At 34.9% G+C, this 41788-nt stretch carries 36 protein-coding genes (1 of these 36 only partly in view); 11 read left to right on the top strand and 25 right to left on the bottom strand.

What is annotated here, in order from left to right:
- Positions 1–896, top strand: an 896-nt coding sequence (locus F6U93_RS07175; protein ID WP_150938285.1) for a glycosyltransferase family 32 protein, incomplete at its 5' end; no start/stop codon positions are given.
- Here F6U93_RS07175 and gldC read toward each other — a convergent pair.
- Both gldC and gldB read right to left on the bottom strand, forming a co-directional pair.
- Positions 860–1198, bottom strand: a complete 339-nt coding sequence (gldC, locus tag F6U93_RS07170) for a gliding motility protein GldC (RefSeq protein WP_150938283.1) — start codon at positions 1196–1198, stop codon at positions 860–862. The genes F6U93_RS07175 and gldC overlap by 37 nt on opposite strands.
- The gene (gene gldB, locus F6U93_RS07165) at positions 1198–2157 is read right to left on the bottom strand and encodes a gliding motility lipoprotein GldB (RefSeq protein WP_150938297.1); all 960 of its coding nucleotides are present in this window, start codon (positions 2155–2157) and stop codon (positions 1198–1200) included. Before gldB ends, gldC begins: the two co-directional genes overlap by 1 nt.
- 256 nt (positions 2158–2413) lie before the next feature.
- Here gldB and nadE point away from each other — a divergent pair, with 256 nt between their 5' ends.
- Positions 2414–3202, top strand: a complete 789-nt coding sequence (nadE, locus tag F6U93_RS07160; protein WP_150938281.1) for an NAD(+) synthase — start codon at positions 2414–2416, stop codon at positions 3200–3202.
- 102 nt (positions 3203–3304) lie between these two features.
- On the top strand, positions 3305–3934 hold the full coding sequence (locus tag F6U93_RS07155; RefSeq protein ID WP_150938279.1) for a response regulator: 630 nt from the start codon (positions 3305–3307) through the stop codon (positions 3932–3934).
- On the opposite strand, the gene dnaG is transcribed toward F6U93_RS07155, so the two are convergent.
- Entirely contained in the window at positions 3929–5887 is a 1959-nt protein-coding gene (gene dnaG, locus F6U93_RS07150) for a DNA primase (RefSeq protein WP_150938277.1), read from the bottom strand. The genes F6U93_RS07155 and dnaG overlap by 6 nt on opposite strands.
- Before the next feature lie 257 nt (positions 5888–6144).
- On the opposite strand from dnaG, the gene F6U93_RS15020 reads away from it, so the two are divergent.
- Genes F6U93_RS15020 through F6U93_RS07135 form a run of 4 tightly spaced genes read left to right on the top strand, consistent with a single transcriptional unit; the run spans position 6145 to position 9486 of the window.
- The gene (locus F6U93_RS15020) at positions 6145–6417 is read left to right on the top strand and encodes a hypothetical protein (RefSeq protein ID WP_317132835.1); all 273 of its coding nucleotides are present in this window, start codon (positions 6145–6147) and stop codon (positions 6415–6417) included.
- 6 nt (positions 6418–6423) lie between these two features.
- Positions 6424–7587: a circularly permuted type 2 ATP-grasp protein gene (locus tag F6U93_RS07145; RefSeq protein ID WP_317132836.1), complete on the top strand. Its 1164-nt coding sequence runs from the start codon at positions 6424–6426 to the stop codon at positions 7585–7587.
- Between the two features lie 14 nt (positions 7588–7601).
- On the top strand, positions 7602–8528 hold the full coding sequence (locus tag F6U93_RS07140; RefSeq protein ID WP_150938275.1) for an alpha-E domain-containing protein: 927 nt from the start codon (positions 7602–7604) through the stop codon (positions 8526–8528).
- A 4-nt stretch (positions 8529–8532) separates the two neighbouring features.
- Positions 8533–9486, top strand: coding sequence for a transglutaminase family protein (locus tag F6U93_RS07135; RefSeq protein WP_150938273.1), 954 nt, complete (start codon positions 8533–8535; stop codon positions 9484–9486).
- Positions 9487–9502: 16 nt separating this feature from the next.
- Here F6U93_RS07135 and F6U93_RS07130 read toward each other — a convergent pair whose 3' ends face one another.
- The 16 genes from F6U93_RS07130 to F6U93_RS07055 form a co-directional block, all read right to left on the bottom strand.
- Positions 9503–10750 carry a DUF2254 domain-containing protein gene (locus F6U93_RS07130; RefSeq protein ID WP_150938272.1) on the bottom strand — a complete coding sequence of 416 codons (1248 nt, stop codon included), beginning with the start codon at positions 10748–10750 and terminating at the stop codon, positions 9503–9505.
- 85 nt (positions 10751–10835) lie between these two features.
- Positions 10836–11813, bottom strand: coding sequence for a polyprenyl synthetase family protein (locus F6U93_RS07125; RefSeq protein WP_150938270.1), 978 nt, complete (start codon positions 11811–11813; stop codon positions 10836–10838).
- 47 nt (positions 11814–11860) lie between these two features.
- On the bottom strand, positions 11861–12901 hold the full coding sequence (rlmN, locus tag F6U93_RS07120; protein WP_150938268.1) for a 23S rRNA (adenine(2503)-C(2))-methyltransferase RlmN: 1041 nt from the start codon (positions 12899–12901) through the stop codon (positions 11861–11863).
- A gap of 182 nt (positions 12902–13083) precedes the next feature.
- Complete coding sequence (gene queA, locus F6U93_RS07115) at positions 13084–14133, bottom strand: tRNA preQ1(34) S-adenosylmethionine ribosyltransferase-isomerase QueA (RefSeq protein ID WP_150938266.1); 1050 nt, start codon at positions 14131–14133, stop codon at positions 13084–13086.
- A 79-nt stretch (positions 14134–14212) separates the two neighbouring features.
- Positions 14213–15436: a 3-phosphoshikimate 1-carboxyvinyltransferase gene (locus F6U93_RS07110; protein ID WP_150938264.1), complete on the bottom strand. Its 1224-nt coding sequence runs from the start codon at positions 15434–15436 to the stop codon at positions 14213–14215.
- Between the two features lie 35 nt (positions 15437–15471).
- Positions 15472–15798, bottom strand: a complete 327-nt coding sequence (locus F6U93_RS07105; RefSeq protein ID WP_150938262.1) for a nucleotide pyrophosphohydrolase — start codon at positions 15796–15798, stop codon at positions 15472–15474.
- A complete protein-coding gene (locus F6U93_RS07100; protein ID WP_150938260.1) occupies positions 15798–17804 on the bottom strand; it encodes a transglutaminase domain-containing protein in 2007 nt (668 codons plus the stop codon). The genes F6U93_RS07105 and F6U93_RS07100 overlap by 1 nt, the downstream gene beginning before the upstream one ends.
- On the bottom strand, positions 17804–19717 hold the full coding sequence (locus tag F6U93_RS07095) for a DUF3857 domain-containing protein (RefSeq protein WP_150938257.1): 1914 nt from the start codon (positions 19715–19717) through the stop codon (positions 17804–17806). The genes F6U93_RS07100 and F6U93_RS07095 overlap by 1 nt, the downstream gene beginning before the upstream one ends.
- A 275-nt stretch (positions 19718–19992) precedes the next feature.
- The gene (gene dtd / locus F6U93_RS07090; protein ID WP_150938255.1) at positions 19993–20445 is read right to left on the bottom strand and encodes a D-aminoacyl-tRNA deacylase; all 453 of its coding nucleotides are present in this window, start codon (positions 20443–20445) and stop codon (positions 19993–19995) included.
- On the bottom strand, positions 20442–21392 hold the full coding sequence (rsgA, locus tag F6U93_RS07085; RefSeq protein WP_150938253.1) for a ribosome small subunit-dependent GTPase A: 951 nt from the start codon (positions 21390–21392) through the stop codon (positions 20442–20444). The genes dtd and rsgA overlap by 4 nt, the downstream gene beginning before the upstream one ends.
- Before the next feature lie 140 nt (positions 21393–21532).
- Positions 21533–24856: a proline dehydrogenase family protein gene (locus tag F6U93_RS07080; protein WP_150938251.1), complete on the bottom strand. Its 3324-nt coding sequence runs from the start codon at positions 24854–24856 to the stop codon at positions 21533–21535.
- A gap of 406 nt (positions 24857–25262) precedes the next feature.
- Positions 25263–25793 (bottom strand): hypothetical protein, encoded by a 531-nt coding sequence (locus tag F6U93_RS07075; RefSeq protein ID WP_150938250.1) that lies wholly within the window; start codon positions 25791–25793, stop codon positions 25263–25265.
- 111 nt (positions 25794–25904) lie between these two features.
- On the bottom strand, positions 25905–26987 hold the full coding sequence (locus F6U93_RS07070) for a bifunctional 3-deoxy-7-phosphoheptulonate synthase/chorismate mutase type II (protein WP_150938248.1): 1083 nt from the start codon (positions 26985–26987) through the stop codon (positions 25905–25907).
- Positions 26988–26997: 10 nt separating this feature from the next.
- Positions 26998–27849 carry a prephenate dehydrogenase gene (locus tag F6U93_RS07065; protein WP_150938246.1) on the bottom strand — a complete coding sequence of 284 codons (852 nt, stop codon included), beginning with the start codon at positions 27847–27849 and terminating at the stop codon, positions 26998–27000.
- 101 nt (positions 27850–27950) lie between these two features.
- Entirely contained in the window at positions 27951–29096 is a 1146-nt protein-coding gene (locus F6U93_RS07060) for a pyridoxal phosphate-dependent aminotransferase (protein WP_150938244.1), read from the bottom strand.
- Positions 29093–29920 carry a prephenate dehydratase gene (locus tag F6U93_RS07055; RefSeq protein WP_150938242.1) on the bottom strand — a complete coding sequence of 276 codons (828 nt, stop codon included), beginning with the start codon at positions 29918–29920 and terminating at the stop codon, positions 29093–29095. The genes F6U93_RS07060 and F6U93_RS07055 overlap by 4 nt, the downstream gene beginning before the upstream one ends.
- A 335-nt stretch (positions 29921–30255) precedes the next feature.
- Between F6U93_RS07055 and gldA the strand changes: the two genes are divergently transcribed.
- From gldA to F6U93_RS07040, 3 genes are all read left to right on the top strand, one after another.
- Complete coding sequence (gldA, locus tag F6U93_RS07050) at positions 30256–31152, top strand: gliding motility-associated ABC transporter ATP-binding subunit GldA (protein WP_150938239.1); 897 nt, start codon at positions 30256–30258, stop codon at positions 31150–31152.
- Between the two features lie 153 nt (positions 31153–31305).
- Entirely contained in the window at positions 31306–33396 is a 2091-nt protein-coding gene (gene pta, locus F6U93_RS07045) for a phosphate acetyltransferase (RefSeq protein WP_150938237.1), read from the top strand.
- A 2-nt stretch (positions 33397–33398) separates the two neighbouring features.
- Entirely contained in the window at positions 33399–34586 is a 1188-nt protein-coding gene (locus tag F6U93_RS07040; RefSeq protein WP_150938235.1) for an acetate/propionate family kinase, read from the top strand.
- Positions 34587–34705: 119 nt separating this feature from the next.
- On the opposite strand, the gene F6U93_RS14860 is transcribed toward F6U93_RS07040, so the two are convergent.
- Both F6U93_RS14860 and F6U93_RS14855 read right to left on the bottom strand, forming a co-directional pair.
- Entirely contained in the window at positions 34706–34891 is a 186-nt protein-coding gene (locus tag F6U93_RS14860; RefSeq protein WP_225312600.1) for a DUF6922 domain-containing protein, read from the bottom strand.
- Positions 34879–35169, bottom strand: a complete 291-nt coding sequence (locus F6U93_RS14855; protein ID WP_225312598.1) for a helix-turn-helix transcriptional regulator — start codon at positions 35167–35169, stop codon at positions 34879–34881. Before F6U93_RS14855 ends, F6U93_RS14860 begins: the two co-directional genes overlap by 13 nt.
- A 298-nt stretch (positions 35170–35467) precedes the next feature.
- Between F6U93_RS14855 and F6U93_RS07030 the strand changes: the two genes are divergently transcribed.
- On the top strand, positions 35468–36064 hold the full coding sequence (locus F6U93_RS07030) for a YceI family protein (RefSeq protein WP_150938233.1): 597 nt from the start codon (positions 35468–35470) through the stop codon (positions 36062–36064).
- A 94-nt stretch (positions 36065–36158) separates the two neighbouring features.
- On the opposite strand, the gene F6U93_RS07025 is transcribed toward F6U93_RS07030, so the two are convergent.
- From F6U93_RS07025 to metH, 4 genes are all read right to left on the bottom strand, one after another.
- Positions 36159–36905, bottom strand: a complete 747-nt coding sequence (locus F6U93_RS07025) for a head GIN domain-containing protein (protein WP_150938231.1) — start codon at positions 36903–36905, stop codon at positions 36159–36161.
- Positions 36902–37999, bottom strand: a complete 1098-nt coding sequence (locus F6U93_RS07020; protein WP_150938229.1) for an acyloxyacyl hydrolase — start codon at positions 37997–37999, stop codon at positions 36902–36904. Before F6U93_RS07020 ends, F6U93_RS07025 begins: the two co-directional genes overlap by 4 nt.
- A 33-nt stretch (positions 38000–38032) precedes the next feature.
- Positions 38033–38989, bottom strand: a complete 957-nt coding sequence (gene metF, locus F6U93_RS07015) for a methylenetetrahydrofolate reductase [NAD(P)H] (RefSeq protein ID WP_150938227.1) — start codon at positions 38987–38989, stop codon at positions 38033–38035.
- A 394-nt stretch (positions 38990–39383) separates the two neighbouring features.
- Positions 39384–41788: the 3' portion of a methionine synthase gene (gene metH / locus F6U93_RS07010; RefSeq protein WP_150938225.1), read on the bottom strand. The gene runs 295 nt beyond the window's last position; 2405 of the gene's 2700 nt are visible here — the last part of the coding sequence; the start codon falls outside the window, past its right edge; it ends in the stop codon at positions 39384–39386.

Raw genomic sequence — 41788 nt, 5'->3', positions numbered from 1 at the left:
TTTGTCGAATTTTAAGGTGTCCTAAAAAAGGGAAGCCTACAAAACTACCTAAACTATGTGAAGTATGTATTAATAGTTGGAAGCTTCATTGTCCAGGTTTTGAAATATTTATATTAAATCTAAACAACTTTCAAAATCATATTAATAGAACCATTCCTAAAGAGTTTGATAAATTGACTATTCAAAAAAAGACAAATTGGATTAGATGTGTACTAATTTATGAAAACGGAGGGATATGGATGGATGCAAGTATTTTGTTAACTCAAAATATAACTAATTGGTTTAAATACGAATATGATTTTATAGCCGTACGAGATGGTAAAAGAATTGAAAATTGGTTTTTTGCTGCAACAAAAAAATCTCCTTTACTACTGGAATGGATTCGAGAATATGAGTACGCTATGTCCATAGGAGCCAAGAAATATGAGGAAGATACTATGAAATTAGTAGAATGGAAAGAATGGACATACCTCTATCATCAACTATGTTTTTTAAGAGCATGCCAAAAATTGTCTATTAACATTTTTGATGCAAAAAATCCTAATCACTATATCTTAAATATTAGAGTAATTGGCTATCCAAAAGCGGATACAAAATTTAATTTTAAAAATGATTGGGCTAATGAATATAAACACAATGCCGTTAGATTAGGGATGAAAAGTAATAATATAATTGCGCTTTATAAACTTCCCAATTTCATCCGAAAATGGGCTAAAAAGGCATTACAATCTAAAATACAAATTGGGTCACCATTAGATTTAGCAGGCTATTCAAACAAACGTAATAGCTTAAATAAGATACACTACTCTACTATTAGAATATATTGTTATACTTTTCTAAAAACCATTTATAAAAAAACCTATTTTTTGTTGAGCTCTAATTTTTCAGCAAAATAATCACAAAAGTCTTTCATAGTAGCACTCATTTTTTCGTCTTGAGTGGCACGATAAAAGGTATCACTCATAGAAACTAAGGTTTGATGAAAAAACACTTTCATATCATCTACAGGCATATCTTTAGTCCATAAATCAATACGTAAAGCTTCTTTAGTCTTGGCATCCCATACAGCAAGCATCATCGCTTTAGCTTCCTCATTAGAAATTCCACCGTCTTCAGCTGTCCAATGTAGGGTTTCAGGAACACGATTTTCATCGAGTTCTACATTAAGTTCTATTTTAGATTGGTGTGTATTTGCCATTATTTTCGAGGTTTAAACTTTGAATTATTAAAAATGTCTTCACTGCTTTTTATAAGCATATCTTTTAAAGGAACATCATCATTGTGTTCCATATAAGAACGTACAATTTGCCAGCCCATATATTGTCCTATCCTTCCTGGGGAATTGCCATCAATACCTTCTAGATAAAATTTTGAAAAAGGTGCAGGGTTTATAAATCGTGTAGGTAATTTTGAATCGGTACTATACAAAAGTTCATTCTCTATAAAGTAACGCCAAATCATGCTTTCATTAGCTTCAGCCCAGCCAAGTTCCTGTTGACTATACCCCATGCGTTCTGCTTCCGATTTAAACGGAATCATAAGATCTTTAAAGTAAAGTTGCTTTCCGAAGTAAATCATTTCATCAAGTAGAGATTTACGTTTGGCTTGAAAAATGTACTTTTCAGAATATGCTGTGGCCAAATCAACTACAATGTGTTCTTTTTTTAAATCAGCCCTCAAATACATAGGAATGTTAGAGTAAAACCTATGGTCACTTCCCAAATAAGCATCTAGGGCAATGAGATCAATAGTATCGGTAACTATGACACGATTGCGGTAATCCACATCATTGGTAACCGTTATAACTCTTGGTGTATGAAAATCGGGAAAGTAATGTTTCAGGTGATTGTAAAGAGATTCTATTTCAAATTCAGTAGGTTCAAAATTTTTAAAGCTTCGATCCACTTCTCTGAACAGTACTTGTTGTAGGGAATCAGATTTTTTTTCCAACCAAAAGTCATCAGGATATTGGTTCGAAAACATAAAAGGATAGTTTTTTTTCACCCCTCCTAAAGTTTCAGGAGTCACTTCTGCAAATAACTTATCAAAACGTTCTACCTTAATGTCTGTGTTATTTTTAGCAATTTGATCTGCTAAGCGGTCTTCAGTTTTACAAGAAACCACTGGTGCTATTACAAACAGCAGGCATAATTTCATTAAAAACTTAAACGCCATAAATTTTTATAAATTAAGTGTTTGGGTTACTTTTGTTTGCAAAGGTACTATTCTTATACCAGTTTTTATTTGAAATTATTGTAAAAGAAAATAATGATCTTTCCCTTTATATAAAGAAGAAAAATAAAGCATAGCCTAAGCTACGGTTTCTTTTTATTCTGAAATAGAAAGGAAAAAAGAGTGTTTTATTACGGTAATTTCAAATAAAAAATGGTGTTCGACTTAAATTCATTTAAAAATGCAAACAGAAAAAGTAATTGATCACATCGTAAATTGGCTAAAAGATTACGCAACTAAAGCTGGAGTAAACGGTTTTGTAGTAGGGATTTCTGGCGGAATTGATTCTGCAGTAACTTCAACCCTATGTGCTAAGACAGGGCTCAATGTATTATGTATTGAAATGCCTATTCACCAAGCTGAAAGTCACGTGAATCGCGCACAAGAACATATAGCCCAACTCAAAGCCCGCTTTGACAATGTAAGCGAAACGCGTACTGATCTAACCCCTGTTTTTGAAGCCTTTAAAACTGAAGTATTTTTTGATGGAGAACAAGCCACTATAGACATGGCTCTAGCAAACACCAGAGCTCGTTTACGTATGACAACTTTATACTACTACGCTGGGTTGTATGGCTTACTCGTTGCAGGCACTGGAAATAAAGTTGAAGATTTTGGTGTTGGCTTTTATACTAAATACGGTGATGGCGGTGTTGATTTAAGTCCGATTGCCGACTTATTAAAATCTGACGTTTTCGCCTTAGCCAAGGATTTAGACGTACCAGAATCTATTTTAAATGCAACACCTAGTGATGGTTTATTTGGAGATGCCCGAAGTGATGAAGACCAAATTGGTGCCACCTACCCAGAGCTAGAATGGGCCATGCAAATGGAAGCTCAAGGCAAGGAATTAAACGATTTTTCCGACAGAAAACAAGAGGTTTTTGCGATTTACAAACGTTTAAACAATGCCAACAAACACAAAATGATTCCTATACCAATCTGTAAAATACCTATAAATTTATCATAAGAATTTTGATTAATGTAAAAAATCATTACTTTTGCAGTAGGCTTAATCTCTCAATATAACTTGCTCTCTAATTAGTTATATTTAAAACAAGCTATCTTAATTATGATAAATTTATTAATAGCAGACAATCATCCAATTACGAGAAAGGGACTCGAAGTACTTTTTTCAGCATCACCTAACATTAATGTTGTAGGTAGCGTAGACGATGGCGACGCCATCCTTGAATTTGTAAAGAAAAACCCAGTAGACATTATTCTAACTGAAACAGATTTTCCTAAATTAAACGGATTAACTGTTTTACGTTATTTAAAAAATGACTACCCAGACATCAAAACAATTATTTTTAGTGCCCAACCAGAGGAAGTTTATGCCATTAACGCCATTAAAGCTGGCGCTGCAGGTTACTTAAACAAATCGGTTAATGTCATTACCATTAATGAGGCCATTTTAAAAGTAAGCGATGGTGGTATTTATTTAAGTAATGATTTAACGCAACAATTAGCGTTTGGATCTCGTGTAAATAAAGGCGGAGCTTTTTACAAAAAGCTTTCTACCAGAGAGTCTGAAGTATTAAAACTTCTAACTATTGGTAAGAAAAACAAAGAAATATCAAAAGAATTAGATATTAACGAAAAAACAGTTAGTACTTATAAAGCACGTTTAATGCGTAAATTAAAAGTAACTAACCTAGTAGACTTAGTAAACCAAGCAAAACTTACACAAGAGTTATAAAACTCGATTAAGTTTTCTTGATAACAACATTTTTAGACTCGAATAGTCTTTTACTTCTTCAAGTATATTTCTATTCGTGTCTATTTTATTTTGCAAGGTTTCCTGTTGGAAGCCTTTTACTTTTTGGTCTATTAAGAAACAGCGTAAGCTTAAAATGGTTTCACTAACGATTTGCGCAATAGTATCTTCTTTTTCTTTAGGGAAGATGTCCATACGCTTCCAGTCGTCTAGCGTATAACGCTCATCTTCCATTAAAATCGTCGTAATTTCATTAGCCATATCTTGATCTACAGAATTCACGAAACTCTTTAGATCAAACTCAGCCTCTTGATTCAAGCGATCAATAATGGTATAGTAAAGCATTTTAAACTGCGAATTACTAAATTCCATTTCATCATCCTGCAGGTCTAAAAATATCTTTTCAAAAACCTTGGCTTGCTGAATTACGGGCTCTAACTCCAATTCTCCTGATTCGTTTTCTTTAAAAACCAAATCTTCAAAATCCTTGGTTTTATTTCCGTAAAGCAACAACAACTCTATGATTTTACGCTCTAAAAGATATTGAACATCAACCTTTTCAGGTGGCGTTTCATGTCTTATAACATCAAATGCCTTTTTTTCGGTTTGAGCCTTTTTATTTTCTTCTTGAGACTCCTTCTTATTAAGTTGGGCTAAAGTCGTAAACAGAACCTCTTCACTAATATCCATTATACGGGCACACTCTTGGATATAGATTTCCTTTTTAATACGATCAGGAATTTTAGAAATACTATTGATTATATCTCTAACCGTTTCCGCCTTTTTTATCGGGTCATTTTTAGACTCTTCAAATAATACTGAAGCCTTGAACTGAATAAAGTCTTTTGCGTTTTCAGTTAAGTAAGTTTCTAATTCTTCAAGCGTATTTTTTCGAGCAAAACTATCTGGATCTTCTCCTTCTGGAAACGTACATACTCTCACATTCATGCCTTGTTCCAAAATCAAATCAATCCCACGAAGTGAGGCACGCATTCCGGCAGCATCACCATCAAAAAGCACGGTAATATTTTTTGTTAACCTGTTGATTAACCGAATTTGTTCTGAAGTTAAAGCAGTTCCTGAAGATGACACCACATTATGAATGCCCGTTTGGTGAAACTGAATGACATCGGTATACCCTTCAACTAAAAAACAGTTATCTTCTTTGGCAATGCTTTGTTTCGCCAAATGAATACCATATAAAACTTTGCTTTTATAATAAATTTCACTCTCTGGTGAGTTTACATATTTCGCCGCCTTTTTATCGGTTATCAGTATGCGTCCGCCAAAGCCCAAAACACGTCCGCTCATACTTTTAATAGGAAACATAACCCGACCTTTAAATCGGTCGAAACGTTTATCTTCCTTAACTATGGTCAATCCTGTTTTGGCTAGGTAATCAATATTATAACCTTTTTTCAAGGCTTCATCCGTAAAAGCTTGCCATTCATTTAAAGAATATCCTAGGTCGAATTTTTTTATCGTCTCTTCAGTGAAACCACGTTCTTTGAAGTAGCTTAGGCCGATAGACTTCCCTTGATCGGTTTTATGTAATACGTTTTTAAAATAATCGCTTGCAAACTCACTAACCAGATACAAACTTTCTTTTTCGTTTGCTTTTTCCTTTTGCGCGTCGGATTGAACGGTTTCTTCAATTTCGATATTATACTTTTTCGCTAAATACCTTAAGGCTTCTGGATAAGTAAAATGCTCATGTTCCATTAAAAATGAAACTGCTGTCCCTCCTTTTCCTGTTGAAAAATCTTTCCATATTTGCTTAACAGGTGACACCATAAAACTTGGAGAGCGTTCATCACTAAAAGGACTTAATCCTTTAAAATTACTTCCTGCTTTTTTTAATTGCACAAAGTCGCCAATAACTTCCTCTACACGAGCAGTTTCAAAAATTTGGTCTATGGAAGAAGGTGATATCAAGGTTTGATTTTATGAATTAAATGCAATATTAAAGAATTCCAATTGCAAAATTAAGCATAAACTAAGTTCATTCATAATAACTATTTCAGCTAAAAAACCACCATAGCAAATACATTATTCATAAAATAAAAAGCCAAAAACATTAATAAGCAATATTATTTTTAATGTTTTTAAATATTTACAGATTAATTATTTATCAATGTTGTAATTTATTGCATTTAATTCAAAATTAAGTATCTTTAAAAAAAGTGAAGCTGATGACTAACAAACATTTATTTTCTTCATACCAATTACTTCCAAACACTTGGGATGAAATGTACAGCGAGACATCTAACATTCGCTCTCAATACGAAATCATTAATGATTACCTAAAAAGCACTTCTGCTAAGGTATTATACAAAAAGGAAGAGTTGTCTAGGCACTTATTTATGAGCCAGGGTGTTACATTTACCGTTTATAATGATAAAGAAGGTGTTGAGAAAATATTTCCTTTTGATATTGTTCCTAGAATTATAAAAGCTTCCGAGTAGGAACATATCGACATAGGTATCAAGCAACGCTTAAAAGCCTTAAACTTATTTATTAAAGATATTTACCATGATCAATTTATAATTAAAGATGGTATAATTCCTGCGGAACTCATTTATTCCTGCCCTTATTTTCTTCGTGAAATGAAAGGTGTAAAAGTGCCTCACGATATTTATGTTCATATTGCTGGCGTAGATTTAATACGAGGTGGTGATGGTGAATTTTACGTACTGGAAGATAATTTACGAACCCCTTCAGGCGTAAGTTATATGCTTGAAAATAGAGAGATTTCAAAACGTATTTTTCCAGGTATATTACCTAAAAATAACATTAGACCAGTATCAGACTACCCTAATTTATTATACAAGAAACTTAAAGCATTATCTAACCAAAGCGACCCAAAAGTTGTGCTTTTAACTCCAGGAATTTACAATTCTGCATACTATGAGCATACCACTTTGGCGAGACTTATGGGTATAGAACTGGTAGAAGGCAGTGATTTGGTTGTTCAAGATCACGTGGTTTATATGAAGATGACTAGCGGACTAGAACGTGTGGATGTTATTTACCGCCGCGTTGATGATGATTTCCTAGATCCTTTAGAGTTTAACACATCAAGCACATTAGGTGTAGCTGGTATTATGGCGGCCTATAGAAAAGGCAATGTTAATATAGTGAATGCGCCAGGAACCGGTATTGCAGACGATAAAGCCATTTATATTTATGTGCCTGAGATGATTCGTTACTATTTGAATGAAGAACCGATTTTAAAAAGTATAAAAACGTATCAATTAGCCAATCCAGAAGATTACAGTTATGTTGTAGAAAACATTAAAAAAATGGTTTTGAAAAAAACAGATGGTAGCGGAGGTTATGGCATGCTCATGGGGCACGAAGCATCGGACGAAGAAATAGAAGATTACCTCAACACCGTTAATAAAAAACCTGAAAATTTTATTGCACAACCTATTTTAAACCTATCTACTGCACCATGCTGTATTAACGGCATATTATCACCTAGATGCATCGATTTACGACCCTTTGCATTAACAGGTCCAGATGGTATAGACATTACCCCTGGTGGCCTAACAAGAGTCGCCTTAAAAGAAGGTTCATTGGTTGTTAATAGTTCTCAAGGAGGCGGCAGTAAAGACACATGGGTTATTCAATAATAAAAACATAACATATGCTTAGCAGAGTAGCAAATAATTTAATTTGGTTAGAACGATACATGGAGCGCGGCAATGGCATATTGAGTTTACTCAAAGTAAATTTTTATGCCAATCAAGACTCACCTGAGCTTTTCCCGTGGACACCAATTATTAAAAACTACACCAATTACAACAATACTTTTTACACTGAAAACACGGTAGAATGTTTAGATTTCATGATTTTCAATACCGATAATGCCAATTCAATTCTAAACATTGTTACCAGAGCCAGAGAGAATGCTAGAAGTGTTCAAGAGCATATTTCAAGAGAGTTATGGATTTGTATAAACAACTATTACCTTTTTTTAACTAAAAAGGGCTTGCGTAAAAAACTTAAAAATGAAGATCCTATTGAGTTTCTTGACAGCCTAAAAAGCTATCATTTGATGTTTTATGGGATTATGGATATTACTCAAGAACGCGGCGCGCCTTATTATTTTCTCAATTTAGGAAAGTTTCTGGAGCGTATGATTTTAGTTTCAGATTTCACAGCAATGAAACTTACTAAAATTGAAAATACCTCAGACAAACTCGAACAAAGTTTTTATTGGAAAAACTTACTGCTTTCTATGGGCGGTTACCAGTTGTATTTAAAGAAATACAAATCTGCCTTTAAAGGTGAGCATATCATATCTATGGTTTTTCAAGAAAAGCTTTTCCCAAGGTCACTATACTACTGCGTTAATAAATTAAACCTTAGCATAGGAAAACTCATTGAAGCTGGTCAACTCAACAACAATCAAATTGAATTTGCTTTAGGAAAACTTGAAAGCGACATCAAATACGCCACCATAGAAAGCATTAACAAACAAGGCTTAGACCATTTTATTAATGAAATAAAGGAAGACATTCTAGAAATTTCATACAGCATAAACACGATATATTTATCAGAAACAAGCTAAGACTATGCCAACATTTTACATCAAACATACAACAGAATACAATTATAGCGATTTGGTTTACGATGCAGCAAGTCAAATGATGCTTCACCCTATTCAAGATGAATACCAAAATATTGCGTCCCACACTTTAAGCATTACTAATAATCCAAATATTGAATCGCGTAAAGACTTTTTTGGTAATCGAGTGGCAACATTCATGATTATAGAACCGCATAACCAACTCGCCATCATTTCTGAAATTGAAGCCGTTACTTTTGAAAAACCATTGCCAGAGGACCAAGCACCATTAGCACAACAATGGGATACTTACCACCAACTCCAGTACAACCCCTTGTTTATGGATTTTTTATCACATAAACCCTTTGATGGCTCTTTTGAAATTTCAGCTTTCATCAATTCAAACAACTTACGAAGCCTGACACCTTATAGAGCAGCCCTTGCACTTTGTGATTATGTTTATAACAATTTTAAATACATTCAAGGGGTTACCGATGTAGACTCTAACCTCAATGACATTTGGAGTTTAAAAGCCGGAGTTTGCCAAGATTTCACCATATTACTCATTCAAATGTTAAGAATGTTAGGGATTCCAGCCCGTTACGTGAGCGGTTATATTTGTCCGCATAACGAAAACTCCAGAGGAGAAGGGGCCACACATGCATGGGTAGAAGCCTACATCCCTTTTTATGGTTGGTTAGGACTTGATCCTACGAATAATATTATTGCCAATCAATATCATGTACGACTGGCTGTTGGGCGGCATTTTAAAGACTGTACCCCTGTAAAAGGTGTTTATACCGGTCAAGCCGAAGAAGACCTGTTTGTTAAAGTTGAAATTAATAACTCAAAAACCATGCCTAGCGGACCAGTTTTTCCATATAGCCATGGTGAACATGTACATCATAGAAACAGCTACAGACAAAGTCTTCAAAACATACCCAACCAACAGCAACAATAAAGCTTTATTTATTTTTTTATAAAGTGGCTTTCTTTAAAATGTTAAGATCATCCGCTATGTTTATGGATGCTTCTGCCCTATTCAAAGCATATTTTGCATGTTTTTTTGAAGCAGATTTAATTTCGGGGTTGTTTATAGTTTCCAACGCTGAAAAAGTCTTTTGCATACGCAGTATCACTTCTATAAAACCAGCACCATCTCTAGCAATTGGTTTAAACGCATCATCAAAGAAATCACTCATTTCAATTTGTGGAACTTCTATATTATTATATACCACCTTATTTTCTTCTTTTTCTCGATTCTTATCATTCCATAAAAAAAAGAGTCTTTCGTGGCTTCCAATGATATGAATTGCTGTTCCAGGATCGTTAACACCAGGAGATAAAGCCCTGCTCGCGATTTCGGTTAGGGTAATTAATCCGAACCGCGGGTCTTCATTAAACAACCGGGTATGACCAATTTGGAGCGCATTATTTATCCTTTTTGACACCTCTGTGAGATCTAATGTATTGTTTGAACTAACATAGGCAATTTCTAAATTCTCATTAACAAACTTTCCAGGCAAACTATTCAGTCGAACTCTTAAGTCATACTCTTCTGCCAGTTCCTGTAAATCACTCATATTTATTTGCTGTAAATAGCCCGTATTTTGTGCAAAGATGGGTTTTCCGTTTTCAAAATCATGGATTACAGGAACACCTTGACGTAGAGGATTTTTAATATAATTAGACAAAGATTTTGCAGCAACTTCTTCAACTTGTAAAATGGTGTGTTCTAATCTTCCTAAACGTGAAATACGGTCTACCCATCTTAGAAAGATAAGAATAACAGCCGTAAAAAATATTAAAGTTATGAGAAAGAGAATAAACTTCCCAGCCTTATTATAGTAACCGTTCCCTAAGGCTACGGTAGCCACTATACTAAATATAAATGCCCCTATAAAAGTTGAAAGTGCATATTGAGAGACATCATCGGTAATTACAATTCTAAATGATCTTGGTGTTGCGGTTCTACCGGCAGCAGAATAAGCTGAAAGCATTGAACCTACAGCAAATATGGCAATAACCAACATGCTTGCAGACAATATATCCAATAGGTTTTCTAAGGAATCTGTTTGAATTTCAGGAACCAAATCATTAAGCGGCGTTTCATCGGCTTGGTGTGAAAATAAAGCAGCTGCTACCGACAAAAGACAAAACAACAACGGCCTAAACCACAAATGCTCTCGAATTCTTTGAATAAAGTTAATGAATTTGTATTTCATATATTTTGAAACAGAATTAGTTACTAGGGTTCACAAAAAAAGTATTATAAACTTACACATTTTATGATTAAGATAAGAGCAAGAACTATTTCTTCCTATCAATCACATAGTTAACCATAAGTTCTAATGAAGATTTAAATTGAGAACTCGGATAAGTATTTAATAATTGAAGGGCTTCACTTTGAAAAGCTTTCATTTTTTCAACGGCATAATCTAAACCACCGTGAGCTTTCACATAAGCAATCACTTCTTTAACACGTTTGGTGTCTTTATTATGGTTTTTGATGGAGTTAATCAGCCATTTTTTATCGGCTTTAGAAGCTTGATTTAGCACATAAATTAAAGGCAAGGTCATTTTTTGCTCCTTAATATCGATACCTGTTGGCTTACCTATTTTGTCGTCACCGTAATCAAATAAATCATCTTTAATTTGAAAAGCCATACCAATAAGTTCTCCAAATTTACGCATGGTTTCAACATGCGTGGATTCTGGTTTAACCGAAGCTGCACCTAAACTACAACAAGCAGCAATTAAGGTTGCTGTTTTCTGACGAATAATTTCATAGTAAATAGCTTCTGTAATATCAAGTTTTCGTGCTTTTTCAATTTGAAGCAACTCCCCTTCGCTCATTTCACGAACAGCAATTGAGATGATTTTCAATAAGTCAAAATCATTATTATCAATAGAAAGCAACAAGCCTTTAGAAAGTAGAAAATCACCAATTAAAACGGCAATTTTATTTTTCCAAAGCGCATTAACAGAGAAGAATCCACGACGACGGTTACTATCATCAACCACATCGTCATGAACTAAAGTAGCGGTATGAATGAGTTCAATCACCGAAGCCCCGCGATAGGTACGCTCACTCACTTCACCATTTGACACCATTTTAGCCACCAGAAACACAAACATTGGGCGCATTTGTTTCCCTTTTCGGTTTACAATGTAGGTGGTAATTCGGTTAAGTAAAGCCACTTTACTAGACATTGACAACAGGAACTTTTGCTCGAAAAGGTCCATTTCAAAGGCTATAGGTTGTTTAATTTGCTCTACTATTTTCAAATGATGGAATTATGAATATTCAAAGATAAGGGATAGAAAATAATTTTTTAAGATTTATTGGCTAATTGTCCGCATGCCGCATCAATATCTTTTCCGCGACTGCGACGTACATTAACAACAATACGATTTTTTTCTAAAGTTGAAATATAATTTTCTAAGGCCTCGTTACTGGCTTGTTGGAATTCACCATCATCAATAGGGTTATACTCAATGATATTTACCTTACAAGGCACGTATTTACAGAACTTCACAAAAGCATCAATATCGGCTTGAGTATCATTAATACCTCGCCAAACCACATACTCGTAACTTATTTTACGCTTGGTTTTTAGGTACCAATATTCTAAAGCTTCTCTTAAATCTATTAAAGGGAAAGTTTCATTAAAAGGCATAATACGCGTTCGCACCTCATCAATAGCCGAATGCAGAGACACTGCTAAATTAAATTTCACTTCATCATCAGCCATTTTCCTAATCATCTTTGGCACACCAGAAGTTGACACCGTAATGCGTTTAGGGGACATGCCCAAACCTTCTTCCGAAGTAATTTTATCAATGGCTTTAATCACATTGTTGTAATTCATGAGGGGTTCACCCATGCCCATGAAAACAATATTACTTAAAGGGCGATTATGATATAAGCGACTCTCATTGTCAATAGCGACTACCTGATCGTAAATCTCATCTGGATTGAGGTTACGCATACGTTTTAAACGTGCGGTAGCACAAAATTTACAGTCTAAACTGCATCCCACCTGGCTGGACACACAGGCCGTGGTACGTGTAGGCGTTGGAATTAAAACCGACTCTACAATTAAGCCATCATGCAATCTTACCGCATTTTTCACAGTACCATCGTTACTACGTTGCATGGTATCGACTTCAATATGATTGATAACGAAATTCGCCTCAAGCATCTCTCTTGTCGCTTTTGAAAGATTCGTCATATCTTCAAAAGTATGTGCCGATTTCTGCCATAACCACTCGTAAACTTGATTGCCACGAAAGGCTTTATCTCCTTCTTTTACAAAGAAATCACGAAGTTGTTCTTTCGTTAATGCGCGTATGTCTTTTTTTCCTGTTGCCATAAGAGTTGCAAAAATAGTGAAAGCAAATTAGAATACAGATTTGAAATGAATACATTCATCTCAAGCCAAAAAAAAAGAGCCTCTAAAAAGAAGCTCTTATTTTTAATATGTCATCTACAGTTTCTCTAGGTGACCCTGAATCGCGTTCAGAGTGACAAAACCTAGATAGTAACCCGAGTGATTTAGATGATTAACATCGCATCACCGTAACTGTAGAATTTGTATCCTTCTTTTACAGCTTCATCATAAGCACGTTTCATAAAATCGTGACCAACAAAAGCAGAAACCATCATCAATAAAGTTGATTTTGGTGTGTGGAAGTTTGTAACCATACTATTAGCAATGCTGAATTCATAAGGCGGGAAAATAAACTTGTTGGTCCATCCTTCAAATTCATTTAATCGACCACTAGAAGACACCGCACTTTCAATAGCACGCATAGCAGTAGTACCAACCGCACAAACACGACGTTTTTCTTCAATACCTTTATTTACGATACTTACAGCCTTTTCATTAATCTTAAGCTCTTCACTATCCATTTTGTGTTTCGATAAATCTTCAACCTCAACAGGATTAAACGTACCTAAACCAACGTGTAAAGTGACTTCAGCAAAATTGATTCCTTTAATTTCTAAACGCTTTAATAAGTGTTTTGAAAAGTGAAGTCCAGCCGTTGGTGCTGCTACAGCCCCTTCGTTTTTAGCGAAAATCGTTTGGTAACGCTCTTCATCTTCTGGTTGTACATCTCTTTTGATATATTTAGGAAGTGGTGTTTCACCAAGCTCATTTAATTTTAAACGGAATTCTCTATAAGACCCGTCATATAAGAAACGTAAAGTACGTCCTCTAGAAGTGGTGTTATCAATAACCTCAGCGACTAAAGTATCATCATCACCAAAATAAAGTTTATTTCCAATTCTTATTTTACGCGCAGGATCTACTAAAACATCCCAAAGGCGTTGTTCTTCGTTTAATTCTCTTAATAAGAACACCTCGATTCTCGCTCCAGTTTTTTCTTTGTTTCCGTATAAACGTGCAGGAAAAACTTTTGTGTTATTTAAAATTAAAACATCATCCTCATTAAAATAGTCGATCAAATCTTTGAACATTTTATGCTCAATCGTTTGTTCTTTTCTATTTAAAACCATTAAACGAGATTCATCTCTGTTTTCTGCTGGAAATTCAGCTAATAATTCCTCAGGTAATTCGAAACCGAAGTTAGATAATTTCATAGGTGTTGTTATTATTTTTTATAGGAAAGCTGCAAATATACAATCTGCGCATAGGCCTTGTCAAGTAATTACATGATTATTATTTAGTTATTTCAAAACCTAAAGTTTCTAAATCTTCCCAAAACGTTGGGTATGATTTTGAAACTACCATAGCGTCTTCAATAACAATAGGTACTTTAAGTGCTAAAGGCGCAAAAGCCATAGCCATTCTGTGGTCGTTATAAGTCGCTATAGACACTAAAGGTTTTGGTTCACACGACCCTTTTAAATGTAGAGAATCATCAGTAATTCTAACTTCACCGCCTAATTTTTCAATTTCGGTTTTTAAGGCTACCAACCTATCGGTTTCCTTAATTTTTAAAGTATGCAAACCTGTTAAATAACAAGGCATACCTAAGGCAAAGCATGACACTGCAATGGTTTGAGCAATATCTGGTGCATTTCTTAAATCTAAATGCAAGCGCCCTTCATCTTCGCGTTCCTTCTTTATGGTTAATGCATTTCCGTTGAAAGTGGCTGAAACCCCAAAGTTTTTATAAATTTCGATTAAAGCCGAATCGCCTTGTAAAGAATTTTCTTTGTACGAAGAAATAGTCACTTCGGTACCAATATCGCTTAGAGCGACAATGCTGAAATAATAAGAAGCCGAAGACCAATCAGATTCTACAGTTAAGGTTTTAGGGGTTAGTTTTTCAGTATTTGGTTGTACTGTTATCACATGCCCTTCAAAAGTTGAGTCTACGCCAATTTCATCTAGCAAAGCTAAAGTCATTTTAATGTATGGCACAGAGGTGATCTCACCTTCTAAAGTTAATTCTATACCATTTTCAAGTTTAGAAGCAATTAATAGCAAAGCTGAAATATACTGACTACTCACATTGGCATTTAAAGACACCTTGTTTTTAAGCAGTTTTTTTCCTTTAATTTTAATTGGCGGAAAACCTTCATTTTCAACATAGCTTATTTCAGCACCCAAAGCTTGAAGCGCTTCAACTAATATTTTAATTGGGCGTTCCTTCATACGTTTTGAACCGGTAAGCACCGTTTCACGCCCTTCTTGAATAGAAAAATAAGCAGTTAAAAAACGCATAGCTGTTCCGGCGTGATGAATATCTACAACCGTTTCAGACGAACTTAATGCGTTTGTCATTAAATTACTATCATCTGAATTTGAAACATTTTCCAGTTTAAAATCTGGATATAAAGCTTGAAGCAATAACAATCGATTTGATTCACTTTTAGAACCTGTAATTTGAATAGAAGATTGTTTAGCTATGTTAGATTTTTGAAGTGTAAAGTGCATAATTGAAAAATTTCTTTTTTACAGAAGCGGTAAATTTACTTTAATTTTTCGTTATTATGATGCCTATCATGGTCTCGTTTTCCTTTCTTATACATTCTTTTATCAAATGCTTGTTGCAAATCAACCCCTGTTTGATTGGCCAAACAAAGCACGACAAACAATACATCGGCTAATTCTTCGCCTAAATCTTTATCCTTATCACTTTCTTTTTCGCTTTGTTCGCCGTAGCGTCTTGCTATAATACGTGCCACTTCACCAACTTCTTCGGTAAGCTGTGCCATATTGGTTAATTCATTAAAGTAACGAACACCGTGCTCGTTAATCCATTCGTCTACTGCTAATTGTGCATTTTTTATATCCATTATGTTTTGCTTAAAACGATTTGTTCACCTTGTTTCTCTACGAGTTGGCTAAAATACGCTTTTAAAGCGGCATAATACTCTGGGGTAATCACAGATTGATTCACGTGCGCCTCAACAGCCAATTGCACATTTTTACCTTGAGCTAAGATATTATATTTAAACACCCCTAAGTCATCTGGCAGCATAAGGGCCACTGGCTCTGGAACACTCTCTATTTGATAGCCTTCTGGAATGGTAATAATAATTTTATAATTGGTTTCAGAAGGGTATGCAAAATCAACGGGATAGGCACGATTTTCTAGTTTAAAAGGATTTTCTGAACTACGTAAAAAGAACATAGGCGAAAAATATATTTTATCACCAATAACATCGGCTTGACTTTCTTTTACGAATTTGTAAGACTCACTTACAGGTTTAGATAAATCTAAATCGTTGACCACTTTATAGTCTGAAATTTCCATACCGTCATAACTATTCTCTAAACGCTCTAGATAATCATCTAAGTTTACGCCTATATAGCTGTCTCTAAAATCTAGGGCATTGTGATTGGTTTTCATGCTTCTATATCCACCTTTAAGAACACCGTCTTCTTGTAGATTGGCCATCATAAAAATATTGTTTTTAGATTTTTCACTAGGGTATAAATCAATTAATGTTGACCCCCCGTGTTCTGAAATCATTCGTCCCTGCCAGTTTAAAGTTTTTGTTGGTAAGATATTTGGCATAGCATATTTACTAGTCGCATCTAGAAGCATATCACCTTCCGGAAACCGAACACAACTTACTACATAATTATAGCCTTCTCTTGTTGGAAACAGTGGTACACCATGACTTCTAGTACTCACTAATACAGGGTAAGCTCTTAGCCCTGCATAGCGTAGCATTGAAGTTAGCATTAAATTAATTTCAGCCACATTACCCACATGATCTTTATAGGCGCCCTTAACCCCTTTATTGGTATAAACCGAATGATAGTTATTCCATGTCATTCTAGACTTTACATAATCAAATATTAAGTAAGCTCTTTTAACAGGATCTGAAACTGAACCTATAAGTGCTTCAACATCCTTTTTAAAATAACTGGTATTATCCAGTTCACCTCCAAAATTTGAGCTATCATATATGCTTTTAACCACATCTTCCCAAGTTGTAGAATAATAGTCTACTGTGCTATTAGGATATTGCGTATATGATAGTTCATATTTCACACCGGATCTATAATTATCAATATTATTAACATAAGGTTCTTCTTTTAATGCAGGAATATCACTAAGCTCATAGGCGTCTTTGTTTGTTACAAAATTTATTTCTTTTGTATATCGCTCTCTATCCCTAGCGGTTATAGCGTCATTATTAGTCACCCCATGGTAAATAAATTTGTCATTTTTCCGTTCAGTTTGTGGTGTAACATTTAAATAACCCTTTATATTTTTCTTATAAACAAAATACTCAGGCGCTTCAAAAATAGCTTCAAGCTTTTTAATAGGAATATCTTCTTGAAAAACATATTCATCGATATTAGATATAAAAGGAGATACTATTTTATATCGATATTCTATAACACAGCCGTTTTTAATGTTTGGCATGGTGAACTTTTCTTCATTCCTATATTTGGATGCTTCGGTATTAAAAACCGCTTTTTTATCAAGTTTATCTTCAATAATTTTACCATCAATAAGATTATAGGTATAGGCTTTTAGTCCGTTTACTTCCTCTTCATTATTTCTACTTTTATAAAGCAAAATTTGCTTTGTAGCATACTCAAATCCTTCTTGGTTATAAATTTTAATACGTTCATGAACTTCGGTTATCGCTTTAAAACCATCCTGAGGAAAATATTCGAAATGTGTTCTTCTATTTTTATACAGAAATGCAGCAGAAGCCGATGAATCTATTGGGTGTATCGCTTCTTGTAATTCTTCTTTAGATACTTTGCCAAATTTATAATCTTGCGAAAATCCTGTTATTGTAAGTAATAAAGTTAAACAGGTAATAAAAATTCTCATTATGGTGTCGTTTTAATTAATGCTATTTTTGAATTATCTAGTTGTGCCACTTTTTTATGAAAATCCCGAAAAGCGCTGTAATCTTCCTTTGGAAATTCTCCATCAACAATGGTAAATTCTCGTTTGTAAACCAATGTTTTTTCATCTTTGGTTTCTAATAAAGCTTTATAGCTTCCAAACTTATTTTCAATAAGTATATTTTCAGGCTTAGCTTCTATTTGATAGCCTTCAGGTAGTTTTATTTCAATTTCATCAACATCTTTAAAACCTCTACTTACTTTAAGTGGCCATTTTCGGTTTCTATACCTATCTGGTATATATGTATTTCTATTAACAGCATTTAAAGTGAGTAGCATACGGTCTCCAATTTTTTTAGCGTAACCTCCCGCTTGAAAACTGATGGCTTCAATAAATTCAATATCGGTTTTGTTATTTTCAATATGTATGTTTTCAATAGCCAAACGGTTAATGTAGCTCCAGCGCTCTTTATAGGCTTTATCTAACTCCCGTTGGGTTTCAACTTCTAGACTATATTTATCGTCATATTGAATGCCCTTTGAAACCACTTTTAGTTGGGCTTGTATCCCGCCATCACTTAAAACTTCGTATTGTGCCTTAATGGTTTGCAGATTCTCTTCAACTGTATATTTTTTGGTACGTTTAATTTGAGCGCCTTCAGAAGTAATCACTAAAACATCTCTATCATCAGTAAAATCACCAATAAAACCAAAAGGCAGTTTTTGGCTCGTGCATTCTAACCAAACATCTTCACCTTCCATGGGTATATTAAGAATGGCATGATTACCTTGCATAGAAGCAAAATCATGTTCAAAATTTCGTTGTGATGACTTTGCGTAAACCACAGTATAATTTGATTTAATCCCCACAGCATCTAAAAGGGCTAAGGTATAATTTGTGAGCCCCTTACAATCGCCGTAGCCCAAAGCATCAACTTCTGAAGCATTAAATGGTTTCCAGCCACCAATACCCACTTGTACGCCAATATATCTGGTTTTGTTTTGAACATACTCATATATTTTTTTGGCTTTAGCTCGGTCATTGGGTTCGTCCTTCACCAATTCACGAATTTTGTTTTTGGTAGCCTCCGGCAAATCATGGGTATCTTTAATTAAATCATGATACATCCATTTTCCGAAATCATTCCAATTTTCAACTTTAGTCTGCACACCTTCCAATTGAAATTCAGTAGAACGCACCAACACCATCGGTGCGATATCGAAAAGCCCAGGACTGAAGTCCTCGTATTTAAAGGCCTTAATATTTTTCGCTTCAAAATGAATTTCACCAGGCTTCTCTTCTTTTTCTAAAGAAATCCCATCAAAATTCTTAGCTTTTGTTTTAATGTTTAAGTCACTCGGATAAGTAATGGTATAACGACACGTTTCTGCACTCAGCAAATAGCTGTTTACGGGTACAAACGACTTGATAAAAGCCGTATTTTCGTCAACAACATCATAAGTAAACTCTATGGTGTAAGGGTATTTAATCGCTGTGTACTCTAAATATTTTACTCTCGAATCTGAATATAAGGTTCCGCCTTCAACAGCACTAACATCTTTAAAATCATTTTCTTTGATTTTGTCAATGAGATTTCCACGCGCATCAAAAACAGACACCTTTAAATCTTTTATTTTGGTGTTAGGATCGTAGGGAACATTGGCGCCAATATGACGTTCACCCGCACTATTCATAACGGTAATAATACGCCTACCTTGAATATGCATTTCTGTTTCAGACTCTATAATGATCGAAACTTCATTCAATCGAATTACAGCATTTGCATCTGCTTTAAGACCACTAGGAATGGTTAACGAAGTGTATAGGTTTTCCTGACCGAAAACCAAAAGGGTTGTGAATAAAACACAGATATTCACACAGTATTTTAAGTTCATTTTTGGGCGCTAGTTGGCTGAAGTAACAAATGGTTGGTTTATTACTACGATATGGTTAAAAAAATTAATACTACGTTCTTGAGAGAAGTGTTTTTTATTATTTTTCTTGCGAGAAAGATATGAAAACCTCAGAAAACAGAAGGTTAAATTTGTTAAATTATTATATTATTCGAAAAATTTAGCTACGTATTTGTAGAAAAACAACGTCAGTTTTCTTCATCAACAAACACATAACCTACTATATTTCAATCGATATAATACAATCAAAAGAATTATTAAACTCTGTTTTTAGAATCAATGATAATAGTCACAGGACCATCGTTAAGAAGTTCAACTTTCATATCTGCACCAAACTGCCCAGTTTGCACAGGTTTTTCTAAATCGGTTTCGAGCTGCTTTACAAATGCTTCGTATAACGGAATAGCAATTTCTGGTTTTGCTGCCTTGATATAACTTGGTCTGTTACCTTTTTTTGTAGCGGCATGTAAAGTAAACTGACTCACCACAATGGCATCACCTTCAATAGCTTTTAGAGACTCATTCATCACCCCTTGTTCGTCTTCAAAAACACGTAGATTAACAATTTTATTTGTTAGCCATTTAATATCTTCTGAAGTATCATCAGGAACAATACCCAATAAAATAAGGAGACCTTGCTTTATATTCGCTACTTTTTCGCCTTCAATAGTGACGCTAGCTCTAGAAACACGCTGAATAACTATTTTCATTCTTTATCCCAAATATCTGTTCTGTAATGTTCATCTTCACCTTCAATAATCTGTAAATAACTGCGGTAACGCGAATATTGAATTTCATCATTTTCCAAGGCTTCTTTTACAGCACAATGTGGTTCTTTAACGTGAAGGCAATTGTTAAACTTGCAGTCTTGTTTTAACTTAAAAATTTCTGGAAAGTAATCACCAACCTCCTCTTTGTCCATATCAACAACACCAAAACCTTTGATGCCTGGCGTGTCTATAATTTTGGCTCCGAATTCTAAATCGAACATTTCAGCAAACGTCGTAGTATGCTGCCCTTGCATGTGTTGTGTTGAAATCGCTTTAGTTTTGATATTTAAGCTAGGCTCAATAGCATTTACAAGGGTAGATTTTCCAACGCCAGAATGCCCAGAGAACATGCTCACCTTATCTTTCATAAGCGCTTTAACCTTGTCGATATTTTTACCCGTTACCGCTGAAACACCAATACATTCATAACCAATTTCACGATAAACATGGGCTAAATAACGTACCTCATCAAGGGTGTCTTTATCATAAACATCAATTTTATTGAATAATAAAACTGTTTTGATAGAGTAAGCTTCTGCAGTAACCAAAAAACGATCAATAAAACTGGTTAATGTAGGTGGATTATTAATGGTAATCATTAAAAAAACCTGATCTAAATTAGCAGCAATAATATGCGTTTGTTTAGAAAGGTTCACTGATTTTCGAACAATATAATTTGATCTGTCGTGTATATTATGAATGACACCAGATTCCTGGTTATTATCAGTTTCCAATTCGAAATCCACAACATCACCAACAGCAATCGGATTAGTACTTTTTATGCCTTTTAAGCGAAATTTTCCTTTAATACGGCATTCATAGGTATGTCCTAATTCAGTTTTAACCGTGTACCAACTTCCTGTAGATTTATATACTTGTCCTGTCATTAATTCATGCTAATACTGCAAATTAACAACTTTTATACTTAAGAGTGAATAATAATCTTTTCATATCTAGCCTGAACAAAAAACCTCAAGACTAGGTCTCGAGGTTTCTTAAATTGATTTCTGCTTTCTAAAAAATCATTTTATTCGTAATATCTAGGTTTCTCTTCGGCATTATATGCTACACCCATTAAGTTTCCGTAACGGTGGTAATTATGCGAATAACTCTGTTCAATTAAGTAATTAAGCAACTCAATACGCCCACTATTTCTAGGTTCATCTTTATAAACATGAATGGCGTTTTGGTGACATCTAATTAAGAAATGATCAGATAACACCCCTAAAGTTCTTACACATGTAAAATCTTTTGGATGGTGTTTTAAAGCATTACCACAAGTATCCTTAACTAAAGGAATATTTAAAAACTCAGCAATGTATTCAATTTTATCAATATGCTTCTGTGGTGTGTGCACATCGTAAAACAACAGAATTTCTTTATAGGTATTGTAGCTACAAATATTAGATTGTCCGCGTAAGTTAACATAGTCAATTTTCTTACTAAACAATTCATCATACCATTTTTGGTAATCTGCTTTCCAATCAGTTACCTTAGAATTTATATTTGTAAACTGAAGCACGTAGTTAATGCCTCCTGCTTTCATTCCGAAGCCAAAGCAAGATGCTTTAATACCACCAAAGGGCTGTCTTTGCACAATGGCACCGGTAGTTGATCGGTTAACATATTTATTCCCCGCCTCAATATGATTATTCCAATACTCTATTTCGTTATCATCTAGTGATTCTATACCGGCGGTTAATCCATAATCGACGCTGTTAGCGATTTCAACAGCATCTTCTAGATTTTTCGCTTTCATCACTGATAAAATTGGTCCGAACAACTCATTTTGATACGAATAGTCATCGGTAGTTACGTCCCAAACAATCCCAGGAGTAAGCATGTGATTTCCGTTTAATTTTGGTTTAACCAACCATTGGTCGTCAGGTGTGTTTCTAATCACATGTTTTAACTTCTCGGTTAACGGTACCGCTAGAGGTCCGATTTCAGTTGAATAATCCCAAGGGTTCCCAAAGGTTTTACTCTTTGCAGCATCTTTTAATAGCGCTTTAAACTCTTTATCGGTAAACACATCTTCGGTTAAAATAAGTAAAGAAGTTGCTGAACATTTTTGCCCCGCATTACCAAATGCAGACTGTACGATATTAACAGCTGCCTGCTCTTTATCTGCTAAGCTTGTAACAATGGTACTATTTTTACCTCCGGTTTCAGCATATAAATTTAATTGCGGATTTCTTTCTAATAAGAAATGTGCCGTATCTGTACCACCAGTTAAAATGACTGCATCAAAAACATTTCCTGTCGTTAAAAAGTCATCAAGAATCGCTTCCTCACAAGGCAAGAAATACAAGGCATCTTTAGGGATACCCGCTTCCCATAAACACTTACAAACTAAATATGAACATGCTGATGCATTGGTTGAAGGTTTTAAAATCACCTTTTTACCTGCAGCTAATGAGGCCAATGCCCCACCAATAGGAATCGCAATTGGGAAATTCCATGGTGATAACACCAAGTTAATGCCCTCATCATCACTGGTAAATTCTTTTGCGATATCTATAGCACTTTCTGCATAAAAATTGGCAAAATCGATAGCTTCTGAAACCTCAACATCAACTTCTTTAACAGTTTTACCAAGCTCAGCTACAGCAACACCGATTAAATCAGCTCTACTTTTTTCTATTTCTACAGCAGCTTTTTTCAATAATTCCACACGCTTTGCAACCGAATAATCTTGCCATTCACTCGGAGCATCAATTGCCTTTTGATAATCTTCCTTGATTGACATTTCATAATCCCAAGGCGGTGTTCCAGACCAGTTATTAACTTTTACCGTATAGCGTTCATTATCATCTAAATTGCCTACAACAGGAATGGTTTTTCCAATAATATTCTCAGGCGTTTCCCAGTCGGTTTTAATTTTTTGTGCCCATTCAATATTTTGCGGCAAATTCCAATCGGTATTTGGCACATTATGAAAGCCTTCCATAACTTTTGGAACTTGGGTGTTCCGGTCTTGCTTTCGATTTGGAGTTGTATCTAAATTCTCCATCAACGACAGTGAATGAAGAAATTCATCTTTTAATTCATGCCATTTTTCAGAGCCTACCTCTAAACCATAACCTTCTTTTAAGAAGTTGCCAGGTTGTGTACCTTCATCAAGCCTTCTTACCAAATAAGCGATAGCCGCGTTATACTGGTTTTCTTTAACCGTAGGCGTATATAATAGTAAGTGTACCTTTTCAGCCAATAAATTATCAACCGTCTCGTTAGACATGCCTTCAAGCATTTCAAAATCAACACAGTCTTCTAACTCATTTTCCTTTACTAAATTTAATGCATAAGCGATGTCAAAAACATTATGTGATGCTACCCCTACGTTCACTACTCTGGCGGAGTCGGTAGTTAACATTTCCGATAATATTTTTTTGTAATTAGCATCAGTTTCTGGTTTGGTACTATAAGTTGCTAATGGCCAATCTTCAATGGATGATTCAGTCATTTCCATTTCCATATTAGCTCCCTTTACCAATCTTACTTTTACACAAGACCCTCCATTATTCACTCTTTTTTGAGCCCAAGTATAGAGTTCACGGTAATAGTGAATCATTTCAGGAATATAAGCCTGCAATACGATACCAGCTCTAATATTTTTATAGGCAGGTAAAGACAAGGTTTTCATAAACACATCGAAAGTGATTTGTAAATCCTTGTACTCTTCCATATCTAGGTTTACAAACTTCTGTACACCAGTTTCCTTTTCAATTTTTAAGATTTCATCATAAAACATAGCCAACCTAATAGATAGTTTTTCAACAGTATCTTCGTGAGCTAGTGATGAAATTTGTGAAAATATGGTAGAGATTTTAATAGAAATATAGTTAACGTCCTTTCTATTGAGTAACGCCAGGTAGCCTAAAATTCTTTTTTGGGCTTCGTCTTCCCCAATTAATGCTTCTCCAATAAGGTTCACATTAAGCGTAATGTTTTGCTCTTTTCTTTTCTGAGCGTGTTTTTTAAACTTTTTACTATTGATAAAAAACACCACATCACTGGAGGTGGCTTGGATTTTTTTGAGCATGATAGACACACTAAGCGAAGGCACGGCTTTACCAACTAAAGCAAAAGATTTCAGCATCGCATTCTCCACGGGTGTGAACAAGGATTCGTAATTCTTTTTTGTGTTTAACAAGTAAATCACATGTCCGGCAACTTTCTTATAGTTTTTAGACCTAAAAGCCACATCCATCATTTGGATTAAAAAATGTTTACTCTCGGGTTCTGCTATAATCGTTTTAAGTCGATCGGCAAAAGGATTTTTCTTAGTTGAAGTGTGATTAGCTTGTAGTTTCTCTGCAAGTTTTAGCGTGTTTTCAGTAGCTCTATCCATATAATTAATCCATTTAAAAAATAGGCCACAAAGCCTATTATACTGTTGGTTATTAGAATAAGGTTCTTAGATTTTATAAAGTACATATCCTATATGACAAACCTAAGCTCTCAGACCGCAAATAAATAACTTTTACGATTAAGATATTAACCCGAAAAAAAATATTAACAAAAATTTAAATATACTAATTAATATGAAATCAGAAAGCACAATTACCATTCATTATTAAAACATAATAAGCGCAAAAACACATTAATTAATAACATGTTTTAAATTGGTTTTTTAATAGGAAATTAATCGTAGTCAAGATCTAATTTTTAGCCTCTCAAAAGCTCTCATCTGAGCCGGTCAGCAGGTAGGCAAGCTCAAACCGATAGTCGTTCTCATTTTTAACGGGATAGTAGCTTTAAAACTTCTTCCCTACGCCAACACTAAGATTCCATGTACCATATTCTTCTTTAAAATCATAGTTAAATGAAGGTAATAGCAACCATGATTCACCTAGATCTATTTTATATTCAGTGGCTAAACGGAAAACAAATAAATCTTTATGATCTTCAAACTCTATGGCAGGACCCGCCATAATGCCCCAGTGTTCTGAAAGTTCGTAGCCTGCTATAACCCCTACTAAAAAAGCATTTTCTCGAGGAAGATGGTCTCCATTAAATTCTAATGCATAATCAGTCAACTCTAAATCCATAACAAGGCCTAAAACCCATTTTTCGTTCAATTCTCTAAAATAATCGATACCTATTGTAGGCACAAAAACAGGATCTTCTTCTCTACCATCTTCAAAAGCACGGGGAATATGAGTGTAACCAATTACAAAATTGATTTGATTTTTGGTTTCACTTCTTTCGGCTTCATTAGATTCTTGAGCACTTAGCCCTATTATAAAAACAAAAAATACTAATAAAGAGAGGGATAACTTTTGCATAGTAACTGATTTTTCAAATTGCCTCATCTAAATTAATCATAAAAAATAAGCTTTAGTATAAAAAAAAGGCCTTCCGCTATGGAAGGCCTTTTACAATTTTAATTCCTTTAATTATGATTGAAGGATTTTTTCTTGATGATTAATCGATTCTTGATGAATCGCTTTAAACATTTTTAAAATGAACTCTTCACTTAAACCAAATTGCTGACCTTCCATGACCATTTTACCTAAAATCTCATTCCAACGTTTCGATTGTAGTACGGCTACGTTTTTATCTTTTTTCAACTGACCAATACCATCAGCGGCTTTCATACGTTTTCCTAATAATTCGATGATTTGATTATCAACAACGTCGATTTGTGCTCTTAAATTCTCTAAGGCATTATTGTAATCTGCTTCAGCATTTGTTTCTTTTCTAATTTTCAAATCTCTCATAATTTGAACCAATGTAGAAGGCGTCACTTGCTGTGCAGCATCACTCCATGCGTTTTCAGGATCGTAATGTGTTTCAATCATTAACCCGTCGAAATTTAAATCTAAGGCTGATTGTGACACATCAAAAATCATATCTCTTTTCCCTGTAATATGCGAAGGATCGTTAATTAAAGGAATGTCAGGGAATTTATTTTGAAATTCAATAGCCAATTGCCATTCTGGGTTATTTCTGTATTTGGTTTTTTCATAAGTTGAGAAACCTCTATGAATCGCTCCAATGTTTTTAACACCAGAAGCATAAATTCTTTCAATACCTCCTAACCATAAGGCTAAATCTGGATTTACTGGATTCTTTATCAATACTGGCTTATCAGTACCTTCTAAAGCATCTGCAATTTCTTGCATGATAAAAGGACTTACGGTAGAACGTGCTCCAATCCATAATAAATCAACATCGTGTTCTAAGGCTAATTTTACGTGGGCTGCGTTAGCAACTTCCGTACAAATTTTCATACCTGTTTCAGCCTTTACTTTTTGTAACCATTTTAAGCCTAAAGCACCAACTCCCTCAAACATTCCAGGACGCGTTCTTGGTTTCCAGATTCCAGCTCTAAAATAAGTCACATCAGTATCTTTTAACTCATGTGCAATTTTTAAAACCTGCTCTTCTGTTTCAGCACTACAAGGCCCTGCGATTACTAGTGGATGATCTAAATTTAAATCATCTAACCACTTTCTCATTTCTTTGTTGTTTTCCATAATTTTAAGCTTAACTAATTCCTTTTAAAATATCTTTAATATAATTGGTACTTTCCATCTCACTGTAAATAGCATCGAAATCATCCTTTTGCATGAATTCTTTAAATTGAGTGAGGTTGTTAATATATTCTTCTAATGTTTCAATAACATTAGTTTTATTCTGTTTAAATATAGGTGTCCACATTTCTGGCGAACTCTTTGCCAAACGAACCGTTGAAGCAAATCCACTGCCCGCCATGTCAAAAATATCACGTTCGTTGCGCTCCTTTTCAATCACAGTTTTACCTAACATGAACGAACTGATGTGCGATAAATGCGACACATAGGCAATGTGTTTATCGTGTGCCTCTGGATTCATATAACGGATACGCATCCCGATATCAGCAAATAACTTCAAAGCTTTCTCTTGCAGTTTAAAAGTCGTTTTTTCAACTTCACAAACAATATTAGTTTTCCCAACAAACAACCCTGATAAAGCGGCTGTTGGCCCAGAATGCTCTGTACCTGCAATCGGGTGCATGGCTAGAAAATTTCTACGTCTTGGGTGATCTTCTACCGATTTACAAATATCAACTTTTGTTGAACCTGCATCAACCACCAAAGTATCGTCTGATATTTTATCTAAAATTGTTGGCAATAATTTTACCGTAGCATCAACTGGAATTGAAATAATCACCAAATCGGCATGTTCAAGATCGTCTAAAGTGGCTTTTTTGTCAATGATATTGAGCTCAAGGGCCTTTTCCAAGGTACCATCCTTCCTACTGATACCGTGAATAATCGCTTCTGGATTATTCTTTTTTATATCGATAGCGAGACTCCCCCCTATTAAACCAACACCTATTGCGTATATATTTTTCATGTCTTTTTACCCCAAAAACCCTAAAAGGGAACTCTTATCAAATGGGTTAAGAGTTTATTATTTATAGCAGCTTACAACAGCGTAAACAGCTTGTCTTTATTTTATTTCACTCGTGCTATGCATTCTCTAATAGCACTACTCGTTGCACATAACGAAAATCTTACGTAGCCTTCACCTTGCGTTCCAAATACAGTTCCTGGTGTGATAAAAATATCTTTTTCCATTAATATCTTATCTATAAAAGCTTCTGATTTTTCGCCTTCTGGTAATTTTGCCCAAATGAATAAGCCCGAAGCATTTTTATCATAAGTACAGTTTAATGCATCAGCCAGTTCCCATACTAATTTACGACGCACTTCATACACAGCATTCAATTCTGAATACCAAGATTTTGAACATTTCAAGGCTTCAATAGCACCCTTTTGTATGCCGTAAAACATACCAGAGTCCATATTACTTTTCACCTTTAAAATATTATTAATATGCTCGGTAGACCCCATCACCATTCCAACACGCCAACCGGCCATATTGAAGGTTTTACTCAAGGAATTCAATTCTAAACAAACTTCTTTAGCACCTTCAACTTCCAATAAACTTTTTGGTGCATCGTTTAATATGAAACTATACGGATTGTCATTAACAATTAAAATATCATGACGTTTTGCAAACGCTACTAAATCTTCAAATATAGATTTGGTTGGTTTTGCTCCCGTAGGCATGTGCGGATAGTTTACCCACATCAACTTTACTTTACTTAAATCAAGCTTTTCTAAAGCTTCAAAATCTGGCATCCAATTATTTTCAGCATCCAAATTATATAATATGCCTTTAGCGCCTACCAAATTAGTAACTGATTGGTAAGTTGGGTAACCTGGGTTTGGAATTAAAACCGAATCGCCTTCATTTAGGTAAGCCATTGATATGTGCATAATCCCTTCCTTGCTTCCCATTAAAGGTAAAATTTCTGAAGCAGGGTCTAAGTTTACAGAAAACTGTGTTTTATAAAACTCAGCCATCGCTTCACGCAATTCTGGAAGCCCTTGATAGCTCTGATATTTATGAGCACTCGGACTTTTAAAACTTTCAGAAATGGCTTCTAACACCTTTGCTGGAGGCGCCAAATCTGGACTCCCAATTCCTAAACTGATAATCGGTTTACCGCTTGCCATAAGCGCGCCTACTTCTCTTAATTTCTTTGAAAAGTAGTATTCTTCAACCGTTTGTAACCGATTTGCTACTTCAATCATAACTTCGCATTTTTATATTCACCTAACACTTTAAACCCATCGCCCATAATATCAATTAGAGCTTTAGCTTTTTTGAAATCTTCGTAACTATCAAAAGTAACATCCACGAAAAAAGCATATTTCCATGGGGTTTCAATAATTGGCAACGATTGAATTTTGGTTAAACTCAACTTGCAATCACTCATTACGTTTAAAATAGCGGCGAGGCTTCCGCGTTTATGGTTGGCTTCAAATTTTACTGAAGCTTTATTTATTTCTTGTTCCGGCACGGCAGAATTCTTACGATTAACAATAACAAAACGGGTTTCATTATTTTTTATCGTTTGAATGCTTTCTGCTAGAATATCCAATTCAAAAATTTCGGCTGCAGCCACACTTGCAATGGCTCCTACACCTTTAAGTTGTTTTTCTTGAATACGCTGCGCTACTTCGGCTGTATCCTTATCTTCAACCAACTTAATATGCGGGTATTGTCTGAAAAACTTTTTACACTGTAATAAAGCCATGGGATGTGAATATACTTCCTTAATGTCTTCAATACTTTGGCCTTTAAGCCCCATTAAATTATGCTGAATATCTAAATAATGTTCTCCAACAATATGTAACTCATTTTTATCAATAAGTGCATAATTAGGAATTATAGAACCCGCAATAGAATTCTCTAATGCCATAACTCCAGCATCACTTTCTTTGCTTAATAAAGAATCTACTACCCTATCAAATGTCATACACTCAATAGAATCTACAGGATTATCAAAAAATTGTTGGGTAACAATATGATGAAAAGACCCTTTAACGCCTTGTATGGCCACTGTTTTTATCAACGTTTTAACTTTTATTAATTTCTAAAACTTTAGTGCTCTTTTTTGTAATCCTTGAACAAAAAAAAGTCTCGATTTTCATCGAGACTCATATCAATAATTTATGTTTATAAATTATACATACAACGCCTCGTTTCTTTTGCTAAAAAAGAAATAGTTGTTAAAATATGTATAATATACTGTTGTTGTCATAATTACGTGGCTAAAGTAATTATTATTTTGAGAAATCAAAACACAATGAAATATTTTTTCAAGTTTCAAGAAAAGTTTTAAAGATTTTACAGCAAAACTTCCTTTACATTAGATATTCATTTATTTTTGAATAAATAAATTTAATTATGTCAATTGAAGTTATCGGTGTTTCAAAACTTTACGAAAATCAGAAAGCCCTCAACAACATTTCATTTCAAGTAGGTAAGCCCGAAATTGTTGGTTTTCTTGGCCCAAACGGCGCTGGAAAATCCACTTTAATGAAAATATTAACCACCTATATCAAGTCTAATGACGGACAAGCTCTAGTCAATGGTTTTGATGTTGATGACAACCCCAAAGCGGTAAAGCAAAGTGTGGGTTACCTTCCTGAACACAATCCTTTATATTTAGAACAATATGTTAAAGAATACCTCGCATTTAACGCTCAAGTTTACAAAGTAAGCAAACAACGTATTGAAGATGTGATTGAACTCACTGGATTAACACCAGAGGCACATAAAAAAATCGGACAATTATCTAAAGGCTATCGTCAGCGTGTGGGCCTAGCAAATGCTTTGTTGCACGACCCCGACGTGCTTATTTTAGATGAACCCACTACAGGTTTAGACCCCAACCAATTGATTGACATTAGAAATCTCATTAAAACTATTGGTGAAACAAAAACGGTTTTTCTTTCTACGCATATTATGCAAGAAGTAGAAGCCATGTGCGACCGCGTTATCATTATTAATAAAGGCGAAATTGTAGCTGATAAAAACTTAAACGCCCTTAGAAATGATGCCGAACAAATCGTTATAGTTGAATTTGATTATCGTGTTGAAAATGCCTTTCTACAGCGATTACCTAAAGTAGAACGCGTAGTAAATACATACGATTTTGTATACGAAATCACCTTTAACACCACACAAGACATGCGCTCCCATGTTTTTGATTTTGCTCATGACAACGAATTGAAGATTCTTCAACTTAATCAAAAGAATGCCAGTTTAGAATCTCTTTTTAGGAATTTAACCACAAAATAGCTACCTTAAATTCCGATTATGACAAAAGTCATCTTTATCCAAACAACTACCTACTAATTTTGCGAGAGGAAAATAATCCTTTAGCAAGCTAAATTGTTCATTTAAATTAAAAAATCGAATAAATTAACTTTGTTAAATTAGAAAACAAACATCATGAGTAAAGGTATTTATGTAGCAACTATTGAACCTAACAGCGGAAAATCTGTTGTTGTACTTGGTTTAATGCGCATGCTATTAGGAAAAACAGCAAAAGTAGGATACTTCAGACCTATTATTGAAGATACTGAAGAAGGCGAAGTAGACAACCATATTGATACGGTTATGTCTTATTTTGAAATCGATATCAACTACAAAAAGACATTTGCTTTTAAGCGTAGTGAAGTTCTTGATTTATACAACAAAGGCAAAGCAGGTGATGTTATTGACGAAGTGATTAAACGTTACAAATATTTAGAAGAACGTTTTGATTTCATTTTAGTTGAAGGCACCGATTTTTCACATGAAAATTCAAGTATCGAGTTAGACATCAATTTACACCTTGCAAAAAACTTAAGCCTTCCTGTAATTCTAGTTTCTCGCGGTGATAATTTATCGAATTCAGAAATCACTGATAACGTACAATTGGCTTACGATACTTTTAAAGAAGAAGTTGATGTACTTTCTATCATGACCAACAAGGTAGCTCCTACCGAAGTTAATAGTCTTAAAAACCTTTTAAAAGAACGTATTGCTGGAAACACAGACATTACAGTGATTCCAAAAATTGACAGTTTAGCCAATCCAACCATCAAAGAAATCATCAAAAATGTTGATGGTGAAGCACTTCTTGGTAAAGACCAGCTAAACAATCAAGTTGATTCTGCCATATTAGGAACCATGCAATTGCGTAATTTCCTAAATCATATAAAAGAGGATTGCTTAATTATCACAGCTGGTGATAGAGCCGATATTATTTTAGGCGGTTTGCAAGCACATATTTCTAAAAATTACCCTAAAGTAGCCGGTATCGTTTTAACGGGAGGTTTAATTCCTGAAGACACGATTTTAAAGTTAATAGAAGGACTTACTAGTGTAGTTCCTATTATTAGTGCTAAAGAAGGGACTTTTGCTATCACTAATAAGATTGGTAAAATTAGAACTAAAATTTACGCCGATAATGTTGAGAAAATAGAAACCTCAATCGCCACTTTTGAAAAACATGTGGATACCGATAAATTGGCAAATGATTTAATCACCTTTAAATCTGGAATTTTCACACCAAGAATGTTCCAATACAACTTATTACAACGCGCCCTTAAAAACAAAAAACACATTGTTTTACCAGAAGGTTACGATGAGCGTGTATTAAGAGCCGCGGCACGATTAATTGATGCTCATGTGGTTGATTTAACCTTAATAGGTGAAAAAGACAAGATTCAAGAAATCATTACAAGACAAGACATTCCTTTAGATTTAAAAGATGTGAATGTGATTATGCCTCAGGAATCTGAATATTATGAAGATTACGCCAATACGTTTTACGAGTTAAGAAAACATAAAAACGTAAACCTTCAAATGGCTAAAGATACCATGTGTGATGTATCATACTTTGCCACCATGATGATTTACAAAGGTCATGCTGATGGTATGGTTTCAGGTGCCGTTCACACCACACAACACACATTAAGACCAGCGCTTCAGTTTATTAAAACGAAACCTGGTGTAAACATTGTGTCTTCTGTATTCTTTATGTGTTTAGAAGACCGTGTGTCTATTTTTGGTGATTGCGCCATTAACCCGAACCCAAATGCTGAACAACTAGCAGAAATCGCGATATCTTCAGCAAAAACGGCTCAAGATTTTGGTGTTGAACCAAAAGTAGCCTTATTATCTTATTCTTCTGGTTCTTCAGGAAAAGGAGAAGAAGTTGATAAAGTAAGAAAAGCTACTGAAATCGCTAAAGAAAAAGCGCCTAACATGAAAATTGAAGGGCCTATTCAATACGATGCTGCTGTAGATATGCGTATTGGTAAAAGCAAATTACCAGACTCTGAAGTGGCAGGACAAGCTAGTGTTTTAGTGTTCCCTGATTTAAATACAGGAAACAACACGTACAAAGCCGTTCAAAGAGAAACCGGTGCCTTAGCCATTGGCCCTATGTTACAAGGTTTAAACAAACCGGTTAACGATTTAAGTAGAGGTTGTACTGCAGATGATATTTACAGTACAGTAATAATAACAGCAATTCAAGCTCAAGATATATAAAAATGCAAGTACTTATTTTAAATTCAGGAAGTTCATCACTTAAATTTCAATTGTTTTCTATGCCAGGAGCCACTATTTTATGCTCTGGTTTAATAGAACGTATTGGTATGAATGATGCGAAATTCATTTACAAAACGGATAATGACAAAATTGAACTTGAAACACCTATTTTAAACCATAAAGAAGGTTTATCATTATTATCTGAACAACTTTTAGATGCTAAGACTGGAATTATCAAATCGGCAGACGATATTGATATTGTAGGTCACCGTGTGGTTCAAGGGGGTTCTCTTTTTGATAAAACAACTGAAATTACACCAGAAGTTAAAGAACAAATAAAAGGCCTTTTTAGTTTAGCACCGCTTCATAACCCTGCAAATTTTGAAGGTATAGAAGTTGCTGAAACTATTTTTTCTAAGGCGAAACAAGTGGCGGTATTTGATACAGCATTCCACCAAACCATTCCAGAGCAAGCGTATCGCTATGCGATTGCAAAAGAATTTGTTACCGAGCACAACATTCGTTTATACGGTTTCCACGGCACAAGTCACAAATACGTTTCTGAAAAAGCCATCGAATTCCTTGGTAAAAAAGAATCAAAAATCATCACCGTTCACTTAGGTAATGGTTGTAGTATGACCGCAATAAAAGACGGAAAAAGTATTGACCACTCTATGGGATTGACACCTTTAGATGGTTTAATCATGGGAACACGTTCGGGTGCTATTGACCCGTCTGTGGTTTTTCACTTAGCGTCTAAATTAGATTATAGCGTTGATGATATCAACACCCTTTTACAGAAAAAAAGTGGTATGCTAGGTTTAACAGGCTATAGTGATTTAAGAGATATTCAAGCTGAAGCTGCCAAAGGCAATAAAGAATGTCAGTTAGCTTTAGAAATGAATACTTACCGTATCAAAAAGTATATTGGTAGCTACGCAGCCGTTTTAAATGGCATTGATGCCATAGTATTTACAGCGGGAATTGGAGAGAACTCTGATTTAATTCGTGAGATGGTTTGTGAAGATATGGACTACTTCGGATTAGAATTAAACAAAGAAGAAAACAAAAAACGTTCTGACGATATTCGAGAGATTAGTTTACCGTCTTCTAAAATTAAAATTCTAATCATCCCAACCAATGAGGAATTAGAAATTGCGAAACAATCGGTTGATTTATTCAAAGATTAATTATCTCATCAAACTGATTTTACATCATTTTGTAACTTAGACATACCCTAAAGATAACAAACCCGCAGCTAAATTTTAGTTGTGGGTTTCTTTTTTGACTAAAGCTTAATTAAACCTATTTAGTAGTCTCCCCTAAAAGACAGTACAACTTCCACTTTCTTCTCACCATAAAAATGGCGAATTTCATTTTTTTCAGTGTCGTTACCGCGTTCAAAAACTCTATGGATAACTACTTTAAATTGTCTGCTCCAATCTATTTTAGAAATATCAGTATCCCCAAAATGCCCCTTTCTTAATTTGGACAAGTTGGGAGTATTAGAGTTATTTTTTTCTTTGTTAAAGCAATGTCATAAAAAGTTTGTAGCAGGGAGAAAGTACCTTCCTCTATACCTAACTTTTCTTCAATTTTTAATGCTAGGGGAAGATTTATACTTCTTTTTCCTTTTGTTATCGCATTAAGTGTTTGCGGGTGTTCATTTATAGATAAAGTAAATGGACGCTGACGAATCATACGTTTTTTTAATTCCCGATCAAGAATAAAACCTGGGTGAATGCCTTTGTATTTTTCTATAAACTTATCCATATTACAAATACAAACAAATTTGTTTATATTTTACAGTCCAATATCTGTCATTGAAAACTGATATTACATTCATTTTCTGCCACTTGTTGTCATTTCAAAAACAATACAAATAGCCTAGTCTTATAAACCACTAATACTCAGAGTATAAATTAAAAAAAGATTAAAAATTATGTAATATTCAAAAATAACCCAAAAAAAGATTAAAAATTACGAATACAATAATAAAAACATGACTTTAATCATAATATAACAATTGTAAAGTTTGGATATTTACATCATAATTTAAACACATTAACTCATGAATACGCAAAATATCATTAAAAGACTAGCAAGTTTAATCGTTGTAGCAGGTTTCACTTTGAATTGCTCTCAAGCACAAATATTACAGCTTGAAAATCAAGAATCACATGTCACCGTATTTGGAAGTTCTAATCTGCACGGTTGGAAAGTAGATGCAGACACTAAAAATGGTTCTATCGGTTTTAAGAATTTAGAATCTTGTGATATTACCCACTTATCACTTGCTGTATCAACCGAAAGTTTAAAGGGTGCAAAATCAGGTATCACTAAAACTGCAGCTGAAACCCTAAAATCTGATCAATACAAATACATTTTATTCACCTTAAGCGAAGTAACTCATGTTACACCTAAGGGTAATGGACAATTTGCTGTCCACGCCATGGGTGATTTTGTCATTGCAGGAACCAGAAAAACGGTACCCTTAGATTTTAATGTGAATATAAATCAAGGAGAGGTAACCCTTAAAGGAAACGCAAAATTAAAACTAACTAGTTTTGATCTGACACCACCAGTAGCACTGAAAGGAACTATTAAGGCTAAAGATGACATTGTTTTAAGGTTCGAAACGCACTTCAGTGAAGCCACCGTAATATAAACCCTAAAAAGCCTTTACTTCAGTTTTTTTTGAATTAGTCTATGAAGTAAAGGCTTTTTTATGTGTAAATTTAAAATTTACCCTCCTAAAAAATCTACTCAAAAATTAATCGCCCTTTGTAAACTTCTTCAACCTCCACAACAGGCGGTTTGTTAACAGAAATAATATCACCCGTACTCGAGATCTTTCCTTTAAGTTCTTGGTACGGGTTTATCATGATGTCATTCGAACTTCTATTATAAGCCCATACTTTTTGCGCGATTAAATCACGGCCTTCAAAACGTGAAGTTCCCGAAGCTAAAGTCACACTCAAATTTCCTGTATTTCCAGTAACGTAGGCATTAGATAGGCTATTAAATACAAACGTTAATCTTTCGTTATCCACTGCCAAATAAAAATCAGCATTAGTATAAGTACCTGGAGCACCGTAATCTTCAGATAAAATGGTTAATTCTGGATAAGTTAAAACACCATCCGATTTAATGTCTCGTTGGGTGGAACTTCGTATTTCTGTGATATTTGGAGCCGTGACATATACTCGTGTGGGTTCGTAATCACGAACCAGATTACAGCTGTTATGATCAGTTAAGGTCAACTTACCGTTTTCAACAGAAGCCGTGACATCAGGCATTAAATTCTCCCCTGTTTCTATAAGTACTTTTTGAAAAGGGCCTTCTTTTATAATGAGTTCAATATCTTTATTAACAAAAATAGTTTCAAAAACATCCAATTGAATTTCCTCTTGTATACGCGCTCCAGCCGTTTGAAAACAATCGTTTGCTGATTCGCTATCACATGCAAAAGTCAACACTAAAAATGCTATGTAAATGATTTTTTTCATATCCTAATTCCTAGTCCGAATTCAACAGCTTCTGCTTTAGCACCGTGTGATTTTATGCTTATTTTCCCGAACATACGTTTTCCAAAATATTGCTTCATACCCAATCTTAAATACACACGACCTTCGAAGTCGTAAGGATAATAGGCATAATAACCGAGTTGTCCTATAACAGACAACTTATTAATAAACAGTTCATGCCCTACAAACACACCAACTCGTTTATAGTCTTCATCACCAGCAACATCGGCTTCAGGATAAGCCACACTATAAAATGCTATAAGCTCCTTTATGGCCATGGTAAAAAACACTTCCGTTCCTAATTGAAACGCACTTTTTCGAGTGATACGCTTATCTACGGCTGCAGACAAGGTGTAAAACGGAAACTGACCGCTATCAACAACATCACTTTCTGTAATTCCTGAACTGAAGGTAAAATTAAAACGAAAAGGTTCGGTAAATTTTCTATCATTTTCAGCTAAAGTATGCTGATATTCTAATGGTACTTCATCGATATTATAGGTAACACCCACATTTAACAACACCGAATTGGTACTGGTGTTTGGTGATTTAAAGCTCCCGTTTGAATAGTGAATTAATGTTAATCCTGCTTGGAGTCCGAATCTATCAAAAATACGCTCTTTACGGTAATTAAGCATCAAAAAAGTACTGCTTAGGAGTTTCGAGCCGAAAGCAATATTCCTGTAATTGGTTTCTTTATCGTATGGGTTTTCGGTATAAGCGACACCCTGCCCTACGCGAAACATGAGATGACGTTTTAAAAAGTATAAGTTATAGTGCGCATACAAGGCAGCCAAACTTCCTAAATACTCATTTTTCATGTTCTGAAAGGCGTAAGTCACCCCAAAACCAGGGTAATTGTAACGCTGCTCCCAGTCTTCAAAACCATAAGTTTTTCGGTTCCAACTAAGCATAAACCCCTCGGGGTGCCCAGTAATTAAATGAGCCATACTGGGATTATGCTCGGCAATATTTCCGTAAAAATAGCTTAAATCTATTGTAGACGTATGTTTTTTCCCCTGTCCAAACCCAATGGCTCCGAGTAAACAACACAAGGAAAACAGACAATACTTCATTAACAACTTTATATTCGGCAAATGTAATTGAAATTAAAACAATGCCGATGCAATCGCCTGAACGTTGTCACTTTTCCCCATAGAATAATAATGTAGAAAAGGCACACCAGCTTCTTTCAGTTCTTTAGATTGCTGAATAGCAAACTCAATACCTACTTGGCGAACCGCTTTATTGTCTTTACAAGACTCTACAGCTTCAATAAGTGTTTCTGGTAAATCTATTTTAAATACTTGTGGTAAAATCTGTAAATGACGTTTTACGGCTAAAGGTTTAATACCTGGTATAATTGGAATGGTAATCCCAATTTCTCTTGCTTTAGCAACAAAGTCAAAATACTTCTGGTTATCAAAGAACATTTGAGTCACGACATAATCGGCTCCAGCATCAACTTTTGCTTTTAAGCGTTTTAAATCGGTGTTTAACGACGGTGATTCCATATGTTTTTCAGGGTATCCGGCAACACCCACACAAAAATCATAATTATGCTCCACCTTGATATCATCGTGAAGATACTGCCCTTTATTCAAGTTTGAAATTTGCTGAACCAATTCACTAGCATAAGCATTTCCATCTTTAGTAGGAATAAAATACGATTCGTCTTTACGGGCATCACCACGTAAAGCTACGACATTATCAATACCTAAATAATGACAATCTACCAACACGTATTCGGTTTCTTCTTTAGTAAAACCTCCACAAAGCAAATGTGGTATCGCATCGACTTTATACTTATGCATAATAGAAGCACAAATACCCACGGTACCCGGGCGCATACGTGTGATACGCTTTTCTAGAAGTCCGTTACCTTTATCCACATAAACATACTCTTCTCTTGAGGTCGTTACATCAATAAATGGCGGATTAAACTCCATTAACGGATCGATATTATTATATAAATCCTGAATATTTTTTCCTTTTTGAGGTGGAATAACTTCAAAAGAAAATAATGTTTTTCCGTTTGCTTTTTTTATGTGATCTGTTACTTTCATAAAAGGTCAGCCCCTTAATCCCCAAAGGGGAAACTCTTACTTGGGCGAAATAAGAATTTTTGGTTTGTTATTTCTATTTAATTTATTGGGCGTTACCAATCCCGATAGCTATCGGGAGGTCGCGCTTTACGTTGCAAGTCCGCACTCGTACCTCGCTGTGGGCTTTCCACTGCAATCCCTAACGCACGCTACTCCTGCAAAAGACCTTTAAGGTTTTAAAAACCTTAAAGGTCTAAAAAACTTATCTTATAGCAAAACCATTACAATAGTTAACACCATAAGTCTCACCTAATCCCTCCAAAGGAGGAAAACTGTTACGGGATATGTTTTTATTATTTTATACTTTTTTTTCATTCGAGTGTTCCTCCCCTACTGGGGAGGCTAGGTGGGGCTTCTACTCCGCTATATTCGCATGCAGCCACTTTCTAGCCTTATCCTTTGGAATACCTTTACGCTCACAGTAATCGGTAACTTGGTCATCGGTAATTTTACCTAAACCAAAATACTTGGCTTCTGGATTTCCAAAATAGTACCCTGAAACCGCTGCTGCTGGCCACATGGCTAAACTTTCGGTAAGCTTTACGCCTATTATTTTTTCAACATCTAAAAGCTCCCAAATGGTTTCTTTCTCTAAATGATCTGGACAAGCCGGATAACCTGGCGCCGGACGAATACCTTTATAACTTTCTTTGATTAAATCGTCGTTAGTTAAATCTTCATTTGAGGCATAACCCCAATGTTTCACACGAATTTGTTTGTGTAAATATTCGGCGAAAGCTTCAGCAAATCTATCAGCTATGGCCTGTGCCATAATCCCGTTATAATCATCATCTTTAGCTCTGTAACTATCGGCTAATTCTTGTGCACCAAAAATACCCACACAAAACGCCCCCATATAATCCTTTTTACCAGAATCTTTAGGAGCTATAAAATCAGCTAAGGCATGATTAGGTATGCCTTCACGTTTCTTTAATTGCTGACGCAAGGTTCTAAAAACAGCAATTTCTTCGCCTTTTTTCTGAATGGAAATATCATCATCATTAATAGAATTTGCTTCAAACAATCCAAAAACGGCTTTGGCCTTTAAAGACTGCTTCGCTATAATTTCCTTAATCATGGCTTGAGCCTCTTCATACATGATGGTTGCCTGTTCGCCAACAACCTTATCGGTTAAGATATCAGGAAATTTACCATGTAAATCCCAGCTTCTAAAAAACGGACTCCAATCAATAAATGGCACTAATTCTTTTAAACTAATTTGTTTCAGCATCTGAACCCCTAACTCATTAGGTTTTACTATTTCAGACGTTTCCCAATCAATTTTATATTTGCGTTTGCGGGCTTCTTCTATTGAAATATATGATTTTTCTTTGCCACGTTTTAAAAATTTGGTTCTAAAATCATCATAATCAGCCTTCATTTTAGCCACATATTCGTGTGATGATTTTTTATTTAATAAATCACCAACCACGGTAACCGCACGAGAGGCATCATTTACGTGAACTACTGCATTTTTATATTGGGTATCAATTTTAACGGCTGTATGTGCTTTTGAAGTTGTTGCCCCACCAATTAATAGTGGCAATTCAAAATTATTGCGTTGCATTTCTTTAGCCAAATACACCATTTCATCAAGTGATGGTGTTATTAATCCTGATAAGCCAATAGCATCAACACGCTCTTTAATGGCTGTTTCTATAATTTTTTCAGGCGGTACCATAACGCCCATATCTACAATTTCGTAGTTATTACAGGCTAAAACGACACTTACAATATTTTTACCAATATCGTGCACATCGCCCTTAACAGTAGCCATTAAAATTTTACCAACAGGCTCTTGCTTATCGGTTTTTTCAGCTTCAATAAACGGATTTAAATAACCAACGGCTTTCTTCATCACACGTGCTGATTTCACGACTTGAGGCAAGAACATTTTTCCGGCACCAAATAAATCACCAACCACGTTCATACCTATCATTAAATGTCCTTCAATAACATCAATAGGTTTTTCTGCTTCTTGTCTGGCTTGTTCAATATCTTCAATAATAAAAGCATCGATACCTTTTACAAGGGCATGGGTAATTCTGTCCTGTAACGGATTTTCACGCCATGATAAATCGACACCCTTTTCTACTTTAGATCCTTTTACGGTTTCAGCAAAATCTAGTAATCTTTCGGTCGCATCATCACGACGGTCGAGCATCACATCTTCGATGTGCTCTAATAAATCCTTCGGAATGTCATCATACACCTCTAAAAGTGCCGGATTTACAATCCCCATATTCATACCCGCTTGAATGGCGTAATATAAAAACACCGAATGCATGGCTTCACGAACTCCATCGTTTCCTCTAAATGAAAACGACACATTACTCACCCCACCACTTACACTCACATTTGGTAAGTTTTGACGAACCCAACGTGTGGCTTCAATAAAATCGATGGCATTTTTACGGTGCTCATCCATTCCTGTTGCTACAGGGAATATATTTAAATCGAAAATAATATCTTCGGAAGGAAAACCTACTTCATCAACCAAAATATCATACGAACGTTTGGCTATTTCAATACGGCGTTCGTAATTATCGGCTTGTCCAACTTCATCAAAAGCCATAACAATTACAGCTGCACCATAACGTTTTATAAGTTTTGCCTCGTGGATAAACTTGTCTTTCCCTTCTTTTAAAGAAATAGAATTCACGACGCATTTACCTTGTACGACTTGAAGTCCTGCTTCGATAATTTCCCACTTCGAACTATCAATCATGATAGGCACACGACAAATATCTGGTTCGGCAG

Origin of the sequence: Pseudotamlana haliotis (assembly GCF_008806375.1) — a bacterium.
In the GTDB taxonomy this organism is placed as follows: Bacteria; Bacteroidota; Bacteroidia; order Flavobacteriales; family Flavobacteriaceae; genus Pseudotamlana; species Pseudotamlana haliotis.
The sequence above is the reverse complement of the archived record's forward strand: the minus strand, read 5'-3'. Positions and strand labels throughout refer to the sequence as shown.

What these genes read in the sequence shown, in the direction of transcription:
- F6U93_RS07100 (WP_150938260.1), bottom strand. Translation starts at nt 17,804, where the DNA reads ATGAGAATTTTTATTACCTGTTTAACTTTATTACTTACAATAACAGGA.
- dtd (WP_150938255.1), bottom strand. Translation starts at nt 20,445, where the DNA reads ATGAAAATAGTTATTCAGCGTGTTTCTAGAGCTAGCGTCACTATTGAA.
- F6U93_RS14855 (WP_225312598.1), bottom strand. Translation starts at nt 35,169, where the DNA reads ATGGATAAGTTTATAGAAAAATACAAAGGCATTCACCCAGGTTTTATT.
- F6U93_RS07065 (WP_150938246.1), bottom strand. Translation starts at nt 27,849, where the DNA reads ATGAAAAATATATACGCAATAGGTGTTGGTTTAATAGGGGGGAGTCTC.
- F6U93_RS07130 (WP_150938272.1), bottom strand. Translation starts at nt 10,750, where the DNA reads ATGAAATACAAATTCATTAACTTTATTCAAAGAATTCGAGAGCATTTG.
- rsgA (WP_150938253.1), bottom strand. Translation starts at nt 21,392, where the DNA reads ATGACAGGACAAGTATATAAATCTACAGGAAGTTGGTACACGGTTAAA.
- metF (WP_150938227.1), bottom strand. Translation starts at nt 38,989, where the DNA reads ATGAAAGTAACAGATCACATAAAAAAAGCAAACGGAAAAACATTATTT.
- gldC (WP_150938283.1), bottom strand. Translation starts at nt 1,198, where the DNA reads ATGGCAAATACACACCAATCTAAAATAGAACTTAATGTAGAACTCGAT.
- F6U93_RS07075 (WP_150938250.1), bottom strand. Translation starts at nt 25,793, where the DNA reads ATGCAAAAGTTATCCCTCTCTTTATTAGTATTTTTTGTTTTTATAATA.
- F6U93_RS07020 (WP_150938229.1), bottom strand. Translation starts at nt 37,999, where the DNA reads ATGAAGTATTGTCTGTTTTCCTTGTGTTGTTTACTCGGAGCCATTGGG.
- F6U93_RS15020 (WP_317132835.1), top strand. Translation starts at nt 6,145, where the DNA reads ATGACTAACAAACATTTATTTTCTTCATACCAATTACTTCCAAACACT.
- gldB (WP_150938297.1), bottom strand. Translation starts at nt 2,157, where the DNA reads ATGAAATTATGCCTGCTGTTTGTAATAGCACCAGTGGTTTCTTGTAAA.
- F6U93_RS07070 (WP_150938248.1), bottom strand. Translation starts at nt 26,987, where the DNA reads ATGGAAAACAACAAAGAAATGAGAAAGTGGTTAGATGATTTAAATTTA.
- F6U93_RS07080 (WP_150938251.1), bottom strand. Translation starts at nt 24,856, where the DNA reads ATGGATAGAGCTACTGAAAACACGCTAAAACTTGCAGAGAAACTACAA.
- F6U93_RS07040 (WP_150938235.1), top strand. Translation starts at nt 33,399, where the DNA reads ATGCAAGTACTTATTTTAAATTCAGGAAGTTCATCACTTAAATTTCAA.
- F6U93_RS07095 (WP_150938257.1), bottom strand. Translation starts at nt 19,717, where the DNA reads ATGAACTTAAAATACTGTGTGAATATCTGTGTTTTATTCACAACCCTT.
- queA (WP_150938266.1), bottom strand. Translation starts at nt 14,133, where the DNA reads ATGAAATTATCTAACTTCGGTTTCGAATTACCTGAGGAATTATTAGCT.
- F6U93_RS07030 (WP_150938233.1), top strand. Translation starts at nt 35,468, where the DNA reads ATGAATACGCAAAATATCATTAAAAGACTAGCAAGTTTAATCGTTGTA.
- nadE (WP_150938281.1), top strand. Translation starts at nt 2,414, where the DNA reads ATGCAAACAGAAAAAGTAATTGATCACATCGTAAATTGGCTAAAAGAT.
- rlmN (WP_150938268.1), bottom strand. Translation starts at nt 12,901, where the DNA reads ATGGCAACAGGAAAAAAAGACATACGCGCATTAACGAAAGAACAACTT.
- F6U93_RS07025 (WP_150938231.1), bottom strand. Translation starts at nt 36,905, where the DNA reads ATGAAAAAAATCATTTACATAGCATTTTTAGTGTTGACTTTTGCATGT.
- F6U93_RS07135 (WP_150938273.1), top strand. Translation starts at nt 8,533, where the DNA reads ATGCCAACATTTTACATCAAACATACAACAGAATACAATTATAGCGAT.
- F6U93_RS07110 (WP_150938264.1), bottom strand. Translation starts at nt 15,436, where the DNA reads ATGCACTTTACACTTCAAAAATCTAACATAGCTAAACAATCTTCTATT.
- F6U93_RS07105 (WP_150938262.1), bottom strand. Translation starts at nt 15,798, where the DNA reads ATGGATATAAAAAATGCACAATTAGCAGTAGACGAATGGATTAACGAG.
- gldA (WP_150938239.1), top strand. Translation starts at nt 30,256, where the DNA reads ATGTCAATTGAAGTTATCGGTGTTTCAAAACTTTACGAAAATCAGAAA.
- F6U93_RS07140 (WP_150938275.1), top strand. Translation starts at nt 7,602, where the DNA reads ATGCTTAGCAGAGTAGCAAATAATTTAATTTGGTTAGAACGATACATG.
- F6U93_RS07155 (WP_150938279.1), top strand. Translation starts at nt 3,305, where the DNA reads ATGATAAATTTATTAATAGCAGACAATCATCCAATTACGAGAAAGGGA.
- pta (WP_150938237.1), top strand. Translation starts at nt 31,306, where the DNA reads ATGAGTAAAGGTATTTATGTAGCAACTATTGAACCTAACAGCGGAAAA.
- F6U93_RS07060 (WP_150938244.1), bottom strand. Translation starts at nt 29,096, where the DNA reads ATGATTGAAGTAGCAAATCGGTTACAAACGGTTGAAGAATACTACTTT.